The following is a 41643-nucleotide window of genomic DNA, read 5'->3' as shown; positions in this document are numbered from 1 at the left end:
AAGGCCCGCCAGAGAAGGTAAAAGCCCTGTAGTTCAAAACTTGTTCTCTCCGAGACGGATCCCGAGTAGTGCGGGGCACGTGAAACCCCGTATGAATCCGGCAGGACCATCTGCCAAGGCTAAATACTCCCTGGCGACCGATAGTGAAGCAGTACCGTGAGGGAAAGGTGAAAAGCACCCCGGAAGGGGAGTGAAATAGATCCTGAAACCGTGTGCTTACAAGAAGTCAGAGCCCGATCTATGGGTGATGGCGTGCCTTTTGTAGAATGAACCGGCGAGTTACGTTCCCGTGCAAGGTTAAGGTGAAGAGCTGAAGCCGCAGCGAAAGCGAGTCTGAATAGGGCGAATGAGTACGTGGACGTAGACCCGAAACCGGGTGATCTACCCCTGTCCAGGGTGAAGGTGCGGTAACACGCACTGGAGGCCCGAACCCACGCATGTTGAAAAATGCGGGGATGAGGTGGGGGTAGCGGAGAAATTCCAATCGAACCCGGAGATAGCTGGTTCTCCCCGAAATAGCTTTAGGGCTAGCCTCGGAAATAGAATCGTGGAGGTAGAGCACTGATTGGGTGCGGGGCCCGCAAGGGTTACCAAGCTCAGTCAAACTCCGAATGCCATAGATTTAGTTCCGGGAGTCAGACAGTGAGTGCTAAGATCCATTGTCGAAAGGGAAACAGCCCAGACCATCAGCTAAGGTCCCCAAGTGTGTGTTAAGTGGGAAAGGATGTGGAGTTGCACAGACAACCAGGATGTTGGCTTAGAAGCAGCCACCATTGAAAGAGTGCGTAATAGCTCACTGGTCGAGTGACTCTGCGCCGAAAATGTAACGGGGCTAAACACACCACCGAAGCTATGGCTTGATGCTTGCATCAGGGGTAGGGGAGCGTTGAATGCGGGTTGAAGGTGTACCGTAAGGAGCGCTGGACTGCATTCAAGTGAGAATGCCGGTATGAGTAACGAAAAGATCTGTGAGAATCAGATCCGCCGAAAGCCTAAGGGTTCCTGAGGAAGGTTCGTCCGCTCAGGGTAAGTCGGGACCTAAGGCGAGGCCGATAGGCGTAGTCGAAGGACAACAGGTCGAAATTCCTGTACCACCGTAATCCGTTATGAGCGATGGGGTGACGCAGTAGGGTAGTGACGCGGACTGATGGATGTCCGTCTAAGCAGTGAGGCTGGTGTGTAGGCAAATCCGCACATCGTAAGGCTGGGCTGTGATGGGGAGCGAAAATTATAGTAGCGAAGGTCATGATCTCAGACTGCCAAGAAAAGCCTCTAGCCAGGAGAAGGTGCCCGTACCGCAAACCGACACAGGTAGGCGAGAAGAGAATTCTAAGGCGCGCGGAAGAACTCTCGTTAAGGAACTCGGCAAAATGACCCCGTAACTTCGGGAGAAGGGGTGCCTCGGTAGGGTGAATAGCCCGAGGGGGCCGCAGTGAAAAGGCCCAAGCGACTGTTTAGCAAAAACACAGGTCTGTGCGAAGCCGCAAGGCGAAGTATACGGGCTGACGCCTGCCCGGTGCTGGAAGGTTAAGGGGAGTGGTAAGCCTTCGGGCGAAGCTATGAACCGAAGCCCCAGTAAACGGCGGCCGTAACTATAACGGTCCTAAGGTAGCGAAATTCCTTGTCAGGTAAATTCTGACCCGCACGAATGGCGTAACGACTTGGGCGCTGTCTCAACGAGAGATCCGGTGAAATTTTAATACCTGTGAAGATGCAGGTTACCCGCGACAAGACGGAAAGACCCCATGGAGCTTTACTGCAGCTTGATATTGAATTTGGGTACGATCTGTACAGGATAGGTGGGAGCCGTAGAACTTTGAGCGCCAGCTTGAAGGGAGGCATCCTTGGGATACCACCCTGATCGTATCTAGGTTCTAACTTGGTACCGTGATCCGGTGCGAGGACAGTGTCAGGTGGGCAGTTTGACTGGGGCGGTCGCCTCCTAAAGAGTAACGGAGGCGCCCCAAGGTTCCCTCAGAATGGTTGGAAATCATTCGAAGAGTGCAAAGGCAGAAGGGAGCTTGACTGCGAGACCTACAAGTCGAGCAGGGACGAAAGTCGGGCTTAGTGATCCGGTGGTACCGCATGGAAGGGCCATCGCTCAACGGATAAAAGCTACCCTGGGGATAACAGGCTTATCTCCCCCAAGAGTCCACATCGACGGGGAGGTTTGGCACCTCGATGTCGGCTCATCGCATCCTGGGGCTGAAGTAGGTCCCAAGGGTTGGGCTGTTCGCCCATTAAAGCGGTACGCGAGCTGGGTTCAGAACGTCGTGAGACAGTTCGGTCCCTATCTGTCGTGGGCGTAGGAAATTTGAGAGGAGCTGTCCTTAGTACGAGAGGACCGGGATGGACGTACCGCTGGTGTACCAGTTGTTCCGCCAGGAGCACCGCTGGGTAGCTATGTACGGAAGGGATAAGCGCTGAAAGCATCTAAGCGTGAAGCCCCCCTCAAGATGAGATTTCCCAATTAGTAAGACCCCTTGAAGACGACGAGGTAGATAGGTTGGGGGTGGAAGTGCAGTAATGCATGGAGCTGACCAATACTAATCGGTCGAGGGCTTATCCTAAAAATAAAACGCAAATGAGTTTCGAATCCAGTTTTCAGGGTGTAACCTTGAAGGTATGTAGAAATACATACAAGCGCATGGCTATTCATTCACACGATAAGTGATGAACCAAATAACCGTACGGGAGAAGCACAGCAAATTCATGTTTGGTGGCGATAGCGGAGGGGTTCCACACGTACCCATCCCGAACACGACCGTTAAGCCCTCCAGCGCCGATGGTACTTGGACCGCAGGGTCCTGGGAGAGTAGGACGTCGCCAAGCAGAGCTTTATGATTAATATTCCCTGATAGCTCAGTTGGTAGAGCACTCGACTGTTAATCGAGTTGTCACAGGTTCGAGTCCTGTTCGGGGAGCCATTTGCTCTCATAGCTCAGCAGGTAGAGTGCATCCATGGTAAGGATGAGGTCACCGGTTCGAACCCGGTTGAGAGCTTGTTATAGGATGGCCCGTTGGTCAAGGGGTTAAGACACCTCCCTTTCACGGAGGTAACAGGGGTTCGAATCCCCTACGGGTCATAGGATATTATGGAGGCTTAGCTCAGCTGGGAGAGCATCTGCCTTACAAGCAGAGGGTCGGGGGTTCGAGCCCCTCAGCCTCCACCATTTTTCATCCTCTTACCTGGATGAAATCTTGGGGAATTGTGAATCATATGCATATTGGGGATTAGCCAAGCGGTAAGGCAACGGACTTTGACTCCGTCATGCATAGGTTCAAATCCTATATCCCCAGCCATTAAGAGCCATTAGCTCAGTTGGTAGAGCACCTGACTTTTAATCAGGGTGTCGAAGGTTCGAGTCCTTCATGGCTCACCATTGTATTACATGCGCGTGTGGCGGAATTGGCAGACGCACTAGACTTAGGATCTAGCGTCTTTGACGTGGGGGTTCAAGTCCCTCCACGCGCATCTTGTTTTTGCGGACGTGGCTCAGCGGTAGAGCATCGCCTTGCCAAGGCGAGGGTCGCGGGTTCGATTCCCGTCGTCCGCTCCATATTTGCGCCCTTAGCTCAGCTGGATAGAGCGTTTGACTACGAATCAAAAGGCCGGGAGTTCGAATCTCTCAGGGCGCGCCATATTTTAAAAAATTATATCGGGATGTAGCTCAGCTTGGTAGAGCACCTGGTTTGGGACCAGGGGGTCGCATGTTCAAATCGTGTCATCCCGATACTATTTTGCGGGTGTAGTTCAATGGTAGAACTTCAGCCTTCCAAGCTGATAGCGTGGGTTCGATTCCCATCACCCGCTTACCGATTACCTAGAAGCCGAAAGGCTTCTTTTTATTTTGTCCACATTACATTTACTTCTATGTATATAAGCTAGTGCAATTATGTCTCCTGTCATGCACAGTTGGGGATGACTTGTGCATATTGTACATAGGCTCTTGTTACTTTTGACACCTAGATCCCGAATTTCCCCTCTAACGTTCCCCTTTCTCCTGCAGTAAGGCTAATTTCGTGATCAAATCCTTTAAATATAGGAATCCTATAGCTATTATGGTACGAATTCATGGTGATAACTCAACAGTTGCTCTTGGGTTGTGCACATTTCCCTTTATTTATGTGGGTAAAAAGCGAAGTGTTAAAGAGGAAATACCCTAGAAACACTGAGAAAATGGCTAATTTGTGTATATCTTTGTGGATAGAAGGCTAATGGAGTTGACTTTGTCAACAAATAATAAACATATACACACTATGTCGCATGAATTTGTACCTTTAAAAACACACTCTTTATAAGAGACTGTGCATAATGTTTCACGCATCACTAGTGTATACATTCATTTCTATTTATTAATTTCATATTTATTCATAACAATCCAATATTTTCTCGAAAGAAGTAATTCAAAAAGATGATTTTTTACTGTAAATTTTGCAGCTTTTCATGCGTTTTTATTGTATGATGTTAAGAAAGTGTCAAATTTCGTGTGTATACGTACCTTTGCTACAACTGTATATGGTGTGGAACAGATCAGATGGGGGGAAAAGCATGACTGAGCTTACGTTAACCGCTAACAAAAACCAATCCAACAATCTGCTACGGCGGGACGTTCGTTTTCTAGGGAATATTCTTGGTGAGGTTTTGGTTCATCAGGGTGGCAACGAACTTTTGGATATCGTGGAGAAAATACGTGAGACAAGTAAATCGTTACGTGCCGGGTATCAGCCGGAGTTGTATGAGAATTTCAAACAAATGGTCAGCGGACTGGATACGGATATTCGTCACCAGGTTATTCGCGCGTTTGCGATTTATTTTCAGTTGGTGAATATCGCTGAGCAAAACCATCGTATTCGTCGTAAGCGGGATTATGAGCATTCCGCTGGTGAAGATGTTCAGCCCGGTTCCATTGAAAGTTCCGTTCAGGAGCTTAAACAAGGGGGCTTCTCCGCTGAGGACGTTAGCAACTTGCTGAAAGAGCTCTCTTTGGAGCTAGTCATGACCGCACATCCTACAGAAGCGACACGACGAGTAATTCTGGATATCCACAAGCGCATTTCCGAGGACGTCATGCTGCTGGATAATCCGATGCTTACCTTGCGTGAGCGGGAACAGGTACGGGAGAATCTGCTAAACGAAGTAATTACGCTGTGGCAGACAGATGAGCTGCGTGATCGCAAGCCAACTGTATTAGATGAAGTGAGAAATGGAATGTATTATTTTCACGAGACCTTGTTTCATGTACTCCCAGATGTGTACCAAGAATTGGAACGATGTTTGGACAAATATTATCCCGAACAAAAATGGCACATACCCACTTATCTGAGATTTGGTTCCTGGATCGGTGGAGACCGGGATGGCAATCCGTCTGTGACAGCTCATGTGACTTGGGAAACGTTACGTATGCAGCGCAAGTTGGCTTTGAGAGAATATCAGCACACGTTAAAGGAACTCATGGGTTACTTGAGTTTCAGCACCAGCATTGTGCGAGTTTCCGATGATCTGCTGGCTTCTATTGAAGAAGACCGTACTCACATTACACTTAAAAAGATGGAAGTATGGCATAACGAAAAAGAGCCTTATCGCATTAAACTAGCATTTATGATTGCTAAAGTGAACAACATCCTGGATGAAAGCAAACAGGGCACCAATGAGCGTTATAATTCTGCGGAAGAGCTCATTGCAGACCTAAATGTTATTGACAACAGCCTGCGTCATCATTTTGCCGATTATGTAGCAAACACATATATTCAAAAGATGATTCGCCAGGTAGAGTTGTTTGGATTCCATACAGCTACGCTGGATGTGCGTCAGCATAGTCAAGAACATGAAAATGCGATGACTGAAATTCTTTCTAAAATGAATATTGTGTCGGATTACAGTAAGCTGTCAGAAGAAGAAAAAATAAATCTGCTGGAAAAGCTGCTGAATGAACCTCGTCCGATTACTTCACCGTATTTAAAATATAGCGATAGTACACAGGAATGTCTTGACGTATATCGTACGATTTATTTGGCTCAGGAGGAATTCGGCAAGCAGTCCATTACAAGCTACTTGATCAGTATGACTCAGGGAGCCAGTGACTTACTGGAGGTTATGGTCTTATCCAAAGAGGTAGGCCTGTTCCGCATCGAGAAGGATGGTACTGTTATCTGTACGCTGCAATCCGTCCCTTTGTTCGAAACGATAGATGATCTGCATGCTGCACCTGATATTATGAGAAGATTGATGAACTTGCCTGTATATCGACAATCTGTGGCTGCGATGGACCAGCTTCAGGAGATTATGCTGGGATACTCGGACAGTAATAAAGATGGCGGTGTGGTTACAGCGAACTGGGAACTTCGGGTCGCTATGAATAGCATTACGGAAGTAGTTAATGAGTTTGGCGTAAAAGTGAAGTTTTTCCATGGTCGTGGAGGTGCGCTGGGTCGTGGTGGAATGCCACTTAATCGCAGTATTTTGGCTCAGCCTCCTCATACGATTGGAGGCGGAATCAAGATTACGGAGCAAGGCGAAGTACTATCATCCCGATACTCGCTTAGAGGCATCGCGTACCGGAGCTTGGAGCAGGCAACATCGGCGCTGATTACGGCTGTGGCATATCATCGTTCCGGGAAGAAGGAAGTGTTTGAGGAGAGCTGGGAGGAGATTATCGCCCGCATTTCCCAAGTATCACTGGATAAGTATCAGGATTTGATTTTCCGAGATCCAGATTTCTTCAACTTCTTCAAAGAATCTACACCGTTGCCTGAGGTGGGCGAGCTGAATATTGGATCTCGTCCGTCCAAGCGTAAGAACAGCGAACGTTTTGAGGACTTGCGCGCCATTCCATGGGTTTTTGCATGGACACAAAGCCGTTACTTATTACCTGCGTGGTATGCGGCTGGAACAGGTTTGCAAAGCTTCTATCAAAACAATGAGGATAACCTTAAAGTGCTGCAAACGATGTTTAGGGACTCTGCTTTCTTCCGGTCACTTATTGATACACTGCAAATGGCAATCGCTAAAGCGGATTTACTGATTGCAGAAGAGTACGCTGGGATGTCGGATAACGAAGAGGCCCGGCAGCGCATTTTCGGACAGATTTCAGCGGAGTTCAAGCTGACATCTGAGTTGATTTTGAAAATAACCGGACAATCCGAGATTTTGGACGACGTGCCGGTTATTCAGGAATCTATCCGGTTGCGTAATCCTTATGTTGATCCGTTAAGTTACTTGCAGGTTCAATTGCTAAGTGAGCTACGGGAGCTGCGGGATCAGAACGGTGATGACACTGAAATGCTGCGTGAGGTATTGTTGACGATTAACGGAATTGCCGCAGGCTTAAGAAATACGGGCTGATATAGTGTGGTTGTACGAATACAGGCAATCGGGTACTCATGGGGTGCCCGATTGTGCTGTTTGTATATTGATGGCAGGTGTGCTTGCAGTTAGTAACAATACTACAGTTGATTTCCGGATAAAATTAAACTACGATGAATAATCATAAACATGTAGTAAGTAACCCATCAGCAAGTCTGGGGGAGTATAGAGTGGATAATATGGAAAGCCGCTTGGTGAGGCTGGTACAGAAAGGTGATCAGCGAGCTTTTGCGGAGTTAGTCGAGTTATATAAAGATCGGATTTTTCATCTTTCCTACCGGATGCTAGGTAATCGCCATGAGGCGGAGGATCTGGTGCAGGAAACTTTTTTGCGTGTGTATCGTAATTTGGAAAAATACGATCATGGACAGAAGTTCTCAACCTGGATTTATCGAATTGCTACAAATCTGTGCATTGATCGTCTGCGAAGGAGAAAACCTACATACTCACTTGATGCTGAAATGAATGATCAGGAAGGTGTCGATGGGTACGCCATGCTCGCCAGTGAAGAGCTTACCCCTGAGGGGAGTACGCTTCTGTCCGAAACGCAGGCTTTAATTCATGACGCCATTGACAGCCTTCCGGATAAATATAGGACGATTATGGTTTTACGGTACTTGCAGGAGCTTTCCTTACAGGAAATCAGCGATGTGCTCAATCTCCCAGTCACCACGATTAAGACAAGAGTACACAGGGGCCGGGATTTTCTGCGCAAAAAACTGGAGCACAAGCTATAGATCATGCGCATAGATTCTAGGAAAAGAGTCTGCGTAGATGTTTTTATGAAACATAATGCTCGTTGTAACGTATGTAAGATGAGCAAAGTTTCTAAGCCGGAGCATGTTATGTTGAGAAACACGGAAGAATATTAGAAAGGATTGGCTCATATGGATTGCAAACAAGCCGTCTCTTTTATGCATGACTATCTAGATGGCGACCTGTCTGAGCAGGACAAACATGAGTTGGAACAGCACTTGTTAGACTGCCCGGAATGCCGCATGCGTTTTAAAGAGCTGGAGCGGACGGATGCGATGCTTTACGGTACACGCTATCATCAAGTGCCGTGTGTATCGGATGAGCTGACATTTCGCATTATGAATGCTTTGCCACCGCATAAAAGACAGACTGCGGTGCCTATGCTGACGTGGGTGAAAAGGCATCCCGCTGTAACAGCCGCTGCCTTCTTCCTTATTGTTATATGCTCAAGCATGGCCAGCTTTTCTAGCACGGACCATCAATTGGTAGTCAAAGGAAGCCAACTGGATCAAGTCGTTATTCAGGGTGATACTGTGATTGTGCCTGAAGGGAAATCCATTGCCGGAGATCTAACAGTGCAAAATGGTGAAGCCCGTGTATACGGCGATGTGGAAGGAAATGTAACTGTAATTGATGGTTCTTATTATCAAGCGTCCACCGCTCATATTGCAGGACAGGTTAAAAGTATTGATCAAACCTTGGATTGGATTTGGTACAAGGTTACTGATTTATTCGGGGGACCCTCTTCTCCATAAAAGAAGCTTGAAATGGCAAGGACGATATCGAGCGCCTCTTTCCGCTGGAAAAGGCGTTTTTTTGTATATGAAGCTGGCGAATTGTACTGTATTTTACTGATTTTAGCGGTTCTTTTGTCACACAGCTTGCAACGTGAGCCTGATCGTTATAACCTAGATAGAGAGAGCATACTGTGTACATATTACACCCACTCACTACAGAAAATTGCGGGGGCATGCGCATGTTGGATTATTTTGCGGACCTGACTTGGAAAGAGTCCATTAAAGATATTATCGACATTTTGATCGTAACCTATATTATGTATCAGCTTATTTTACTTGTTCGCGGAACGCGTGCAGTTCAATTGTTGAAAGGGATTCTGTTTCTGGTTGTCATTTGGGCGGTTAGTACCTGGTTTGATTTGTATACCCTCAAGTGGTTGATGAACCAGATGTTCACCTTTGGTGTGGTGGCTATCTTTATTATTTTTCAGCCTGAGTTGCGTCGTGCACTAGAACAGTTGGGGCGTGGCAAACTATTTGGGCGTTCGTCTGCGGATGATGAAGAGATTAACAAGTTAATCGGAGAAATGATTAAGGCGCTGAATTATTTATCACGTAGGAAAATAGGAGCTTTGGTCGTATTTGAGCGTGAGACAGGGCTAAACGAATATACAGAGTCTGGTATCAAGACACAGGCTGTAGTCAGTTCTGAACTGCTAATTAACATCTTCATTCCTAATACACCTCTGCATGATGGTGCGGTGATTATTCAAAATAAACAGATTGCTTCTGCGGCCTGTTATTTGCCATTATCGGAAAATCCGTTCATCAGCAAGGAGTTGGGAACCCGTCACCGGGCTGCGATTGGGGTGAGTGAGGTAACGGATGCCGTAACTGTCGTGGTGTCAGAGGAAACAGGGCAAATTTCTTTGGCCATTAATGGACAGGTCGTGCGCGACATTAAGGAAGAATCCCTAATCTCCAAGCTGTATGAGGAGTTGCGGCCAACACCGTCTTTGAAGGAAAAACGCGGCTCATTCTGGAATCGGAGGGGAGGCCGTGGAAATTCATGATGGACAAATGGATTAACAATAATACGATTTCCAAGATATTGGCGCTTGCGGTTGCTGTTCTGCTGTGGGGAATGGTCCATCTAGATACAGGTACACCTTCATCTACGCTGACCGTTTCTTATAATAATAAAGTGATTGATAATGTGGCCATTCAGGCCAGTGGTCTGGATGATTCAAAATATGTATTGTCTACCATGGATACTGACCATGTAAAGATGGAAGTTAGAGGACAGCGTTCTGTGCTGACTTCCTTTTTCGCGGATAATTATCAGGCAAAGCTAAACTTAAACGGCTTAGGAGCAGGCACTAAAACATTATCACTCGAACCGGATTTACCGGACGGGGTGGAATTGGTATCTATGACTCCTAACCGTGTTACAGTGACGATTGAGGAAAAACAAACGAAATCATTTAATGTATCTATAGTTCCTCAAGGAAATCCAGATGCGGGATTGCAGCTTGGTAAGCCTGTGATTGCTCCTCAAACCGTGAAGGTTACCTTGCCCAAAAGCCAGTTGAGTACCGTCACTGCCGTTCAGGGGGCTGTTAATACGGATGGCATCTCAGAAAAGTTTGAACAGAAGCGTGTAAAACTGAAGGCTTATAACAAAAAGGGACAGGAACTTACAGGAGCGGTCATTGAGCCATCCACTGTTTCCGTTGAAATTCCGGTAACTCAGCAGGCAAAATCTGTGCCTGTTAAGATTGTCTATTCCGGAGAGTTGCCAGACGGATTGGCGCTTTCTAAAGTCAATGCAAACGTGAAAGAAGCGGCGGTGTATGCATCGCAGGATGTATTGGGCAGCCTTAGTTCTTACGTCACGGCTACATTGGATTTAAGTCAATTTACGGAAGCGGGGACCCGTGCAGTTCAAGCTAATTTGGCAGCCCCCTCAGGTTCTGATAAAATCGAGCCAGGGTCAATACAAATTCAGGTGACCGTCGTTCCTTCCAATGAAGTCACAGATACGGAACGGACGCTGTCAGGCATCCCAATCGTTTTACAAGGTGCAGGAGATGGAGCGACTGCGACTGTTACAGCGCCCGCAGGCAAGACGATGGATGTTACTGTGAAGGGCCCGCAGGATATGGTAAACAATTTAACCAATGATGATATTAGTTTGGTGGCAGATGTAAGTGGCCTCGCGGCTGGTCAACACGAGGTTACTCTGAAAGTAGGCTTGCCTAAATATATTACGCAAGCCGGAAATGCTAGCCAACTAAAGGCAACGGTCAACATTGAGAGCCCTTCTACGCCTGCTGTAACGAATCCGAACAGTGAGAATGAATCAAACCCCTCTGGTAGTGGCGAAAAGGGGCAGGAGAGGCCACAGGAGGGGCAAGGCAGTCAAAGTGGAGACTCTGACGCTAAGACCGGGGACAACGCAGCTGCGGAGGATAAAACAAATCCTCATAACGGCGCAGATTCTTCTGCGAATGGAACCTCGGAGAACAGTCAGCCATAACATGTTTTATCTGTAGTAAATAATCATGATTTATTAGACAAAAAAAGGGAGTCATTTTACATGGGGAAATATTTTGGTACAGATGGTGTACGAGGCGTTGCTAATCAGGAACTTACAGCCGAACTGGCATATAGCATTGGCCGCTGCGGCGGATATGTTTTAGCAGGTAATGTAGAGAAACCGACAGTTGTTATTGGTATGGATACACGGATATCTGGACTGATGCTGGAATCGGCTCTTGTAGCCGGTTTGCTGTCCATTGGGGCTAATGTGGTTCGTCTAGGTATTGTTTCGACACCTGGGGTGGCATATCTCACACGTCAATTGAAAGCTGACGCTGGTGTGATGATCTCAGCATCCCACAATCCAGTTGAAGACAACGGCATTAAGTTTTTTGGCGGCGACGGTTTTAAATTGACAGACGAAACGGAATTGAAAATTGAAGAGCTGATGGATGCAAAAGAAGACCAACTGCCTCGTCCGATTGGTGGCGGATTGGGAACGGTTGTTGTAGACGAGCACTCCCGCTACGATTATCTGGAGTTCTTGAAAACAACAATTAGCCATTCTTTTGAAGGGTTAAAAATTGTACTGGATTGTGCAAACGGAGCAGCTTATGAGCTGGCGCCGAAGCTTTTTGCAGAACTGGGAGCTGAGGTACATACCATCGGTGCCGAGCCAAACGGTTTGAATATCAATGATCATTGCGGATCGACTCATCCTGAGAAGTTGAAAGAGGAAGTGCGCCGCTTGAAAGCGGATATTGGTCTGGCCTTTGACGGCGATGCCGACCGTCTGATCGCGATTGATGAGAACGGGGAAGAGGTAGACGGCGACTATATTCTCTGCATTTGCGGAGATGCAATGAACCGCGCGGGAAAACTTAAGGATAGCACCATTGTATCGACAGTGATGAGTAATATCGGTTTTTATAAAGCTACTGAAAAGCTGGCACTCAAGACTGCAAAAACTGCGGTCGGGGACCGTTATGTGATGGAAGAAATGCGTCGGGGTGGATTTAATCTGGGCGGTGAGCAGTCTGGTCATGTTATTTTCCTGGATCACAATACGACAGGCGATGGCATGCTGACCGGGATTCAGCTGGTAGATACCTTGAAAGCTTCTGGCAAGAAAATGAGTGAGCTAAAATCGCTCATGAAACAGTATCCGCAAGTGCTCGTAAATGTGCGTGTGCAGGACAAACGCAATTACGAGGGGAATCCTGCTATTGCAGAAGCAATTGAGCAGGTGGAACAACAATTGGGTGATAATGGGCGTGTATTGGTCCGTGCTTCAGGCACAGAATCACTTATTCGTGTGATGGCCGAAGGCCCGGATAAGGACGAACTGGAGCAATTTGTCGGTCAGATCGTAGATGTCGTGAAGAAAGAATTAGTTTAAAATTTTGTAAACGTCGGTTGCCTGCGAAAAAGAAGCAGGCAACGGCGTTTGCGGTTATTTACTAACGATTTATGACCTTCATGGTGTAATTATGAATAAAGTGTCATTGCCAAATGATACTTAGCTGAATATAATATAGGGATGCTGTGACTCAGATAGAGAAAGTGAGGGTTGTAAGGTTCGTAATACAAGCGCCAGAGCTTGATTTTGTGCGGGGGAACTTGGTGGAGAAGCAACGGATTCAGTTGAGATAAAGTTGCTCGCAAATCGGTTCACGACAAAACAAGCTGACGAGGTGAAGGTGTTCGAAACATTCGGCGGGGACCTTCCGGTGAAGCATCAAGCCGTAAACCGGCAGCGGAAAATGAACAGGCAACTGTTTACACAACGCACCGGTAGATGCCTTTATTATTTTATAACCTAAATTATAAGATTCATTTCATGAATGTGCGGCCATCATCATTGGCGTGCGCGGTTTGGGAATTTCGTTACATTCGTGAAGAGATGCCTGTAAATTCTATAGTTATCATTGACAACTTCATAGATGAATGAACTTTATTCCGCAATCTACCGCACACGTTAGTCCTGTGATGAGTCGTCTTGTGAAATGATGATCGGGAGGATAACGAATATGTGTGGCATTGTAGGATATATTGGTAATCAGAATACACAAGAGGTATTGATTGACGGATTGAAGAAGCTGGAGTATCGCGGTTATGACTCTGCGGGTATTGCCGTGTTTACAGATTCAGGATTGCAAGTAGCTAAGGCTAAAGGTCGTCTGGCGAATCTGGAAGCTAAACTGGATGGTACGCCATTGGTAGGCCATGCAGGTATCGGACATACACGTTGGGCAACGCACGGTAAGCCTTCTGATGAAAACTCCCATCCACATTTGGATGAGAGCCAAAAGTTCTCTGTAGTTCACAACGGAATTATTGAGAACTATCTGGAGCTGAAGGAGCAGCTGATTAGCGAAGGTCATACCTTTATTTCCGAAACGGACACGGAAGTTATTTCCCATCTGGTTGCGCGTGAATATAAAGGGGATATCGTTAAAGCAGTACAAAAAGCAATTACCTTTATGCGCGGTGCTTTTGCACTGGGTGTGCTGACAGAGCACGAGCCTAATAAGCTGGTTGCTGTTCGTCAAGCTAGCCCGCTGGTTATTGGTGTGGGAGAAGGCGAGAACTTTATCGGTTCCGACATTCCGGCTATTCTGAAATATACACGCAATGTATTTATTTTGAACGATGGCGAAATGGCTGTTTTGACCAGTGATGCTGTCGAATTAATGACAATCGAAGGCCAATTTATTTCTCGGGAAATGATTCATGTCGAATGGGATGCTGTAACAGCAGAAAAAGGCGGCTATGAGCATTTTATGCTGAAAGAAATTCACGAGCAGCCTAAGGCTTATCGTGACACAATGTTGGGCCGTATCGATAAAGATACTAAAAAAGTTGTTCTTCCTGAGCTGAAGCTGACAGAAGAACAAATTAAAAATATCCGCAACATTCAAATTGTCGCGTGTGGTACAGCTTACAATGCTGGTTTGATTGGTCGTACAGTTATTGAAAGTCTGGCTCGTATACCGGTAGAAAACGATGTGGCTTCCGAATATCGTTATCGTTCACCTATCGTAACACCAGAGACATTGGTGATCGTAGTGAGCCAATCCGGTGAAACTGCTGACACGTTGGCAGCACTGCGTGAAGCACAAGCAAATGGCGCTCATGTACTGGCGATTACCAACGTAGTCGGCAGCTCCATTGCCCGTGATGCAGATGATGTGTTGGTTACACTGGCAGGACCGGAAATTGCCGTAGCCTCCACTAAAGCATATTCTTCACAATTGATTGCGTTCTATCTGTTTGGTTTGTATCTCGCTCAAGTGCGTGGCACACAAACGGGTGAGCAAGTAGCTCATGTGCTGGCTGCTATGGAATCTCTGCCAGAGCAAGTGGAAGAGATGCTGGGTAAAGCAGATGCGATCAAAGCCTATGCTGAGCAAATTGCAAGCCACAAGCACCTGTTCTTTATTGGTCGCGGTCAGGACTATGCTGTAGTACAGGAAGGCTCCCTGAAGCTCAAGGAAATCTCCTACATTCATTCCGAGGCTTATGCTGCGGGTGAATTGAAGCATGGTACACTGGCATTGATTGAAGACGGCATTCCGGTTATCGCTTTGGTAACACAGGAATCCGTGTTGGAGAAAACCGTGAGCAACATTAAGGAAGTTAAGGCTCGTGGTGCAGATGTTCTTGCGATTACGTACGAAGAGCACGCAGTTGAGTTGCTGAAGTCCGTGGATCAGGTATTTGCCATTCCAAAGACACTTCCAATCCTGTCTGCTGCAATTTCGGTTGTATCTCTCCAACTGTTGGCTTACTACGCTTCTCTTGCACTGGGTCATGATGTTGACAAACCACGTAACCTGGCGAAAAGTGTTACCGTAGAATAAGCTTTAGTAAAATGCTAAACTAATTGTCTGGTGATAAAAAAGTGCGGAACCAGTAAAAGAATGTATGGAACCAATAAAAAAACTGTGGAACCAGTAAAAAAAGTATGGAACTAGTTATTTTACAAACATCAAGAAAGATCCCGATGATATTATATCGGGATCTTTTTAGCTTAGGAGGGCAATTATGTCTACAATAGGCCAACGAATTCGAACTATTAGAAAAACAAACAACTTAAATCAAATAAAGTTTGCAAATACAATTGGAATTTCTCAAGGAACGTTGAGTGAACTAGAGCAAGATAAATATAGACCCTAATTATAGCAATTAAAGAAAACTTCAATTCCCATATAGAGTGGTTAATCTTTGGAGATACGCCTGTATCAAAGAACCCTATTTTTAATTTAGCTAATTGAAGCCTAGGAACTAGAACTTATTTCTTTGTTTCGAGAACTTACTAAAGAAGATAGAGATGAAATTATTGATTTTATAAAGCTGAAGATTGTTCGGTACTAATCTTTCCCGGAAGCTTCTTATTAAGATGCCTTAAAAATGTTAAAAGAAAATAAAGTATTAGACCGTAAAACAAAGTTCTAGACTAAGAAAATAAAGATATAGATTGAGAAAATAAAGTCTTAGACTGACGATTCGTCATTAAGCTAACGGGCAGGTTAGTGATGGTGGCTACCGCCAAAAGTCTTGGAATCCCTTTAAAGAAGAGAAATACACTTAACATCAAATTTTGGTTATATCGTTTTAGAAGAGTTCTACTAGTAAGTCATAAGTCCATCTCCATTTTTTTCATAATCGGTTCTAAGCGCCGATTTTATTTCCGTGGAACAATTCAAAAGAACGGCCGCTGTTCGCATCGTTTGCGACAGGGCCGTTTTTTGTTTTTCGTAGGCTAGCTTCAAATTGCTATTCTTGCCAAACACTCATAGGGTCCCATGGCTTGATTTGATTACCATATTTTCCGGCCAAAAAAGCTTTCATGTCTTCCAGCTTAGCAGGCACCTCGTTCCAAATTGGAAGGGGTGGTAACCCTCGTTTGCTTTTCAATAGGATATCCACTGTAACATACAAGCGTTCTGGCTGAATCCAATGAAGAAAGCGGGAAATATCAATTTGCTTGGTCAGGGACAAGGAATCAATTTCGCCATTGTAATGCTTGTTGAACTCGCTGATCAGATTCAGGAGGTAGTCTCTCTGCTCCTTCACGAAGTCCAGGCCACAGATGGCGCCATGTCCTGGAACAACGATTTCGGGTTTAATTTCATCAATAATGCGATCAAGCACTTTAACCCAATTGAGGGTTCCCTCTTCGCTGTATGCCGTACAACCGTTAAACACGACATCGCCGGCGAACAGCACTTTTTCTTTTGGCATCCACAGCAGTAAGTCACTGTCAGAGTGGGCCGGAGCTACGTTGTAAATCATAACTTCCGTATCTCCAAGACGGATGTTGATATCGTCCTTTATCTCAATATTCGGGAGCACCCAATCTACGCCTTCCAGGTCGAATCCTTCAAATTCCGCTGCAAAAAACCGCTCGCCCGAAGTCGATTCCGGAGAATCCTTTCCTCTTCTAATGACGCTGTCCATCCAGGCGATATTTTCGGTGAGACGCTCTCTGGACGCTTCCTTGTGCATAATAATGCAAGCATCTTCAAACACTTTGTTTCCCCAGGCATGGTCGCTGTTATAGTGCGAGTTCACCACATATGCGGGAGAGCCGCCGTTGCTTACTTCCATAAAAGCCTCCCGCATTTCCCGCGCATGGAACAAATCGAAGAACGTGTCATACACCAGCCCTTCACCCTTGTTGATGAACCCGGCATTGGCCCAACTGATGCCGCGATACGGCGAAATACCGGCAAAGACGCCATCTGCAACTTCAAAAAATTTAACACGAGGTTTTTGGATAATATGTCCATACTTCATGAAAATTCTCCTTTGCGTATATGTTTTTGGGGTAAGGCATACTGACTATGTCTTTATTATAGAGAATGGAAAACAGAAATGCAAGCATGTACTTGCATGCATTTTCTCTGTGCTATATGATAGTAACAGAACAACATCACACTACATAGATGGAGGCGCTGCAACATGAAGCTAGTAACCTTTCAAACCAAGACATCCCAGGAACCTTTGTTTGGGCTTGTAATTAACGAGAAATTTGTCGTGTCTTTTGCCGCAATCATGAAAAAGCAGGGAACATTCGTTGACAGTCTTGAATGTATGGACAGCTATCTTCATTATTTGCCGGCAAGTTATGATGCCGCTAAGGAATTGATGCAATATGCTGTCGAACAGTCGCATCAATTCAATGAACATGAAATCTGCCCGATTGCAGCGGTAAAACTGCTGCCGCCGGTTCCAAATCCGGCTGCGCTTATCGATTTTGGGCTGACGCCAAGACATCTGAGAAATGCTGGCGCAAATCTGCTGCAAAGAGAATATACAGGGCCGGAAAGAGAAGAGCTTAAACGAAATATTACTGAAAAATTCCAGAAAGATCCGAATAAAGTAACTTTCAGTTATTACAAGTGTAACCATAATGCATTAATTGGCGATGGGGATACGATTCATTGGCCTTCGTACACTTCCTACCTGGATATCGAGCCGGAGCTGGCCTTTGTTACAGGGAAGGGGAATTGCATTGCAGGTTATGTTATTTTTAACGACAGTACTGTCCGCGATGTGCAGTGGCCGGATTTCCAGGCGCTGACCGGACCGACGCGCTGCAAAGATTTTGATCGCAGCAAAGGAATAGGACCATTTCTGGTTACGCCGGATGAAATCGACAACCCGCTGGTACTGGATGTGGATGTACGCATCGGGGAGAGACTGCACTGGAAGGGAAGCACATCCGAGTATTCTGCACACCCTGCAAAAGTGATGGAGGAGGTTCTCAAAGTTTTCACGCCGCTCCCGGGCACGATTATAGGAATGGGGACGATACCGGATTGCTGCGCAATCGAGACCGAACAATGGCTGTTGCCCTCTGACCGAATCCAGATTACATTTGATAAATTAGGCACGCTCACGCAATTGGTGCCTGATCATGTCAAGATTACGGAACCAAGCCGCTGGGAAAAAAGAAGCGATTTGCCTTAAATAAACGTTTATGAAAATGATGAACCCCGACCCTGCTGCACATGCAAAACTTGTAGTAGAATAGGTTTAACATATGCAAAAGGAGAAATACAATGCAAACTTCAGACAGAATCATTGAAGCCGCGACACGGCTCATCAAAAAGAAGGGCTATCGGGGAGTAAGCACCAAAGCCATTGCAACGGAAGCTAAAGTCAATGAATCTACGATTTTCCGGCAATTTGGAAGCAAGAAAGGCATATTGGAAGCCATCATTGAAAGACATTCGGATATCCCGCAATTTGAGAAGCTGTTAAAAGAGGACGCGACCGATAATCCGGAAGTCGATCTGCTGAATGTAAGCCAGCAGTACCGTTTGTTTTTCCATAAAAATGCGGACATCATTTTGATTGGCATCCGCGACAAAGGAATGCTTCCCGAATTGGACAGAGTGCTGGCCGATCCGCCGGTGAAGCTGCACTCCTTGCTGGTTGAATATTTTGAACGCTTGCAGAAGAAAAAAGTTATAGCCAGACAGGATGAGCGTCTTGCCGCCATGTCTTTTCTCTCGATGTGCTACGGATTTCAGATGAGCGAGCTGATTCACCGGCAATATCAGTCCCAACTCGTCACCGAGGAAGAGTTCTACAAGCACAGTGTCTCATTGTTTGTAAAAGGAATTTTGTCTCAGTCATAAGCTTTGTTGATTTATTTAAATATGCCGAAGACTGCTTGCGCAGCTTTAACTCTAGAACAATTGAAAGAAGATGCACCAAGATGCTCGAAAGCTCGTTATACTGCAACCGGGACATTATTTCTGGCAAGGCTCCGTCATCAATGACATTCTAAAAAAATCCAAAAATATGGATATCTTTATCGTTGCTGATCGGGCGGAGCACCATGGAGAGCGAATTCTGCCAGCCAAAATGACCAATCCGAAGAAAAACCCGTTATATCACCGCTTAAATTCACGGGAAGTGGATGAGAAAATTGGACGAATCAAAAGGGGAAGATTCAAGGTCTTTATTGGTGCGGCTCCTGGAGTTGGCAAAACCTACACTATGCTGCAAGAGGGCAATCATCTTCTTAAAAAGGGCATTGATGTTGTAATTGGTTTGCTGGAAACGCATGGGCGAAAAGAAACCATCCAGCAGGTTGCAGAACTGCCATTAATCGAGCGCACAAAAATCAAATATTCAGGCACAGAACTTGTAGAAATGGATACTGGGGCAATCATCCGGCGGAATCCTGAACTGGTACTTGTCGACGAGTTGGCTCACACCAACGTTCCCAGTAGCAAAAACAAAAAGCGATATGAAGATGTATTGGAAATTTTGAATGCTGGGATTTCTGTCATTTCTACCGTTAACGTTCAGCATTTAGAGAGCTTAAATGATGCAGTGGAGCAAATTACAGGGGTGCGTTTCAGGGAAACCGTCCCGGATTCCATTCTTCGCCTTGCTGACGAGGTCGAGCTGATCGATGTGGCACCGCAGGCTCTACAAGCCCGTATGAAGGAAGGAAAGATATATGCCCGGGAGAAGATAGATCAGACTCTGGGGAACTTTTTTAAAATTGGAAATTTAATTGCTTTAAGGGAGCTGGCGCTTCGGGAAATTGCGGACGATGTGGATGAACGTCTGGAAGCATGGGAGCGCAAAAGTTCCTTACGTGGACCCTGGAATAAGCGGGAGGTCATTTTCGTATGCGTCAAGCTGAGTTCCAATGCAGAAAGGTTAATCCGGCGGGGATTTAGAATTGCATTCCGACTAAAGGTACAATGGATTGTCACATATGTACACCCAACGGATACGATGAATGAAGAGGAATTGATGAAAAAAGAGAAACTCGAAAGCCTGGTAGTGCGTCTAGGCGGGCATTTTGAAGTTGTGCCACTTGGGCATTCTGATAAGCTTGCAGATGTTCTTCTTGCCAGAGCTAATGAATATCATACTACCCAACTCATTATTGGTCAGAGTGACAGCCCCATATGGAAACGTTTACGGGAAGGAACAATTATCCAAAAGTTACTGCGCACTGCGCGGCATATGGATATTCTTGTGGTCGCCAATTACGATCCTCATATCAAGCGAGATACTCTTCCTGATAGTATTATGCAAGGTTAAGTATAAGAGAAGAGTATCATTGAATGCCTGCATTCAAATAAATGGAACCTCGTTATACTATGGTTAAAAACCATTTGAAAATTATATTGCAAAAGTTGTATCTTCAAAATCGTGTCCAGCTTACAAGATATGCGCTTGAACAAGGCACCTGAAAAGTGGGGAGAAGGTTGTTTTTATGCGCGCAATCAAGCTATATGTGGGGGCTGGTAAATCACAAATTGTCTCCAAGCTATGTCATCCCTCTTGCTACGTTTAACATACCAGGATTGAACATTTGCGCGAGTTTTTTCAATCCCTTCATTGTACTCATTCAAATATTAATAACGACTTGTTTACCATTGCCCACAATAACTGGCTCCTACTTCACATGCAAAGAGCCATTCGCTTTACTAAAATCCGAAAGAACATGTTTTATTTTTTAAATAGAGATAAAGTTGAACAAACCCACTCTTTTTATACAACAACAATGTATTCAAAATTTCTCAGTCGCTTTGGCGAAGAAATGTTGTCGCAAATTGGGCTGTCAGATCAGGATATTGTGCTTCCTTCGCTCTGGGGAAAAGAGGCGTTGATTAATCCCCTTATCTACATTATTTATATGATTTATTTCTCTGATTCAGTGGCCAACTTTTTGAAATTAAAATCCGATGAGGGGCTAAGTAATAACGGATAATTATAAAATGACTTTTTTAATTGAAGGAGAAGCTTTAAATATGATTTGAGAACTCAACTTTATTGTATATAGACACTAATTTGTCTTCGGACAATAAAGTTGTGTACTAAACAATAAAGTTGTGTACTAAATATTAATGAAAAATAACAATAATATCTCTTCTTAGTAAGTATTTAACAAAAGTCCGATGAGCAAGTATCATCGGGCTTTTTTTATTAAATTCAGGAGGCGACTGCTTTGGCTCAATCAGAGCGAGTATAGTTGCATGACAAATCAAAGGGCTTTGAACCCTTTCCTGTATTGGTATCTTAAGTAATTGAAGCAGGAGAAATCCAAGTTTCTGTTAAAAACAGTATGAGAAATCAAGAGCTTATTGTCGCGATGAAAAAAATGTTTTTTTATCTAAAATACAAATGAATATATAATATATATAACTATTATAAATTAAGTATGTATTTCATTTTTATGGATGGTAGGTGGAGCAATGAAGACTTTGGGTGAAAAGATAAAGAGTATAAGAAAATTAAATAAGCTTAATCAAACTGACTTTTCATCTACTATTGGTATTTCTCAGGGTACATTAAGTGAATTGGAAAAAGATAAATACAAACCATCCTTAGAAACCGTAATTGCCTTAAACTAAATTTCGAAATTGATTTAGATTGGTTGTTACTTGATGAGGCGGCAACTTTTTATAGTGGATTATTTCAAGTTAAGTTAGATGATCTTGAATCAAAATTAATCTCAGGATTTCGAAAGTTAGACCTGGGCGATAAACAGGAAATAGAGGGAATTGTTGATTTGAAGTTAAAGCGGTATAGAGATAAATGAACCTTCGCGGAGCCGTGAAGGGGACTCATTATTGCAAAGCCTTCAGTAGTTATGTTTTAAGTTCACATTAGACATATGATCCATCCAATTGAGATGGACACACGGCTATCCATATAAATCTGGAAGAAGAAAGTCCTAATTTTTTACTATAGGGTCTCCGAAGCAAAAAGTGATTGATGTTATGGGAACTTCGATATCGATCATCGGAAACTCATGGACTTATGGGAATCAAATGTGGAATTGGACTCTAATGATCATATCATTGGGTGGAATAATATCAACCATAATTTGAAAGTATCTATTGGCTCAAGAAGAAGGGGACCGCTCCATTTACGATAGGATCTTCCATCCAAGATGTAATTGATGACATGGGCACACCGACGTCTATAAGATGTTCGTTACGAGTCCTGGTTTGAATATTAGTGACTCCTTGGAGTATATGCGTACACTCGTATATCCTTCTACAGCTCATGCGAAGCCATGAGTCGGGGGGGTCAAAGAGGAAATTCAAAGAATAGAGCTTCCTTTTGGAAGCTTGAATGTAGTGATCCCAAGTCCGCAGCTTAATGTCAAAGATGCACTTGGTCAATTAAGTGAGGATTCTTTAGTTTGTGCTGGGCGTATTAATTACGAGTTATTGATGGAGTATGCTGCAAAAGGTTTCTTTAAAAAATCTGAGATTAATCGGTTTCGTCAGTTAAAAAATATAACGACTAAGTATATACTGACCAAGCTGGAGAAAGACGAATGGATGCATAAATTTTTTCATAAAAAGCAACCCAATTTAAGATTCCTCTAAGACGACACTATCTGTAGCAGTGTTATTTTTCAAAGGGATTGGAGAATAAAAGAAAGCAACCTAAGATAATCCGACGGAGACCAAAGATGTGAAAATTACGTGCTGAGCGATTGTATATCAACCTCGATAACCAAGATATTTATGATGGTAAGACCTATTTTTTTATTCCTTAAAGCACAATTCATGGTATAATCTCACTAAATATACATCCTTTATAATTTACGCTTTTTTGTCGAAAGTTAGTTTATTAAGAAGCTAGCCTAGTACTGAAATCTCTCTTGAAAAATTATATATCACACATCTTAAAGTCAGGCACCTTGTTTTTACAATGGGGCTTTTTTTGCATTAAGAAACTACGAGGTGAATGGAGGGGCATTATGGCTCAAGCATATCCGATTCCCACCACGATAGAAAAATGGATAAAACAAGGTAAAGGCCAGGGGATGGGAAACCCGTAAAGCGCCAATTTATCCCCAAGAAGGATGCGGATCGGGCATACGAGATCATTCGAACGATAATGGAACGTCTGGAGTTAACGTTACACCCGACAAAAACGCGAATCGTCGGACTATGGACAGGAGAAGAAGGCTTCGACTTCCTAGGCATGCATCACCGAAAGACGAAGGCCGAAACTTCCGAAAGCCAAGTATATTATACGACCCAACAATGGCTGTGCCGTAAGGCAGAGGAACGAATTAGGGAAGTCGTGAAGGAACGACTAGCCCCTGCGAATATGCGTCACAAATCATTCCAAGAACATTTGGAATACTTAAACCCGAAAATACAGGGTTGGCGTAACTACTACGTTACGACCTACAGCCAAAGGAAGATGGCTAAACGTGACTGGTACATCCTTCAGCGACTCACAAAATGGTATGCCAAGAAGCGTATGAGGGAAAACCTCACGTACGGTTTGATGAGGAGGGGCAGAATTTATCTGCCCTTTACTCTAGCAGAGGCGCAGTGAAGACGGCGGGATACAAAACTATGCCGGCTGCCATCCGGGCGGACGCTACGGCCAGCTTCCAGCCGGGCAGTTCCAACCGAGTATCCAACGGATTTTCCAGCAGAATATCCAGCAGACATCCAGTCACGTTTCCAGCCAGGCTTCCAGAAATTCGTCAGGTAATCATGTTAAGTTATCGCAAAGCGCAAGGATTCGGAGCACCGGCAGAGAATGTATACAGGGAAGATCTCCCAAATCGGCTGGCACCCCGCCTGAATGTCGACACGCGTCGAATTCCTCGATTGATGGCAAACCATTCCCAGCGTTTCTTCTCCATTCGCTCTTTTTAGGCAAAATATTAACACCTTGACCAAATTTAACTAAAGTTTTACTATACATTCTTCGGAATTTTGATATAATTTTACTTAGGTTACCTTTCCAATTATGATAGAAAATAGAATTGGATGGTTTTTATACCTATCCAAGCTGTGTGCGAGAGACCAGTCCACTGGCTACCCAGCAAGCTGGCATGCGGGGACCGACAATTGTGGAAAATGACTGCCGAGAATATGTTGCTCCATGACTTCAGAAGGTTCAGAAAGGATGAAGCCGAGGCGAAGCGGATGACGGAGATCAGCTTCGAGAACGGGCTCATCATTGAAAGAGCCGGCAGAGGAGACTGCGTGCTGAAGATCATGCCTCCGCTGACCGTCTCGATGGAGCATCTGGCCGCCGGCTGCGACATTATCAAGTCCAGTATGCAGCAGGTGATCTCTCAGGAGACCCAGGATTTGCTGGTAACGAAAGCAGGTGGACGCCCCGGCAAGAGGCACGGAAGTGCCTTCTGGGGGTCGTGCGGCCCTGATGTTAAGATAACGTTTTCATCCCATTGGAAGATTTTCTCCCCATGCTGCCTGCGGTACCGTCAGGCAGCATGGAATTCACCGCCGATCCAAGGGCTGTCCCGTTTATGCCATACGGAGCATTCTTTGAGCCTCATGCAGCACCATTGTCACATCTAATCGTCAGGAAAAGCTCACTACCCCGCAGCCAGATCTTTACTTATCCACACCAGGCGGGGGAATACTAAAATCGTACATAGAGTGTATCAATATCCCTTAAACATAGGCTTCGACAAAGGCAGCTCCGGTGCCGAATACGGAGGTACGGTCGACTTCCTGCTGGCCAGCCGGAACCCTACAGCAAGCCTAACATCGATGGGTGGAACATCCCTTGTCCACCCCCAAATCTAATTCCGAACCCAATGTTAAACCAAAGCCCGTCTTCGGGCGGCTCGTCCGCAGCAAGCATATTGAAGCAGAGGAGCCGGAAGCAGCTGCATCTCTTGCGTAGAACGATGCTCTTTGTTGTCTTTCACGCATGGGAGCCGAGCGGGACAGCTGCTAGGCAGAGGATTGCCGCATGCGATCAAACGGGCAAGCGAAGCGGTGACCTGGCGAAAGCCATTGACATTGTTGTCACATGTTTGAAAAGGCGGGGAGCGAGGCTGAAGCGTTGCTGCGGCATATGCTCCGCCGGATTGCTTTTACCGATGAAGAGAGGGGAACGATCCAGATGGCTTTTGAAAAAGAAACGTTGTTTTGGAACGAAAAATTCGGTAGCGACGATTATACCTTGACGCCGCTGCCTTACAGCAAAGCTCCAAGCTCCCTGGCGCCCATTATGAAAACCGTGGGCGGTTCGCTTTCGGAAAAAGCGGCGCAGCGCGTCCTTCAAATGAGCAAGGGCGCTCCGCTGGCCGCTTTTATGATTTTGCTCGCCGGTGTTCAGTCACTCTTGCATAAATACACAGGCGCTTCTGACATTCTGGTCGGCATGCCGGTTGTACGGAAACCGACGGAGACGCGTCGATCCGTTAATCATACGGTCATTTTGAAAAACTCGCTTTCGGCGGGTGCGACTTTTAAAACGCTTCTGAGCGAGCTGAGGACTTCCTTGCCGGAAGCGATTCAGCATCAACATATTCCGTTCTTGAAAATGACGGAGAAGCTGGACCTGCAATATGCAGACGGTATACCCGTCATCCATACGCTAGTATCCCTTAAGGAGCTGCATCTGGACGAAATCGGGCAAAATGTGGTCACGGATTGTTCCTTTGAATTCAGCTTAACCGACGGGACGATACAGCTAGCGCTGTCATATAACGAGCACTTATATGACTCCGAGTTTATGACTCGGGTCGTCGGCCATCTGAATCGCCTGCTGGCCGTGGGGCTTCACGAGTTGGAGCTGGACATCGTGCGGGCGGACATGCTGTCGGAAGACGAGAAATTTCAATTGCTGCAAAGCTTTAACGATACCGAGAAGGACTATCCCCGTGATCGGACGATTCATCAGCTCGTGGAGGAGCAGGCGAAGCGGGTGCCCGAAGCGACGGCGGTTGTCTTTGAGGGGCGGCGGCTTTCGTACGCGGAGCTGAACGAACGGGCGAACCGGCTGGCGCGGACGTTGCGATCGGTCGGCGTGCTGCCCAATCAGCTGGTAGGCTTGATGGTCAGGAGATCGCTGGAGACGGTCGTTGGCATTCTGGCGGTTCTGAAAGCTGGCGGTGCCTACGTGCCGATCGACCCGGAATACCCGGAAGAACGCATCCGCTACATTCTGGAGAACTCGAATGCGCAGCTGCTGCTGACTCAACGGCACCTGCTGCAGCAGGTGCCGTTCGAAGGGACCGTGGTGGCGCTGGATGACGAGCAGGCCTACAGCGACGATGGCTCGAACCTGGAGCCGGCCAGCGGTCCGAACGATCTGGCTTATGTCATCTATACGTCAGGTACGACGGGCAATCCCAAAGGGGTCATGCTGGAGCATCGCGGTTTGGTCAGCTTGAAGCTGATGTTCGCGGACAGGCTGGGCATCACGGAGCATGACCGGATCGTTCAATTCGCCAGCCTGTCGTTCGACGCGTCCTGCTGGGAAGTGTTCAAAGCGCTCTATTTTGGCGCGGCTTTGTACATCCCGACGGCCGAGACGATTCTCGACAACCGCCTGTTCGAGAGTTATATGAACGAGCATGCGATTACGGCGGCGATTTTGCCTCCGACGTACAGTGCTTATTTGAACCCGGACCGCCTTCCCAGCTTAACGAAGCTCGTAACGGGAGGCTCGGCGGTATCGGCCGAATTCGTGCAGCAGTGGAAACGCAAGGTCCACTATTTCAATGCTTACGGCCCTACCGAAGCTTCGATTGTTACGACACTTTGGGATGCGGATGAGGAGCAGCCGGAGGGCAGAGTCATTCCGATCGGGCGCCCGCTGGCCAATCACCGGATTTTTATTTTGGATGCCCACCTGCAGCTTGTGCCTCCGGGAGTGGACGGCGAGCTGTGCGTGGCAGGCGTGGGGCTTGCGAGAGGTTACCTGAACCATCCGGAGCTGACGGCAGAGAAGTTCGTGGAACATCCGTTTGCGCCGGGAGAACGCCTTTACCGGACGGGAGATCTCGCCCGCTGGCTGCCGGACGGAAATATTGAGTACTTGGGCCGGATCGACCATCAGGTGAAAATCCGTGGATTCCGGATCGAGATCGGCGAGATTGAAGAGCAGCTTCTGAAGATCGACTCCGTGCAGGAGACGATCGTAATCGCGCGGGAAGGCAAAAGCGGGCAAGAACTGTGCGCTTACCTGGTCGCGGGGCGCCCGCTTACGCTCGGCGAGCTAAGAAGCGCGCTGGCGCAAAAATTGCCGAATTACATGATTCCGGCGCATTTTGTTCAGCTTCCGCAGATGCCGCTCACGCCGAACGACAAAATCGACCGGAAGGCTTTGCCCGCTCCGGAAGGAAACGCGCTGACCGGCGGCGCGTACGTAGCTCCCCGCAATGAAGCCGAGCGGACGCTTGCCGATGTGTGGCAGGCGGTATTGAACGCCGATCGCGTTGGGGTAACGGATCATTTCTTCGAGCTGGGCGGAGACTCGATCAAGTCCATTCAAGTATCTTCGCGGCTTCATCAAGCCGGGTACAAGCTGGAAATCCGGGATTTGTTCAAATATCCGACTATTTCACAGCTCAGCCTGCATGTGAAACCGATCGGACGTACCATTGATCAAGGCGAAATAATGGGTGAAACGGTGCTGACGCCGATTCAGCATTGGTTTTTCGAGAGCTCCTTTGCGGACCCGCATCATTTCAACCAGTCGGTGATGCTGTACCGGAAGGAACGCTTCGACGAAGAGACGGTGCGTCAGGTGCTGCAAAAGCTGGCCGAGCATCATGACGCCTTGCGGATGGTGTTCCGCAAGACGGAACAAGGGTTTAGCGCGCGGAACCGCGCGATTCAGGACGGCGGGCTGTTCACGCTGGACGTGTTCGACTTCAAGGATGCGGAGAATACCGCGCAGGCTGTGGAAGCGAAGGCAACGGACATTCAAGCGGGCATCGATCTGGAGAACGGGCCCCTCGTGAAGGCGGGACTGTTCCGGTGCGCGGACGGCGATCATTTGCTGCTCGCGGTTCATCATGCCGTGGTGGACGGCGTGTCTTGGCGCATTTTGATGGAGGATTTCGCTCTGGGTTACGAGCAGGCCGGCAAAAGCGAGGAAATTCGTTTCTCGGCGAAAACGGATGCGTACCGCACTTGGTCCGAGCAGTTAGCCGCTTACGCGCAAAGCCCGGAGATGGCGAAGGAACGGGCCTATTGGCAGGCCGTGGAACAAATTGCGGTTCCGGCCGTGCCGAAGGATCTGGAGGCGGACGTTACGACGCAGCAGGACAGCGAATCGCTGTTCGTCCGTTTGACTCCCGAAGAAACGGAGCTGCTGCTGAAGCGGGTTCACCGGGCCTACAACACCGAAATGAACGATATTTTGGTAACGGCGCTCGGCATAGCCGTTCGCAAGTGGACGGGACACGAACGGGTGCGGATCAATCTCGAAGGACACGGACGCGAATCGATCGGAACGGATATCGACATCACGCGCACAGTCGGCTGGTTTACGACCAAGTTTCCGGTCGTCCTGGAGCCAGAAACCGACCGGGATTTGGCCTATCAGATTAAACAGGTCAAGGAAAGCTTGCGCCGCATTCCGAACAAGGGGCTTGGGTACGGCGTATGCCGCTATCTCTCCAAATCGGAGGATGGCTTTGTTTGGGGCGCAGAGCCGGAAATTAATTTTAACTACCTCGGCCAGTTCGACGATGATGTCAATCAGGACGAGATCGGCATATCTTCTTATTCCAGCGGCAGCCCGGCCAGCGACCGGCAGGCCCGCAGCTTTGTGCTGGATATCAACGGCATGGTGCTGGACGGCACTTTATCGCTCGATCTCAGCTACAGCCGGAAGCAGTATCGCAAGGAAACGATGGAAGCCTTCGCTCAGCGGCTTGAGCAAAGTCTCCGAGAGCTCATTACCCACTGCGCAGGCAAAGAAAACACCGAATTGACGCCGAGCGACGTGCAATTTAAAGGCTTGACCATCGCGGAATTGGAGCAAATCGCCCAGCGCTCGGGCCATCTCGGGGAAATCGAAAATATTTACTCGCTTACGCCGATGCAGAAGGGCATGTGGTTCCACAGCGCGCTTGACCGGCAAACTGCCGCTTACTTCGAGCAGACGCGGTTTACGATGCGGGGAGCGCTCGACGTCCAGCTTTTCGAGAGGAGCTGGATGGAGCTTGCGAAACGTCATCTGGTGCTGCGGGCGAATTTTGTGAAAGGACCGGCGGGCGAGCCGCTGCAAATCATATACCGCGACAAGCCGGTCGGCTTTGAATATGAAGAGCTGCTTCATTTGCAGGTGGACGAGAAACAAGCGTATTTGGATAAAAAGGCCGAGGATGACAAGCTTCGCGGCTTCGACCTGGAACATGACGCGCTCGTTCGGGTTACGATCCTGCGCACCGAAGAGCAAAGCTATCATGTGCTGTGGAGTTTCCAGCATATTTTGATGGACGGCTGGTGCCTGGCGCAGCTGACGCAGGAGCTGTTTGAGACGTACTCGACCTTGGCATCCGGCAAGCAGCCAGCGGGAGATAAGGGATCGGATTATGGCGCCTATATCGAATGGTTGGAGAAACAGGACGATCAGGCGGCATCCGGCTATTGGACGGCATTCCTGTCAGGTTATGAAGGGCAAACTGTACTCCCGGAACAAAAGGAACCGGCGCTGAACGGCAGATTTACGGCTGATCACGTCACAACCGAGCTGGGCAAGGAGTTGAGCGAGCGGATGGATCGGGTGGCGAAAGAGCGCCTGGTTACGGTCAATACGCTGTTGCAAGCCGCTTGGGGCGTGATGCTGCAAAAATATAACGGAACAAACGATGCCGTATTCGGCAGCGTCGTGGCCGGAAGACCGGTGGAAATCCCGGGCATCGAGTCCATGATCGGGCTGTTCATCAATACGGTGCCGGTCCGCGTCACGAGCGAAGCCGACACCGTGTTCGCCGATATGATGGCGAAGCTCCAAGAGCGTGCGCTGGAGTCCGGGCGATATGATTACTATCCGTTGTATGAAATTCAAGCCCGCAGCATGCAAAAGCAGAACCTGATCAACCATATCATCGCTTTCGAGAACTATCCGGTGGACGAGCAGATGGAGCAGGCGGGCGACCAGCAGCACGGCGACCTGACGATCGCTGACGTTCAGATGGAGGAGCAGACGAACTATAACTTCAACGTGACCGTGGTGCCGGGAGCCGAGATCGAAATTCGGTTCGACTTTAACGCCGAAGTGTTCGATAAAGACAGCATCGAGCGGCTCAAGGGGCATCTCGTCCATCTGCTGGAGCAAGTGACGGATAACCCGGAAATTACCGTGGGCGAGCTGGAACTAGTGACGGAGGCGGAAAAGGCCGACCTTCTCGGACGTTTTAACGACACCACCACGGAATTTCCGCGCGGGAAGACGCTCGTTCAATTGTTCGAAGAACAGGCTGAGCTTTACCCGGACAACGTGGCCGCCGTCATGAACGAGCGGCAGCTGACCTACCGCGAGCTGAACGAGCGATCCAACCGCCTTGCGCGGAAGCTGCGGGAGACGGGAGTAGAAGCGGACCAGCTGGTAGCGATTCTGGCCGAACGCTCGCTCGATATGGTCGTTGGCATTCTGGCGATTCTCAAAGCGGGCGGAGCCTACGTGCCTGTCGATCCCGACTACCCGGAGGAGCGCATCCGCTTCATGATCGAGGATTCGGGCGCGCCGTTATTGCTGATTCAAAAGCATCTGCACGAGAAGACCGACTTCGTAGGAACGCGCCTCGAATTGGACGATTTCGTTTGGGGCGACAGAGGAGCGGACTCCGAAGGTGCGCTGGACGCTTCGAACCTGGAGCCGATTTCCGGGCCGGGCAACCTGGCATATGTCATCTACACGTCGGGAACGACCGGCAGACCGAAAGGAACGCTGATCGAGCATAAGAACGTCGTGCGGCTCCTGTTCAACGACAAGAACCTGTTCGACTTCGGGCCGTCCGACACGTGGACGCTGTTCCACTCGTTCTGCTTCGATTTCTCCGTCTGGGAAATGTACGGAGCGCTGCTGTACGGAGGCAAGCTGGTCATCGTACCGCCGCTCACGGCGAAAAATCCGGCCGATTTCCTGGCGCTGCTGGGCCGCGAACAGGTCACGATTTTGAATCAGACGCCAACGTACTTCTACCAGCTGCTGCGTGAGGTCTTGGCGGACCATCCGTACGATCTGCGGATTCGCAACGTCATCTTCGGGGGCGAAGCGCTGAGTCCGCTGCTGCTCAAGGGCTTCAAGACGAAGTACCCGGAGACGAAGCTAATCAATATGTACGGCATTACCGAGACGACGGTTCACGTGACGTATAAGGAAATCACATGGGTCGAAATGGAGGCGGCGAAGAGCAATATCGGCAAGCCGATCCCGACGCTGAGGGTGTACGTCCTGGATGAAAACCGCCGCCCAGTGCCGATCGGCGTAGTGGGCGAAATGTACGTGGCCGGGGAAGGCCTTGCGAGAGGATACCTGAACCGTCCGGATCTGACGGCGGAGAAGTTCGTCGATTCCCCGTTTGCGGAGGGGGAGAAACTGTACCGCTCGGGCGACTTGGCGGCTTGGCTACCGGACGGCAACATCGAATACCTGGGCCGGATCGACCACCAGGTCAAAATCCGCGGGTACCGGATCGAGCTGGACGAAATCGAGACGCAGCTGCTGAACGTCGAGGGCGTGGAAGAAGCGGTGGTGCTCGCCCGTCAGGACGGCGGGGGCGAGAAGGCGCTTGTCGCCTACTTTGTGGCGGACCGAACGCTGACGGTCAGCGAAATGAGAACCTCGCTGGCCCAGGGAATGCCGGGGTACATGATCCCGTCGTACTTCGTGCAGTTGGAGCGCATGCCGCTGACGACCAACGGCAAAGTGGACCGCAAAGCGCTGCCGGAGCCGCAAGGCGGCATACAAACGGGCGTCGAATACGTAGCGCCGCGTAACCGGACGGAGTCCCAGCTTGTGAAGATCTGGGAGGAAGTGCTGGGCTACTCCGGCATTGGAGTCCTAGACAATTTCTTCGAGCTCGGAGGCCACTCCTTGCGGGCGACGAACCTTGTCAGCAAGATTCAGAAGGAAATGAACGTCGAGCTGCCTCTGCGCGACGTATTCCGCTACTCGACGATCGAAGAGATGGCTCTTGCCATCTCCCGGATCGGAGAGCAGTCGTTCTCGTCGATTCCGCTGGCAGGCGCAAGAGCATATTATCCGCTTTCCTCAGCTCAGAAGCGGCTGTTTATCCTGAATCAGCTGGAAGGGGCCGATCAGAGCTACAACATGCCGGGCGTGCTGCTGCTGGAAGGATCGATTGACCGGAGCCTGCTGGAGAAGGCTTTCCGCGAACTGATCGCACGGCACGAAACACTGCGAACCGGCTTTGAGATCGTACAAGGCGAAGCAATACAGCGCATTTACGAGAGCGTCGACTTTGCCGTCGAGTACCGTCATACGAGCGAGGAAGAAGCGCCTGAAGTCGTGCAGGACTTCATCCGGCCTTTCGACTTGGCGAAGCCTCCGCTGCTGCGGGCGGAGCTCGTAGAGCTGGCAGCCGAACGTTATTTGCTGATGTTCGACATGCACCATATCGTCTCCGACGGGGTTTCGATGGACGTGTTAGTCGAGGAACTCGTTCGTCTGTACGGCGGCGAGTCATTAGAGCCTTTGCACATTCAATACAAGGACTATGCGGTATGGCAGCAGTCTGACGAGCAAAAAGTGCAGTTGAAACGCGAGGAAGCTTACTGGCTGGACCGTTACCGGGGCGAGCTGCCGGTTCTGGAAATGCCGACGGACTATCCGCGTCCTGCCGTGCAGAGCTTTGAGGGACAAACGCTGACGTCCTTCGTGGACGAGGCAACGAACGAAGGCTTGAAGCAGCTGGCCGCTCAAAGAGGAACGACGCTGTATATGGTGCTACTTGCGGCATATACCGTGCTTTTGCATAAATACACAGGTCAGGACGATTTGATCGTCGGAACGTCGATTGCGGGCAGAACGCACGGAGACACGCAGCCTTTGATCGGAATGTTCGTCAATACGCTGGCGCTCCGCAATTATCCGGCTTCGGAGAAGAGCTTCCTGTCGTATCTGGAAGAAGTGAAAGAAACGACCTTAGGCGCTTACGAGCATCAGAATTATCCGTTCGAAGAGCTCGTTGATAAAGTGCAGGTCAGCCGGGATTTGAGCCGCAACCCGCTGTTTGACACGATGTTCTCCCTACAAAACTTGGAGGATAAAGAGTTTGAGCTGGAAGGGCTGAAATTGTCCCCGTACCCTAGCGAATACGGCACGGCCAAGTTCGACCTGAGTGTGGATGTTACGGAAGAAAACGGCGGCCTGGAGTGCAGCTTTGAATTCGCAACGGCTCTTTATAAAGAAAGCACGATCCGGCGGCTGTCGACTCATTTCGGACATTTGCTTGCGGCGATCGTAAGCTGTCCGGATGCGAAGATTGCCGAGCTGAACTTGTTGACGGCAGAGGAAAAAGAGCAAATTCTCGGCGCGTTTAACCCGGCGCAGCCGGAAGCGGCTCCTGTGGCAGCGTTCCACCGGCTGTTCGAGGAACAGGCGGAGCGCACGCCGGAAGAGGCGGCCGTCGTGTACGAGAACGAGCGGCTGACGTATGCGGAGCTGAACGAGCGGGCGAACCGCTTGGCGGCCACGCTGCGCGCAAGCGGCATCGGCCGGGAGACGATCGTCGGCATTCTCGCCGAGCGTTCGGTGAACTTGCTGGTGGCTGTGCTGGCCGTCTGGAAAGCGGGCGGGGCGTATGTGCCGCTCGATCCGGATTATCCGGCGGACCGCGTGCGGTTCATGCTTGAAGACAGCGGAGCGAAGGTACTGCTGACGCAAACGCCGCTGCGAGAGCGTGCCGAAGCCTGGCTCGGCGAAGAGGAGCTGGCGCTGGCGGCGGTGCTGTACCTGGACGACGAAGCGTCGTACAGCGAGGAGCGGGCGAATGCGCCGATTGTCTCCGGCATGGTCTCCGGCAAGCTGACGGATGCTGTGGACGACGGCGATGAGAGCCATCAGAATGTTGGCACCGACAGCTTCCATGAAGCCCGTCCGGAGGACCTGGCGTACGTGATCTATACGTCGGGAACGACGGGCAAGCCGAAGGGCGTGATGATCGAGCACCGCAGCCTGGTGAACACGGCGGCGGGCTACCGGCGGGAATACCGGTTGGATCAGTTCCCGGTGCGGCTGCTGCAGCTCGCAAGCTTCTCGTTTGACGTGTTCGTGGGAGATATCGCGCGGACGCTGTACAACGGAGGCACGATGGTGATTGTGCCGAAGGACGATCGGATCGATCCGTCTCGTCTGCACTACTGGATTGAGCGGGAGCGGGTCACCATCTTCGAATCGACGCCGGCGCTGATCGTGCCGTTCCTGGAGTACGTGCACGAGCAGCGGCTGGATATGAGCTGGATGGAGCTGTTGATCACGAGCTCGGACAGCTGCAGCGTGGCGGATTACCGGACCTTGCAGGAACGCTTCGGCTCGTTGTTCCGGATCATCAACGCATACGGCGTGACGGAAGCGGCGATCGACTCAAGCTTCTACGACGAGGAGCTGGCGAAGCTGCCGCAGACAGGCCATGTGCCGATCGGCAAAGCGTGGCTGAATGCGAAATTCTACATCGTGGACGCGCATCTGAACCCGGTGCCGGTCGGGGTACTAGGCGAGCTGGTCATCGGCGGAGTCGGAGTGGCGCGCGGGTACTTGAACCGTCCGGAGCTGACGGAAGAGAAGTTCGTAGACAGCCCGTTCGCCGCGGGCGAGCGGCTGTACCGCACGGGAGACTTGGCGCGGTGGATGGAAGACGGGAACGTGGACTTCATCGGCCGGATCGACAACCAGGCGAAAATCCGGGGTTACCGGATCGAGACGGGCGAGATCGAGTCGCAGCTGCTGCGGGTGGAAGGCGTGCGCGAAGCGGTGGTGCTGGTTCGAAGTGACGCGAACGGGCAGAAGGCGCTATGCGCGTATTACACGCCGGATGCCGGAGCGGAGCTGGCAGTGAACGATCTGCGCGGCGCGCTGGCGCAGGAGCTGCCGGGCTACATGATCCCGTCGTACTTCGTGGAGCTGGAGCGCCTGCCTCTGACGCCGAACGGAAAGATTGACCGGAAGGCGCTGCCGGCGCCGGAAGGGGAAGCGGGAAGCGGAACGGAGTACGTCGCACCGCGCAATGAGCTGGAAACGAAGCTGGCGGCGATTTGGCAGGAGGTGCTGGGGCTTGCGAAGGAGATTGGCGTTCACGACAACTTCTTCGACATCGGCGGCCACTCCCTGCGGGCGACGACGCTGGTCAGCAAGATTCATAAAGAGTTGAACGTGGATCTGCCGCTGCGTGACGTGTTCCGCCATTCCATGATCGAGAGCATGGCATCCGCCATTTCCCGGCTGGATGAGCAGACATTCGTTGCCATTCCGGTGGCGGATGACCGGGAGGTGTACCCGCAATCTTTTGCTCAAAAACGTCTCTTTATCCTGAATCAACTGGAAGGCGCGGAGCTTAGCTACAACATGCCGGAAGCGATGCTGCTGGAGGGTGCTTTGGATCGGACAAGGTTCGAAGAAGCGTTCCGTAAGCTCGTGGCGCGGCATGAAATGCTGCGCACCGGGTTCGAAATGGTGGATGGCGAAGCATCGCAGCGGTTATACCATGACGTGAATTTTGCTGTGGAGTTCTATCGAGTGGATGAGCAAGAGGCCGAAGAGACGGTTCGCCGTTTCGTCCGTCCGTTTGACTTGGCGAAGCCTCCGCTGCTGAGGGTAGGCCTTGTCGAGCTGGCTCCGGAACGCCATATTCTAATGTACGACATGCATCATATTATTTCCGACGGCGTCTCGATGGAAATCTTTGTTGAAGAATTCGTCCGCTTGTACGGCGGCGAGCAATTGGAGCCTCTGCGCGTTCAGTACAAAGACTACACCGTTTGGCAGCATTCGCAGGAGCAGAAGGAACGGCTTCAGCGTCAGGAGGCGTACTGGCTGGACATGTTCCAAGGCGAGCTTCCGGTGCTGGAAATGCCGACCGACTATCCGCGTCCGGCCGTGCAGAGCTACGAAGGCCAAACGCTGGAGTTTTTCTTCGACGCTTCGAAAACCGACGGCCTGAAGCAGCTGGCCTCGGAAACGGGCACAACGCTGTTTATGGTGCTGCTTGCGGCGTATAACGTCCTTCTGCATAAATATTCAGGTCAGGAAGACGTGATCGTCGGTACGCCGATTGCCGGAAGGAATCATGGGGATGTGCAGCCGTTGATCGGGATTTTCTTAAACACGCTGGCTATCCGCAGTTATCCGGCTTCGGAGAAGACATTCCTGTCATACCTGAACGAAGTCAAAGAAACGACCCTCCACGCCTTCGAGCATCAAAACTATCCGTTCGAAGAATTGGTGGACAAGGTGCAAGTCACCCGTGATTTAAGCCGCAATCCGCTCTTCGACACGCTGTTTACAATGCAGAATACGGAGAACGAGGAATTTGAGCTGGAAGGGCTTCGCCTGATTCCTTATCCGAGCGCACTGGATACCGCGAAGTTTGATATCAGCTTGGATGTGGGCGAGGAGAACGGCGGCTTGGATTACAGCTTCGAATATGCGACGGCTCTCTACAAAAGGGAGACGATCGAACGGCTGGCGAAACATTACGAGCAGCTGCTCGTAACGATCGTAAGCCGTCCGGATGCGAAGATCGCCGAGCTGAACTTGCTGACGGCAGAGGAAAAAGAACAAATTCTCGGCGCGTTTAACCCGGCGCAGCCGGAAGCGGCTCCTGCGGCCGCGTTCCACTGGCTGTTCGAGGAACAGGCGGAGCGCACGCCGGAAGCGGAGGCCGTCGTGTACGAGAACGACCGGCTTACGTATGCGGAGCTGAACGAGCGGGCGAACCGCTTGGCGGGCACGCTGCGCGCAAGCGGCATCGGCCGGGAGACGATCGTCGGCATTCTCGCCGAGCGTTCGGTGGACTTGCTGGTGGCCGTGCTGGCCGTCTGGAAAGCGGGCGGTGCGTATGTGCCGCTCGACCCGGATTATCCGGCGGACCGCGTGCGGTTCATGCTTGAAGACAGCGGAGCGAAGGTGCTGCTGACGCAAACGCCGCTGCGAGAGCGTGCCGAAGCATGGCTCGGCGAAGAGGAGCTGGCGCTGGCGGCGGTGCTGTACCTCGACGATGAAGCGTCGTACAGCGACGAGCGGGCGAATGCGCCGCTGGAAGCGGATGATCACTTGCACGAATGCCGTCCGGAGGACCTGGCGTACGTGATCTACACGTCGGGAACGACGGGCAAGCCGAAGGGCGTGATGATCGAGCACCGCAGCCTGGTGAACACGGCGGCGGGCTACCGGCGGGAATACCGGTTGGATCAGTTCCCGGTGCGGCTGCTGCAGCTCGCAAGCTTCTCGTTTGACGTGTTCGTGGGAGATATCGCCCGGACGCTGTATAACGGAGGCACGATGGTGATTGTGCCGAAGGACGACCGGATCGATCCGTCTCGTCTGCACTACTGGATTGAGCGGGAGCGGGTCACCATCTTCGAATCGACGCCGGCGCTGATCGTGCCGTTCCTGGAGTACGTGCACGAGCAGCAATTGGACATGAGCCGGTTGGAGCTGTTGATCACGAGCTCGGACAGCTGCAGCGTGGCGGATTACCGGACCTTGCAGGAACGCTTCGGCTCGTTGTTCCGGATCATCAACGCATACGGCGTGACGGAAGCGGCGATCGACTCAAGCTTCTACGACGAGGAGCTGGCGAAGCTGCCGCAGACAGGCCATGTGCCGATCGGCAAAGCGTGGCTGAATGCGAAATTCTACATCGTGGATGCGCATCTGAATCCGGTGCCGGTCGGGGTGCTGGGCGAGCTGGTCATCGGCGGAGTCGGAGTGGCGCGCGGGTACTTGAACCGTCCGGAGCTGACGGAAGAGAAGTTCGTAGACAGCCCGTTCGCCGCGGGCGAGCGGCTGTACCGCACGGGAGACTTGGCGCGGTGGATGGAAGACGGCAACGTGGACTTCATCGGCCGGATCGACAACCAGGCGAAAATCCGGGGTTACCGGATCGAGACGGGCGAGATCGAGTCGCAGCTGCTGCGGGTGGAAGGCGTGCGCGAAGCGGTGGTGCTGGTTCGAAGTGACGCGAACGGGCAGAAGGCGCTATGCGCGTATTACACGCCGGATGCCGGAGCGGAGCTGGCAGTGAACGATCTGCGCGGCGCGCTGGCGCAGGAGCTGCCGGGCTACATGATCCCGTCGTACTTCGTGGAGCTGGAGCGCCTGCCTCTGACGCCGAACGGAAAGATTGACCGGAAGGCGCTGCCGGCGCCGGAAGGGGAAGCGGGAAGCGGAACGGAGTACGTCGCACCGCGCAATGAGCTGGAAACGAAGCTGGCGGCGATTTGGCAGGAGGTGCTGGGGCTTGCGAAGGAGATTGGCGTTCACGACAACTTCTTTGACATCGGCGGCCACTCCCTGCGAGCGACGACGCTGGCGGGCAAGGTATTTAAGGAATTAAACGTCAACCTGCCGCTGCGCGACGTATTCCGTCACTCGACGATTGCGGCGATGGCCGAGGCGATCGCCCGGATGGAACGGCGGGAGCATGAGGCCATTCCTCAAGCGGAGGAGAGAGAGTACTACCCTCTGTCCTCCGCGCAGAAACGGCTGTTCATTCAGCACACGCTGGATGGAGCGGATCAGCTTTACAACATGCCGGAGCTGGTGCAGGTGGAAGGCGAGTTTGATTTAGACCGGTTGGAAGCCGCCTTGCGGAAATTGATAACACGGCATGAATCGTTGCGCACCGGTTTTGAAATCGTGAAGGGCGAAGCGGTTCAGCGGATTTACCCGCAGGTCGATTTTGCTATCGAGCATCATCAAGCGGATAAAGAAGATGCGGTTCAAATCGAGCAGATCGTCCGCAGCTTCGTTCGTCCGTTTGATCTCGGCAAGCCGCCGCTGCTGCGAGCCGGGGTCATCGAGCTGGAGTCGAACCTGCATATTCTCCTTTTCGACATGCACCATATGGTGTCCGACGGCGTATCGATGGCGATTGTGATCGATGAGTTCTCAAGTTTCTACGCCGGGGAAGAACTGCCGCCACTGCGCATTCAATACAAGGATTATGCCGTTTGGCAGCAGTCGAAGGCCCACCGAGAGCGGATCGGGCGGCAGGAAGCGTACTGGCTGCAAACCTTCGAAGGCGAGCTGCCGACGGCGGACCTGCCGATGGACTACGAACGGTCTGCGGCTCGCAGCTACGAAGGCGCGCATCTGGAGTTCGACGTCGAAGCTTCTCTCTCTGCGCGGCTGCGCAAATTGGCGGCCGAGCGTGAAAGCACGCTGTTCATGGTGCTGCTTGCGGCTTATACCGTGCTGCTGTCCAAGTACAGCGGGCAGGAGGACTTGGTCGTGGGCACCCCGGTGGCGGGAAGAACGAACGCCGATTTGGAATCGGTCATCGGGATGTTTGTCAATACGCTGGCGATCCGCAATCGTCCGTCGGGCGACAAAACGTTCTTGTCCTACCTGGAAGAAGTGAAGGAAACGGCTTTGGGTGCTTTCGAGAACCAGGATTATCCATTCGAGGAGCTCGTGGAGCGTTTGAATGTGAAGCGGGAGCCGGGCCGCTTCCCGCTGTTCGATGCCGTTTTCGACTTGCAAAATATCGAAGAACGAGACGCCGAGCTGGAAGGGGTCAGCCTGAAGACTTACGAGCTTGACCATTTGGAAGAAGCGAAGTTCGATCTGACGCTGTTTATGTATGAAAACAACGGGGCGCTGAGCGGGGGCCTTTTCTACGCCACCAAGCTGTTCAAAGAAGCGATGATCCGCACCTTGACCGAGGATTACCTGCGGGTACTGTCTCAAATTGCGGAAAATCCACAACTCGAGCTAAGTCGGATTGAATGTCATAAACCGGCGGCAGGCGCAAAGAGTGCCGTCGATACGATCGAATTCGCGTTCTAATCCTACAAGCGCGCCTCCGCCGTCAAGCGAAAGCGGCGCGCATCCCAAGGAAGACGGCGAACAACGTCCAAGCCCGTAAACGCGCAGGCCGAAAGCAAGCTTTTTCGGACCTGCGCCAGGGCATGCGGTCACTTCATTTTTAGGGGAGGTACAAATGAAATCTTTGTTTGAAAAGGAAGAACGGTACTGGAGCGGCAAGTTTGACGCCGATGACAGCCTGAGCTTCCTTCCCTACAGTCAATCCTCCAAATTATCCGCCGACGGGGAAGCTGCGGCCGAGCCGGGCTTGCTTTACCGTACTCTGCCGAGCGAACTCTCGGAAAGAATCATTTGCCTCGCCAACGGTTCGGATTTGGCTTTGTACATGATTGTTTTGGCAGGAGTAAAAAGCCTGCTGTTCAAATATACCGGGCGGGACCAAGTGCTGGTCGGCATGCCTTCTTATAGCGCAGACCCCGACGGGACTCCGCCGCCGCAGGACATCTTGGTGATCAAGACGTCCGTAAGCCACCAGACTACGCTGAAAACGCTGCTCGGGGGCATCAAAGCCTCCATCGGCGAGGCGCTGGAGCATCAGCACCTGCCTTTTCGGAAAATGGTGGAGCCGCTCCATCTGGACTATACGGGGGACGGCCTACCAATCATCAACACCGTCGCATCCTTTGCACCGATTCATCCGGAACCGCTGGGCAACCGGGTGGCGGCCGATACGGTTTTTCGCTTCGACCGCCAAAACCATTCCATCGAGCTGGAAATAAGCTTTGACGGGCAGTGGTACGAGCGGGCATTTGTGGAACAGGCGGCCGACCATCTTGTTCGGCTGCTGTCCGTGCTTTTATTTCAGCCGGATCTGGAGCTCGGACAAGCCGATGTGCTGTCCCCAGACGAGAGGGAGACGCTGCTGAAGCGATTTAATGACACCGAAACCGGGTTCGAGCGGGGGAAAACGATTTACGGCTTGTTCGAAGAACAGGCGGAGCTTTACCCGGACAACGTGGCCGCCGTCATGAACGAGGGGCAGTTGACCTACCGCGAGCTGAACGAGCGATCCAACCGCCTTGCGCGGAAGCTGCGGGAGACGGGAGTAGAAGCGGACCAGCTGGTAGCGATTCTGGCCGAACGATCGCTCGATATGGTTGTCGGCATTCTGGCGATTCTCAAAGCGGGCGGAGCATACGTGCCTGTCGATCCCGACTACCCGGAGGAGCGCATCCGCTTCATGATCGAGGATTCGGGCGCGCCGTTATTGCTGATTCAAAAGCATCTGCACGAGAAGACCGACTTCGCAGGAACGCGCCTCGAATTGGACGATTTCGTTTGGGGCGACAGAGGGGCGGACGCCGCCGATGCGCTGGACGCTTCGAACCTGGAGCCGATTTCCGGGCCGGGCAACCTGGCATATGTCATCTACACGTCGGGAACGACCGGCAGACCGAAAGGAACGCTGATCGAGCATAAGAACGT

The 41643-nt window shown here is 50.3% G+C and carries 18 protein-coding genes, 11 tRNA genes, 2 rRNA genes and 3 pseudogenes (2 of these 34 cut by a window edge); 33 read left to right on the top strand and 1 reads right to left on the bottom strand.

Going from position 1 to position 41643, the window contains the following annotated elements; genetic code table 11:
- The 21 genes from NSQ58_RS01350 to NSQ58_RS26715 all read left to right on the top strand — a co-directional run.
- A 23S ribosomal RNA gene (locus tag NSQ58_RS01350) occupies positions 1-2570 on the top strand (it extends 354 nt beyond the left edge of the window).
- A gap of 145 nt (positions 2571-2715) precedes the next feature.
- Positions 2716-2832, top strand: a 5S ribosomal RNA gene (rrf, locus tag NSQ58_RS01345).
- A gap of 19 nt (positions 2833-2851) precedes the next feature.
- Positions 2852-2927: transfer RNA gene (locus NSQ58_RS01340), tRNA-Asn, on the top strand.
- A 3-nt stretch (positions 2928-2930) separates the two neighbouring features.
- Positions 2931-3003 (top strand) — tRNA-Thr (locus NSQ58_RS01335).
- 11 nt (positions 3004-3014) lie between these two features.
- Positions 3015-3086, top strand: a tRNA-Glu gene (locus NSQ58_RS01330).
- A gap of 11 nt (positions 3087-3097) precedes the next feature.
- A tRNA-Val gene (locus NSQ58_RS01325) sits at positions 3098-3173 on the top strand.
- Positions 3174-3228: 55 nt separating this feature from the next.
- A tRNA-Gln gene (locus tag NSQ58_RS01320) sits at positions 3229-3303 on the top strand.
- 4 nt (positions 3304-3307) lie between these two features.
- Positions 3308-3383: transfer RNA gene (locus NSQ58_RS01315), tRNA-Lys, on the top strand.
- A gap of 11 nt (positions 3384-3394) precedes the next feature.
- Positions 3395-3475: transfer RNA gene (locus NSQ58_RS01310), tRNA-Leu, on the top strand.
- A gap of 10 nt (positions 3476-3485) precedes the next feature.
- Positions 3486-3560, top strand: a tRNA-Gly gene (locus tag NSQ58_RS01305).
- A gap of 5 nt (positions 3561-3565) precedes the next feature.
- A tRNA-Arg gene (locus NSQ58_RS01300) sits at positions 3566-3642 on the top strand.
- 18 nt (positions 3643-3660) lie between these two features.
- Positions 3661-3734 (top strand) — tRNA-Pro (locus NSQ58_RS01295).
- Positions 3735-3743: 9 nt separating this feature from the next.
- A tRNA-Gly gene (locus NSQ58_RS01290) sits at positions 3744-3814 on the top strand.
- Between the two features lie 738 nt (positions 3815-4552).
- Positions 4553-7345 carry a phosphoenolpyruvate carboxylase gene (gene ppc, locus NSQ58_RS01285; protein WP_053326180.1) on the top strand — a complete coding sequence of 931 codons (2793 nt, stop codon included), beginning with the start codon at positions 4553-4555 and terminating at the stop codon, positions 7343-7345.
- Between the two features lie 191 nt (positions 7346-7536).
- Entirely contained in the window at positions 7537-8103 is a 567-nt protein-coding gene (gene sigW, locus NSQ58_RS01280; RefSeq protein WP_016818747.1) for an RNA polymerase sigma factor SigW, read from the top strand.
- 150 nt (positions 8104-8253) lie between these two features.
- Positions 8254-8877: an anti-sigma factor gene (locus tag NSQ58_RS01275; protein ID WP_013312128.1), complete on the top strand. Its 624-nt coding sequence runs from the start codon at positions 8254-8256 to the stop codon at positions 8875-8877.
- 221 nt (positions 8878-9098) lie between these two features.
- A complete protein-coding gene (gene cdaA / locus NSQ58_RS01270; protein ID WP_013312127.1) occupies positions 9099-9932 on the top strand; it encodes a diadenylate cyclase CdaA in 834 nt (277 codons plus the stop codon).
- Positions 9929-11398: a CdaR family protein gene (locus tag NSQ58_RS01265; RefSeq protein ID WP_028542644.1), complete on the top strand. Its 1470-nt coding sequence runs from the start codon at positions 9929-9931 to the stop codon at positions 11396-11398. Before cdaA ends, NSQ58_RS01265 begins: the two co-directional genes overlap by 4 nt.
- 60 nt (positions 11399-11458) lie before the next feature.
- Positions 11459-12799 carry a phosphoglucosamine mutase gene (glmM, locus tag NSQ58_RS01260; protein ID WP_013312125.1) on the top strand — a complete coding sequence of 447 codons (1341 nt, stop codon included), beginning with the start codon at positions 11459-11461 and terminating at the stop codon, positions 12797-12799.
- Between the two features lie 631 nt (positions 12800-13430).
- Positions 13431-15263 carry a glutamine--fructose-6-phosphate transaminase (isomerizing) gene (gene glmS / locus NSQ58_RS01255; protein WP_023990480.1) on the top strand — a complete coding sequence of 611 codons (1833 nt, stop codon included), beginning with the start codon at positions 13431-13433 and terminating at the stop codon, positions 15261-15263.
- Positions 15264-15447: 184 nt separating this feature from the next.
- The gene (locus NSQ58_RS26715; RefSeq protein ID WP_081365979.1) at positions 15448-15579 is read left to right on the top strand and encodes a helix-turn-helix domain-containing protein; all 132 of its coding nucleotides are present in this window, start codon (positions 15448-15450) and stop codon (positions 15577-15579) included.
- A gap of 600 nt (positions 15580-16179) precedes the next feature.
- Here the strand turns inward: NSQ58_RS26715 and NSQ58_RS01250 are convergent.
- Entirely contained in the window at positions 16180-17202 is a 1023-nt protein-coding gene (locus NSQ58_RS01250) for an MBL fold metallo-hydrolase (protein ID WP_068939586.1), read from the bottom strand.
- Positions 17203-17367: 165 nt separating this feature from the next.
- On the opposite strand from NSQ58_RS01250, the gene NSQ58_RS01245 reads away from it, so the two are divergent.
- The 12 genes and pseudogenes from NSQ58_RS01245 to NSQ58_RS01190 form a co-directional block, all read left to right on the top strand.
- The gene (locus NSQ58_RS01245) at positions 17368-18378 is read left to right on the top strand and encodes a fumarylacetoacetate hydrolase family protein (protein WP_341056770.1); all 1011 of its coding nucleotides are present in this window, start codon (positions 17368-17370) and stop codon (positions 18376-18378) included.
- 92 nt (positions 18379-18470) lie between these two features.
- Positions 18471-19052, top strand: a complete 582-nt coding sequence (locus NSQ58_RS01240) for a TetR/AcrR family transcriptional regulator (protein ID WP_053326174.1) — start codon at positions 18471-18473, stop codon at positions 19050-19052.
- Positions 19053-19173: 121 nt separating this feature from the next.
- Positions 19174-20481 (top strand): annotated as a pseudogene (locus NSQ58_RS01235) (histidine kinase); the annotation flags it as partial.
- 62 nt (positions 20482-20543) lie between these two features.
- Positions 20544-20633 (top strand): annotated as a pseudogene (locus NSQ58_RS01230) (DNA-binding response regulator); the annotation flags it as partial.
- Between the two features lie 122 nt (positions 20634-20755).
- The gene (locus tag NSQ58_RS01225) at positions 20756-21154 is read left to right on the top strand and encodes a hypothetical protein (RefSeq protein WP_076265428.1); all 399 of its coding nucleotides are present in this window, start codon (positions 20756-20758) and stop codon (positions 21152-21154) included.
- A 484-nt stretch (positions 21155-21638) separates the two neighbouring features.
- Complete coding sequence (locus NSQ58_RS01220) at positions 21639-21797, top strand: helix-turn-helix transcriptional regulator (RefSeq protein WP_341056768.1); 159 nt, start codon at positions 21639-21641, stop codon at positions 21795-21797.
- 732 nt (positions 21798-22529) lie between these two features.
- Entirely contained in the window at positions 22530-22784 is a 255-nt protein-coding gene (locus NSQ58_RS01215; RefSeq protein ID WP_023990472.1) for a hypothetical protein, read from the top strand.
- Between the two features lie 517 nt (positions 22785-23301).
- The gene (locus NSQ58_RS01210) at positions 23302-23751 is read left to right on the top strand and encodes a group II intron maturase-specific domain-containing protein (RefSeq protein ID WP_245248337.1); all 450 of its coding nucleotides are present in this window, start codon (positions 23302-23304) and stop codon (positions 23749-23751) included.
- Positions 23748-24080 (top strand): hypothetical protein, encoded by a 333-nt coding sequence (locus NSQ58_RS01205; RefSeq protein WP_341056767.1) that lies wholly within the window; start codon positions 23748-23750, stop codon positions 24078-24080. The genes NSQ58_RS01210 and NSQ58_RS01205 overlap by 4 nt, the downstream gene beginning before the upstream one ends.
- Before the next feature lie 252 nt (positions 24081-24332).
- Positions 24333-24533, top strand: a pseudogene (locus NSQ58_RS01200) (diaminobutyrate--2-oxoglutarate transaminase); the annotation flags it as partial.
- Between the two features lie 679 nt (positions 24534-25212).
- On the top strand, positions 25213-40179 hold the full coding sequence (locus NSQ58_RS01195; RefSeq protein ID WP_341056766.1) for an amino acid adenylation domain-containing protein: 14967 nt from the start codon (positions 25213-25215) through the stop codon (positions 40177-40179).
- A gap of 154 nt (positions 40180-40333) precedes the next feature.
- A protein-coding gene (locus NSQ58_RS01190) for a non-ribosomal peptide synthetase (RefSeq protein ID WP_341056765.1) crosses the window boundary here: on the top strand, positions 40334-41643 show its beginning. The gene runs 1999 nt beyond the window's last position; the window shows 1310 of its 3309 coding nt (coding positions 1-1310); the start codon lies at positions 40334-40336; its stop codon lies beyond the right edge, outside the window.

This window comes from Paenibacillus sp. FSL M7-0134 (assembly GCF_038007865.1).
GTDB lineage: Bacteria > Bacillota > Bacilli > Paenibacillales > Paenibacillaceae > Paenibacillus > Paenibacillus polymyxa_B.
The sequence above is the reverse complement of the archived record's forward strand: the minus strand, read 5'-3'. Positions and strand labels throughout refer to the sequence as shown.

What these genes read in the sequence shown, in the direction of transcription:
- ppc (WP_053326180.1), top strand. Translation starts at nt 4,553, where the DNA reads ATGACTGAGCTTACGTTAACCGCTAACAAAAACCAATCCAACAATCTG.
- NSQ58_RS01275 (WP_013312128.1), top strand. Translation starts at nt 8,254, where the DNA reads ATGGATTGCAAACAAGCCGTCTCTTTTATGCATGACTATCTAGATGGC.
- cdaA (WP_013312127.1), top strand. Translation starts at nt 9,099, where the DNA reads ATGTTGGATTATTTTGCGGACCTGACTTGGAAAGAGTCCATTAAAGAT.
- NSQ58_RS01265 (WP_028542644.1), top strand. Translation starts at nt 9,929, where the DNA reads ATGATGGACAAATGGATTAACAATAATACGATTTCCAAGATATTGGCG.
- glmM (WP_013312125.1), top strand. Translation starts at nt 11,459, where the DNA reads ATGGGGAAATATTTTGGTACAGATGGTGTACGAGGCGTTGCTAATCAG.
- glmS (WP_023990480.1), top strand. Translation starts at nt 13,431, where the DNA reads ATGTGTGGCATTGTAGGATATATTGGTAATCAGAATACACAAGAGGTA.
- NSQ58_RS26715 (WP_081365979.1), top strand. Translation starts at nt 15,448, where the DNA reads ATGTCTACAATAGGCCAACGAATTCGAACTATTAGAAAAACAAACAAC.
- NSQ58_RS01250 (WP_068939586.1), bottom strand. Translation starts at nt 17,202, where the DNA reads ATGAAGTATGGACATATTATCCAAAAACCTCGTGTTAAATTTTTTGAA.
- NSQ58_RS01245 (WP_341056770.1), top strand. Translation starts at nt 17,368, where the DNA reads ATGAAGCTAGTAACCTTTCAAACCAAGACATCCCAGGAACCTTTGTTT.
- NSQ58_RS01240 (WP_053326174.1), top strand. Translation starts at nt 18,471, where the DNA reads ATGCAAACTTCAGACAGAATCATTGAAGCCGCGACACGGCTCATCAAA.
- NSQ58_RS01220 (WP_341056768.1), top strand. Translation starts at nt 21,639, where the DNA reads ATGAAGACTTTGGGTGAAAAGATAAAGAGTATAAGAAAATTAAATAAG.
- NSQ58_RS01210 (WP_245248337.1), top strand. Translation starts at nt 23,302, where the DNA reads ATGGAACGTCTGGAGTTAACGTTACACCCGACAAAAACGCGAATCGTC.
- NSQ58_RS01195 (WP_341056766.1), top strand. Translation starts at nt 25,213, where the DNA reads ATGTTTGAAAAGGCGGGGAGCGAGGCTGAAGCGTTGCTGCGGCATATG.